Source organism: Mangrovimonas yunxiaonensis (assembly GCF_000733475.1).
Lineage (GTDB): Bacteria > Bacteroidota > Bacteroidia > Flavobacteriales > Flavobacteriaceae > Mangrovimonas > Mangrovimonas yunxiaonensis.
On the sequence record NZ_JPFK01000007.1, the window covers coordinates 701,543 to 759,213 of the forward strand.

Consider the following 57,671-nt stretch of genomic DNA (forward strand, 5'->3'; position numbering starts at 1 on the left):
AAAGCTTTCCTGCCCTACGATTTTTAAAGGGTTCTATTTGTACATAGATGTCTTTTACCAGATCGTAATTTGCATCAATAGTGGTACCAAAAATGGTGGCAAAAAAGTTTAGGTTTTCTTCTACCGTTAGGTCTTGGTATAACGAAAAGCGCCCGGGCATATAGCCAACACTGTTTCTAATGGCCTTATAGTTGGTTACCACATCAAACCCCGAAACGGTAGCAACACCGTTATCGGGGGTGAGTAAGGTGGTAAGAATGCGAAATAAGGTTGTTTTACCAGCGCCATCTGGTCCTATAAGCCCAAAAAGCTCTCCCGTCTCAACACCAAAGGAAATGTCCTTGAGCGCTGTAACCGTGTTATAGGATTTAGATATGTTGGCAACGGTAATTTCCATGGTTACTTAAAATACGTGTGATAGGCGGTTATGTTCTCTTTAATGCTTTTGTATATAGGCTGGGCTTCTTCGGGTGTTTTGCTGGCTTCTAAAGTGCCAATTTTATCAATTAATGGGTGAAGCCAAACGTGTAGGTTGTCATGCGAGGCGCCTTTCATGGTACATTCTTTAACAATGTAATTTTTCTCGGTATTTAGAGCTTTGGCCAAATGGTGGTAGTCCTCTAAGGTTGTTGGGGTGTTGTTTTCAAGGAGGCGTAGCATGTTGGTAACGCCTTCGTTAGTTTCGGGGTTGGCGTTCCATTTGGTGCCGTTATCCAGTTGTATGTCCTTAACCCAACTGTTAGAGAGGGCGTTGTTGTCGTGGTGCGTTGCGTGTGTTGCGTGCTCGTTTGTTGTTTCGTTTTTAGCATGGTCTTTACAGCCTAGAAAACTCAATAAGGCTATGCTAAGTAGTAGCGGTAGTTTTTTCATGATTTGTGTGTTATTTATGTTAATTTGTTTTTGGCTTTAACCACATTTCGGCCGGCATCCCTATTTTTAGACTGCCGTCATTTTTTACCTGAACTTTTACGGCATATACCAGGGCTACGCGTTCTTCTTTGGTTTGAATGATTTTCGGGGTAAATTCTGCTTCCGAAGCAATCCAGCTTATGGTACCGTTGTAGGATGTCATGCCGTTGGCGTCGTCAATTTTAACCGTTACGGTCTCCCCGAGGGCAATACTGGCCAATTGGGGCGCACTTACGTACACCCGAAGCTCTAAAGCAGATAAATCGGCAATTTTGTACAAGGGTTTTCCAAAAGTTACAATTTCGTTGGCCTCGGCGTATTTAGCCAAAACCGTCCCTTCAACGGGGTTTATAAGGTTGCTTTTAGCAATTTGGTCGTCCAACTGCTGCAGTTGTACATCCAAGCTTTTAAGCTCGTTAACAACCGGGGCATTTTGGATTTCCACACTGCGGATGCTATTTTGTAACACCGCAATTTCGCCTTCAACATCATCCAGTTGCTTTTGAGTGCCTGCTTGGTCTTTTATTAAATTCTGAATCCGATTTTTATTGGTCTGGGCGGTTTTTAATTTGGCCTGCAAAACGTTTATTTGGGATAATACCCCCTTTGATTTGGCACTAATCACCTGCTTTTGTATGTGTAGCTGTGCTTTTTTTAAGGCCAGTGGAATGGTATCGATATAGCCTATTAGCTGTCCTGATTTAATGGTCGTACCTTCTTCTACGTTAAACTGCATTAATTTTCCTGTATTTTCTGCCGAAATGGTAATTTCTGTGGCTTCAAAGTTACCATACCCATCGGCTTTTTCGTCCTTTCCGTTGCAGGCAACGAGAAGTGTGGTTGCAATGGCAAGCAGGAATGTGGCGTGTTGTTTTTTCATCGCGATTACTAGTTGTTAAGGCCTTTTATTACATTATAATTTGCTTTGGCCAGTTGTAGTTGGGTTTTATGTTGGTTAAAAAGGTTTTCGGCTTCGTATAGTTTGGTAAGTTGGGTGGTATAATCGGCAGTAGTAATCACGCCATTTTTTAATTGTGCGTTTGATGCTGCTACGATTTCTTTTTGTAGAGCTATTAATTGTTGGTCTATTAACAAGGTGTTTTCTAAGGTTTCAATGTCCTTTTTTTGGTCGTTTAGAGCGATGTTGGTGTTTAGTCTAAAAACAGCTTCCTCGCTGTCTACTAAGGCTTTAGAGACTTCAAGCGCCTGCCTTTTGTTTTTGTTGCTGTTCCAATCGAACACCTTCCAGTTAAGCTGTAGCCCTAGCATGTAAAACGTTTTAAAATCGTTTTCTAGCATGTTAAGTCCGGGATTGCCATAACCGCCCGTAGCAAAACCGGAAAGTTCTGGTAAAACGGTTTTGGATAGCAGATTTTTTTGTTGTTCAATTTCTTGTTTTTGTAAGCTGAACAGGCCTATTTCCGGACGGTTTAAGGTGCCTTCTGCTGTTGTGGTAACCAGGGGTTTTTCAAATTGGGTTTCGGCATGAATGGAAGTTCCTGTAAGTGCTGCCAGCGCCGCTATAAACTTTGTTTTGTTGTTGTTGGCCTCGGTGGTTTGCTGTAGGATTCTTAAAAGTTCGGTTTCTATGTTTTTTTCAGATGTTGGTAATAAAACACCGTTTTTTACTCCCGATTTAACTTCGGTTAGTGTGCTTTCTAATTGAACCCTTCTAAGTTCTAATAACTCTATTTGGTCTACCGACAATAAAATAGCGAAGTAAAGTTGGTTGACGTGTTGCTTTAACTGATAAAGGCTTACTTCAACCGCTTTCTTTTTTTTATCTGTAGTAATATGCTGTAGGTAGGTGGTGGCTTTTATTTTTCCACCGTTATAAATCAATTGGTTGGCAGAAAGCGTTGCTCGGTACTGATCGTTGTTTAGGGGGGCTATGCCTGTGTTGGGAATGGGAACTTGGGTCACATCAGACAGGTAGGTAGCTTGGGCGTTGAGGTTTAACTGGGGGCGGGTTTTGGCTTTTATCGCCGAGCGTTCGGCGGCTTCTTGTTGGTCTAGAATTGTACGCTGTTGGGCCAAAGGATAATGGGTTTCTAAATGGGCATAACAGGCTTCCAGACTAAGGGTGTTTTGCGAATACCCTAAAAAAGTAGTGCATACAAGCAGACTGTATAGAAGAAAGGTTTTCATAACGTCATTTTTTTATGGCATTTATAATAAAACTAGAAACGGCTTCCTTACGGGCTTCCATGACTTCTTTAAACCCCTTGTCGTCTTTGTCTACAAAAGCTTTAATTAGTGGGCTGGCCACAAAGGGAAAGACGTTTAAGGAGAGTATGTTAATAAACAATTGTTCGGCACTTATGGGGTTAATAAGGCCGGCATCAATGTCGTCCTGTACCTGTTTTTTAAAACGCGCTATGTTGGGGAAAGCCACATTGTTTTTTAAGGTTTCAATAAACTTGGGGTTTCTGTTTAGTTCCTGTATGATAAAATTGGGTAAATACGGCTGTTTTATCATGAAGTTTATATAGTTGTGGGTAAAGCTTTTAATTTTTTCCTCTATAGAGGCATCGCTGTTTAGTATGCCATTAAGTTGTGGGGCTAAAAGCTTAAACGCATGGTTAAACACGGCCTCGAACAACAACTGTTTGCTGCGGTAGTAATAATGCAACATGGCCTTGTTAATACCGGCCTTATCTGCTATTTCCTGCATTCTAGCACCTGCCATCCCTTTGGTTTCAAAAACGCTTTTGGCGGCTTCTAGAATTTGATGTTCTGTAGTATTGTCTTTATGTTTTGCCATGTGTTAACTATAAGGTTTAACCATTTGGTTAACAAAGCTACGAAAAAAAAGATTAATGGTGTGGTTTTAACATAAACTTTAACGGTGTATAGGATTTTTTTGCTGGTGTTTTTGGGGTATAACTCTTACTATTTTTATATTTTTAGCTAAAAATAGAGTTAAGGTAGGCCCGCTGTGTTTTGAGCGTATTTGAAAGACGGGTTTGGAGCTTGCGCAAGATAAAAAGATACGTATATGAAATTAGACATTCTGGCAATTGGGGCACATCCTGACGATGTAGAGTTGGGCTGTGGCGCAACCTTGGCCAAAGAAATTTCGAGAGGAAAAACAGTAGGGATTATCGATTTAACTAGGGGCGAATTGGGAACCCGTGGTACGGCAGAAACAAGAGATGCCGAATCGGAGGCAGCTGCTAATATTTTAGGGGTTGCTTTTAGGACCAATATGGAGTTTGCCGATGGGTTTTTTATAAACGATAGGCAACACCAGATAGAATTGATTAAAATGATTAGAAAATACCGTCCTGAAATTGTGTTTTGCAATGCGATAACAGACCGGCATATAGACCATGGAAAGGGGAGTAAACTGGTAAGCGATGCTTGCTTTTTAAGTGGTTTGCTAAAAATTGATACCAAATGTGAGGACAGCGGTACGTGGCAAGACCCGTGGCGCCCCAAGCAAGTATACCATTACATACAATGGCAACCTATTGATCCAGACATAGTTGTTGATGTTTCTGGTTTTGTAGAAACGAAGATGGAAGCCGTTTTAGCCTACAAAACCCAATTTTATAATCCAGACAGCAAAGATCCCGAAACCCCCATATCGAGTAAAAATTTTACCGATAGTGTTCGTTATAGAACCCGTGATTTAGGGCGTTTAATTGGTGTAGAACATGCAGAAGGGTTTACTGTAGAACGCTATCCTGCAGTGGATAGCATTTTTGATTTAAAATAATTTTAAAAAAGGTTTGTAGAAATAAGGAAATGGTTTAAATTTGCAATCCTAATTTAAAATGGTGGTTGTAGCTCAGTTGGTTAGAGCGCCTGATTGTGGTTCAGGAGGTCGTCGGTTCGAGACCGATCTTCCACCCAAAAGTAAAAGCTTCACAGTAATGTGAAGCTTTTTTTGTTTGTGCTATTTTTAATTTAAAAAACTTAGTGCTAACCAGTGTGTGTTAGTTGGACTTGTCCACTGTAATTCTATTCGGTCTGTTGGCCAATTCCCAGGCTGTATGAAAGATAAGTCTGGTGCGCTTTTCAAGCAAATCGTAACGTATTTTTTCAACCGTATCGCTGGGTCTGTGGTAATCGGCATGGGTGCCGTTAAAATAAAAAATGGCCGGGATGTTGTTTTTTACAAAGTTATAATGGTCGCTTCTGTAGTAAAAACGGTTTGGGTCGTTATCGTCGTTATAGGTATAATCAAAGTTAAGACCAACATATTTTTTATTCACTTCCTCAGAGATTTGGTGGAGTTCTGTGCTTAGCTTATCGCTGCCAATTAAATAAATGTAGTTGTCGTCTCCCGTCTTTTCATGTTTTGGATCAACACGTCCAATCATGTCTATGTTTAAATTCGCTACAGTGTTTTCTAATGGAAAAACCGGGTCGAAATCGGTGTAATATTGCGATCCTAATAAGCCTTTTTCTTCGGCTGTTACATGAAGGAATAAGATCGATCTTTTTGGTGCCATACCATTTTTAGAGGCTATTTTAAAGGCTTCGGCTATTTCTAAAAGTGCCACACAGCCCGAACCGTCGTCATCGGCGCCATTGTAAATTTCACCATCTTTAATGCCCTCATGGTCTAGATGGGCAGAAAGTACAATAAGTTCGTCGGGTTTTTCGCTGCCCTTAATGTAAGCCAGGACATTTTCAGAAATAATGCTTTTTGAGTTGCTTTTGTAAGAAAGCGTAACAGGGCTGTTCACAACTCTAGGGGTGTTTTCTGTTTCAATATGGGTAAGAAGCGATTTTGCCAAGGGCGTGTCTATTAAAAACAGGCTTAAGCTTTCGGTATCGGCTTTTAGCTTCATTTTTTCGGTGTTGTTCCCGTATCTCATAACCGCCATATGGTAAACATCTGGGTGGTAAAATAATAGGGTTTTAACGCCTTTTTCTTTTGCCTTACGGTATTTTAAGGAGAATTCTTGATTCAAATCGGACCATGCTGATGGTAGTTTGTTGCCGCTAATTTTGTAGTTGCCATTGGCATCTTTTGGTTCGCCAGACTTGATTAGTACCACCTTTCCGGCTACATCTATGTTTTCGTAATCGGAATAACTGTCCGATTCGATGCCATAACCGGCAAACACAAAATTGTTTACGGTTAGGGTTTCGTCTTTATTGCCAAGCACAGCAATAAAATCATCGGTATAATTAAATGTTTTGCCATTGGTGGTTAGGGTTGCCGTTGGGGTTTGTGTTATTTCTAGGGGGACTTCCTGAAAGTAATTGTTATTGGGTAGGGCAGCGGCCACGCCCATGTTCATGTAGTTGTTTCTTAAAAATTGAACCGCCTTTTTTTGACCCGGTTGGCCTGTTTCACGGCCTTCAAAATCGTCTGAAGCATAGGTGTACAGCAGCTCTTTTAGCTCTTCAGAAGTTATGGTTTCGACAAAGGTGGTAACATCGGCCACTTTAGATGTGGTGGTTGTGCTTGGTTGTGGTGTGGTGCTTTGCGGTGTTTGGGGCTTTTGTGTGCCGCAAGACAAAACTAAAGCGCCAAGCACGAATACGAGTGCTTTTTTCATGGTCGTTAATTTGAATTGGTATTTATACAAATGTAACGATTAAACAAATGTAGCCTTAGGCTGTTTGGGAAACTTTAACAGCCGGTTTTAAAGTTCGTCGTTCATGATAAGTTTGTTGTCCTGATTGGCCAAGTGCCATGCCGTAGCAAAAATAAGCTTAGTGCGTTTTTCTAATAGCGGATAGTTTATTTTATCGGGAGTATCGGTGGCTTGGTGGTAGTCTTCATGTTCGCCGTTAAAATAAAAGATTACAGGAACGTTGTGTCTGGCAAAATTGTAATGGTCAGATCGGTAGTAGTAGCGGTTTCCGTCGTCTTCAGCATTGTATTTATAGTCTAAAAGCAGGTTAAAATAGGTTTTGTTTACTTTTTCTGAAAGGTAGTGTAGTTCTTTGCTAAGCCTATCGGAACCAATTAAATAGATGTAGTCGGTATTGGCGTTTTGGTAGGTGAAATCCTTGCGCCCAATCATATCGATGTTTAAATTGGCAATGGTATTTTCTAGCGGGAAAACGGGATCGGTATTGGTATAGTAATACGAGCCTTGAAGTCCGATTTCCTCGGCGGTAAAGTGTAGGAACAAGACGCTGCGTTTTGGGCCATGTCCGTTTATTTCGGCTTGTTTAAAGGCTTCGGCCATTTCCATTAAGGCTACCGTGCCCGAACCGTCGTCGTCTGCACCGTAAAAAATAATGTCGCCTTCGGTACCCAAGTGATCGTAATGAGCCGATAGGACCAGAACCTCTTCAGGTTTTTCGGTACCTTTTATGTAGGCCAGAATGTTTTCGGAAGCATTTATATCTTTTGGAAGAAAGGTTTCTGGGATGTGCTGAAAATAAGTCCCATTTTTTAACGGCGTGGCCATTTGCAGATCCTGATAGTAATTTTGAATAAACGCAGCAGCCTTTTTTTGCCCAGGTTCACCAGTTTTTCTGCCGGCAAATTCGTCGTTGGCATAATCGTATAATAACGATTTAAGCTCTGCTTCTGTTATGGTGTTTGAGTAGGAGGTAAGGACGAGTGAGTCCTGAAGCTTGATGCTTTTTTTTAGGTTGCTTATTTTGGTGCTGTACTTTGTAGTGGCACAAGATCCAACTAAGGTTAAAATTGATGCAACAAGAAATGATTTCATATTGATTAATAGCTTAGTATGAATCAAATAAAGTAAAAAAAAAGAATAATCTCCTAAAGATTATTCTTTTTTTATCTGTAAAAACAGGCAATGGGTTATAAATCAATCTCTTCTATCTCTATGTTTTCAAGCTCGTTGTCTAGTTCGTTGTTTAGCTCTTCAAGCTCCTCTGGAGCAATGTTTTCCAGTTCGCTATCAATACCTTCCAGTTCTTCCAGGTCTAATTCTTCCAGTTCTTCTATAGCCTCTTCCTGCGACTGTTGTTCTCTTTTTTCCAGTTCTTCTGTGTTGCCCATTTTTGCAGTGGTAAACAGCGATTTATACGTGGCCATGGCCATAGCGATAACCGATAATAAAAACACCAGTTGTACGGTTTTTAATGGGGTTCCTGCTCTCTTGGCAAAATACAGTGCCAAAAAACCACAGGCCAAAGCTATAACGCCGGGAATAAATGCTAGGTTAGACACCGGAAGTGTTGCTAAAACAAGGGCTAGTATGGCGGTGATTAAGCCTAAAATAAGGAATGCTTTTTTCATGATTTATGTTAGTGTTTAAGTCCGGAAGCCGATTTAATTTTTAGTTCGCCATTGCCAACGGCAATTTTAAACTTGGCGTATAGCGGTATTTTATTTGCATCGGCTGTTAGCCAAAGTAAATTTTCATGACTACCTTTTAAAACGTTGTTGTTGCTTATGGTTATGGCCAATTTGTAACAGGTTTTAGTACCTAGGGCCGAAGGTATGGTTTCTGTTCCTAGGTATTTAAAATTAACGGTATGCGTTTCGTTGTCGAAAATAACCTTAAATGTTTTGGACTGTCCTTTTGTTAGGTTGGAAAAATCGACATTTCTAAGTTTGTACAAGGTAGTTACCAAATCGTTGGTATTGCTGCTTATGGAAACGTTTTTGTTTTCTTCCCAAATGGTGCCGTTGCTTCTTTTTTTCTTTTTTTGGCTTTTTACTTGGCCAGAGCTATGTTTAAAAGTGTATTTCATGTATTTGTAGTAACCGCCCTCGTTAATTTCACGTTTGTATAAAAACGGTTTTAAGGAAACCGGGCTAACATAGCTTTCGTATAGGTCTCTAATTTTAAAGAAACTGTCCCATTTGCTGTAGGTGGCCGCTGTGCATTTAAGGCGCAATAACGTTGCTTTAGAGGTTTTAACCGCACTTGTTTCCATGGTTACCTGGGCCAGTTCGTTTAAAATTCCAGACATGTTGTAAGTGGCCGTATAAACTAATTTTTCTGAGGGGCCTACGGCAGTATTTTGTGCTTTGGCAGATAGTAGGCAAAGCATTAGGGCAAATAAAGCGATGGTTTTTTTCATGCTAGGGCGCTTGTTTTTAACTAGGAGGTGTTATATCATTTATTATGCCGAAAATACAATACAAAGTAATATAAATCCAACTTTTAAATAAAAATAGCGGCTGTTTTTTTAACCAAGAGTACCATGCGTAGAAAGCGTTGTTTTTCTGAAGTTATTATGAAAAACAAAAAACCCACAACAAAAGTTGTGGGTTTTCTTTGGCGGAGAGAGAGGGATTCGAACCCCCGGAGGTGTGACCCTCAACGGTTTTCAAGACCGCCGCATTCGACCACTCTGCCATCTCTCCAGATGCGGGTGCAAATATATAACCCTTTTTAATTCCTTCAAATAAAAAACAGGATTTTTTTAAGAATTATTTTCAAGCCATAGGATTTATTTATCGCTATCCCTACTCGAAACTTTTTTGTATGTTTATTTTTGGCAAAAATTACGTTTAAATGAAGATTATAGATCAATTGGAATGGCGTTATGCAACAAAGGCGTTCGACCCCGAAAAGCTACTGCCCAAAGAAAAAGTAGCGACCGTTCTGCAGGCTTTTAATTTAACAGCTACCTCTTACGGTTTGCAGCCTATAAAATTAGTTGTTGTAAGCGATAAAGCCCTACAGGCCACTTTGGTGGATTATAGCATGAACCAAAAACAAATAGCCCAGGCCTCGCATGTTTTGGTTTTTTGTATTGAAACAAATGTAGATAAGGCTTTTGTAGCGGAATATTTTGAGCGCGTTCATAAAATAAGGCATACCGACAAACAAATTTTAAAACCTTTTAAAGACTTTCTTGTCGATGATTTTGAAAACAAAACCCAACAGGCCATAGAAGCTTGGGCGACGAATCAGGCCTATTTGGCCCTGGGTAATATCATGACCGTTTGCGCCCTAGAGGCGATAGACGCGTGCCCTATGGAAGGATTCGAACCGGAGCAATACGACCAACTTCTTAACTTAAAGGAAAAAGGCCTCAAATCGGTGTTGCTACTGCCCATAGGATATCGAGCGGCAAACGATATGTTTTCCAATTTTAAAAAGGTACGCCGTCCATTAACCGATTCGGTAATTATCTATTAATTTTTTATTTCTTCTTAAGAAATCCAGCGCTTTTTAATAGATTTGATACCACAATTTTTAGAGATTACTTACTATGCCAGGATTTGAGTTTTTTAGCGATTTAGAGCGCCAAGAGGTGCACGATGTTTTAAGCACAGGCGTTTTAATGCGTTATGGCTTTGATGCCATGCGTAATGGCCACTGGAAAGCCAAGGAACTTGAACAGGAACTAGAAAACCGCTTACACGTAAAACATGCACAGTTGGTCGCCAGTGGTACAGCCGCAGTAAGCGTTTCTTTAGCTGTAGCTGGTATTGGGGCAGGCGACGAAGTCATTATGCCAACCTTTACGTTTGTGGCCAGTTTTGAAGCTGTTATGATGCTGGGGGCAGTACCTGTTTTGGTTGATATAGACGATACCCTAACGCTGGATCCGGCTGCAGTTGAAAAAGCGATTACCCTCAAAACCAAAGCCATTATGCCAGTACATATGTGTGGGAGCATGGCTAATTTAGAAGCTTTACAAGGTATTTGTAACACGCATAATTTGCTTTTAATAGAAGATGCTTGCCAGGCCATTGGTGCTACTTACAACGGTAAAGCATTAGGAACCATAGGCGATGTGGGGTGTTTTTCTTTCGACTTTGTAAAGACCATTACCTGTGGCGAAGGCGGAGCGGTGGTGACCAATAATAGCGCTTATGCTACTCATGCCGATCATTATTCCGATCATGGGCACGACCATGTTGGCACCGATAGGGGGGCAGAAGGGCATCCGTTTTTAGGTTACAACTTTAGAATCTCTGAATTGAATGCCGCTGTAGGCTTAGCGCAAGTAAAGCGTTTGCCCGAGTTTATCGCCATACAAAAAGCACATTATACCATATTAAGAGAGGCCTTGTCGCAAATTCCAGAAATTACCTTTAGAGCAGTTCCCGAAGGCGGCGAAGAGAGCTATGCCTTTTTAAGTTTTTTCTTGCCAGACCTCAATCTAGCACGCTATGCCTCAAAAGCATTAAAGGAAGCTGGTGTTGACGGCTGTTTTCATTATTACGACAACAATTGGCATTACATCAGAAAATGGGAACATTTAAAGGATTTAAAAACACTGTATCCTGTTTCGGCCGAAGTGAAAGACGGCTTAAAATACCTTCAAACCAAAACCTTCGAACAATCGGATCACTACATAGGAAGAAACCTATCTTGCTTAATAAAACTTTCCTGGACCGAAGCGGAAGTAAAGGCTAGAGCAGCCAGTATGGTTGCAACCATTAATGCCGTTATTGCAGCCCGTTAAAATAACGTCAATCAAAATCGTATTCTAGTAACAGTTAAGGACGCCTTTTTTTAATTGGATTAATCCCAAAAGGTGTTTTTACAGGACGTTTATCTTCTTTCGTTAAGCATGTCCTTGCACCCCAATAGCTTGTTGTAAACAAATAAAGCCCCTTCAATGTTTTTAGGGTTTTGCTTTTAATGGGGTGTTAATGTGGTTTTTAAAATAGTTGTTACATATGTGTTATACTTTGTTACATACGTGATATTGTATTGTTTGTTCTCATTTTAGTTTTACACTGCTATTAATTGAAGGAGAAGGGAAATGACAATATACAACACTGTTGTTTTCCTTTAATTTTATATACTTCAAGGTTAATCTTTTTTAATATTAGTACTCTTAGGTTTTTGTACAACTGCCGTTTTGGTATAGAAATAATAGATAGATGCTTTTATAAAGATGCGCTTTGGTAGATTTTAAAAGTATTCAGCCTAAGTAAGCTTACAAAGGTAAATTAGTTATTAATCAAAAAATAAAATTATGAAAATAAAACTACACGTAAAAACACTAGCAGTAATTAGTATGCTTATACCCAGCATTATTCTTTCTCAGGAAGAGATTGAGTTATGGGGAATGACATTTAGAGGTGGAAAATCAGATATGGGTACCATATTTAAGACAGATGAAAATGCCGAAAATCTGGAAGTCCAGTACGATTTTTTTAAAACGGATGGCTATGAGATTGAAAGCGAAATTATACAAGCTTCAAATGGTAAGTTTTATGGCTTGTCACCTTATTCTGGAATTTATTTATACGGCGTTTACTACGACAGCGATAATACGCCAGGCATATTATACGAGTATGATCCGGTAACCAATGTATTTGAAGCTAAATTCAGATTTGGTGTTGATGAGTTTGGTGCAGTAAACTCAACAAACGGAAACCGACCAGAAGGGGCGCTTGTTGAAGTCAACAATAAACTTTACGGAATGACGCGAGAGGGTGGAGCCCATGGAGACGGAATTATTTTTGAATATGATTACATACAAGACATGTTTACAAAGCTACATGATTTTAATGATTTAAATGGTAGAGCTCCCGAAGGAGAACTTATCCAAGCTTCTAATGGTAAACTATATGGAATGACCTCTGTTGGAGGCGCTTATGGTGATGGTGTTATTTTTGAATTTGATCTCAATACTAACACTTACACAAAAAAGATCGATTTTGATGGTAATGCATCAAATCCGGGAAGACGACCTTATGAATCTTTGTTTGAAGCAAGTAATGGAAAATTGTATGGCTTAACCAGTGAAGGTGGAACATATGATTATGGAGTATTATTTGAATATGATTTTCTTACCAATACATTGACTAGCTTATTTAATTTTGGAGCTACTGCAACTTCCGGAGCTTATCCGCTGGGAACATTGGTAGAAGGTCCAAACAGTTCTCTAGAGCTGTTTGGTACAGCTTCCGAAGGAGGCTCAGAAGATTATGGTATTCTTTTCAAATACAATATATCAACAGATACCTATACCACATTATTAAGTTTTGCTTCTTCAAACAATTTAGGGTATTCTCCAGGACCTAAACTTACACTGGCATCTAATAACAAACTATATGGTGTTACAGCGTATGGTGGTGCAGCAGAAATAGGATCAATATTTGAATACGATCCGGTTACAGACCAGTCTGATTTGCTGTATGGTTTTGATGTGAATTCTGGCTTTTATCCTTATACAGGTCTTTTGGAGGCATCAGATGGTAAACTGTATAGTATTGCTTTTAAAACCCTTTATGGTGGAGTCGCCACATTTAATAGTATGTTCTATAGTTTTGATTTGACTACAAATACCTATAATCCTATTTTTAAGTTTAACAGTGCTGAAGATGGGGCCGGACCAGATGGTAGTCTGATGTATTCTGAAAGCCGACAAAAATTTTACGGATTGACGTATCGTGGCGGACTTAATGATTCAGGAGCTATTTTTGAATTTAATCCAGTAAATAACCTGTATACAAGACTTTATAGTTTTGAAGCACTTCCTGTTACCAGTGCAGAATCAGGAGTATTACCAAGAGCCAGTCTGTTAGAAGCTACTAATGGTAAATTATATGGAACAGCTTATCGAGGAGGAGATAATGGTATTGGGGTTTTGTATGAATATGATTTACAGTCAAATACGTATTCTAAAAAGCATGATTTTGGCGAAACTCTTGGTGGCACTCCATTGGGAGATTTGATGCAGGCGTCAAATAATAAAATTTATGGAATGGCATCAGTAGGAGGTCAAGGTATTTACATGGAAAATGAAGTTTCTGCTGGAACTATTTTTGAGTACGATATAGATACAGAAAATTATACCAAAATTCACGATTTTAACCTTGAAGATGGTGCTTTTCCCAACGGTGGTTTAATTGAAGCCACAAATGGAAAGCTGTATGGGATGACCACTCAAGGCGGTCTGCAATCTGGAGGTGTGATATTTGAATGGAATTTTACAACAGGACTCAATAAGTTGCACGAGTTTGAATATGATGGTATGAATGGCTTTTTTCCTTATGGAAACTTACTTCAGTTTGATGCTAATACACTTTACGGATTGACTTCAGAAGGAGGTGTAAATGGTAACGGAATTATCTTTAAATATGATATACAAACCAATACCTTTTCTAAGGTTTTTGATTTTAATGATGTGTTAACAGGAGCTAAACCTCTTGGTAGCTTAACAAAATTAAATAACAAGCTTTACGGAGTGACCTCAGAAGGCGGAACGCACAATTATGGAACTGTATTTGAGTTTAACCCTCAAACCTTAACATTCACAAAAACGTTTGACTTTGATTCCCAGAACGGAAGATTACCTGTTACTACTACATTAGTGGTTTTAGACAGGAATACACTAACGACAAATATTGTAGAAGAAAATAAGATAATTGTTTACCCAAACCCAGCTCAACAACAAATTCATATAACGACAGATGCACATATTACCAAAATATCTTTATTTGATGCTTTAGGAAAAGAAGTCTATTTAGAAATGACGAGTAATACAGTTAATGTAGAACCATTAAAAAGCGGTATTTACATATTAAAAGTTGAAACAGATAAAGGTTCAAACTCTAAAAAAATAATAATTAACTAGCTTTATATTAATAGTTTAATAAACTGAATTATGAGAAAATTAAACCAACTATTCTTATTTGTTTTGCTTTTTTTACAGTGTTTAACTGTAAAAATAATAAAAAATTAGAACCTGTTATTGAGACAGTAGAGGTAGAGGATGCTGTAAAAATGCCAACAAATACAATAGATATTTTAACAAGAAGTATGGAGTTTATTATGGCTGATACCATTACCTCTGGTTGGGATACATTTAAATATGACAATAGAGCTAACGAACCCCATTTTTTTTAGGTTTGCAAAAATGCCCGAAGGGATTACATCATAAAATTTTAAAAATGAAGCTGACCCGGTATTTGAAGAAGGTATGGATCTGATAAACGAAGGGAAAACCGAAGAAGGGTTTGCTGCATTTAGCAAATTACTTGAAAGTCTAGATCATCAAATAAGTGGGGAGTTTGAATATAATCACTAGGAATTATAAATGGCTGTTTTTGTTTTAAAATATACGCCTAGTTGGTAGCCGTATTTGCATTTGGTTACATATGTGTTATACTTTGTTACATACGTGCAATTCATTCTCACAGCTTTATTTTAGTTTAGTGCATCATTCATAACAATTAAATTACGTAATCAAAATAATTGATTAAAAAGAAACCAATATCACTTTCAATGACTTCCAAATCTTGATAAATAACCTGCATTTGTTGTACAAGACATGTTCTATTTTGAATTAGGGATTGCATCGCCCACACGATAACGTGGGCATGCAGTATCAGTTCGCTGTCCGTCTAATTTGAAATGGCTTGTCAACAAAAAGTAAGCTATTAATCAAAACGTAGAGTCATGAGACAACTGTATGCCATTCTAATCAGTGTTTTCGCCTTAACATTTGCCCAGGCACAATCTGGAAGCATTGACCTCAATGAATCCCAATTAAACACCCATGTAGAAATTTCCAGCAAAGAACTTTCAGAAAATCCCTTTTTTAAGGATGCCAAAAGAGCGAGGGAATTTAAGTTAAATCCTTCAATTTCTAGGCATTCCAACCTTACCGTAGGCACCAAAATCCGAATGCAATTATTTAGTGATAAGGACTATAATGCTGTTATTAGTAATAAGCATACCGATGTAAACGGTGTTACCTCTCTAACGCTTAAACTTGAGCAGTACCCGTTTGCAAGTAGTTACATTACAGTTTCAGGGCAATCATTTTTAGTTTTTTTAAACATCCCAGAGCTTAATGAGCAGTATACAAGTAGGTATAATTCCCAATCGGGCATGGCTCATTTATTTTTAATGGATGAGACGCGTACGGAAGCTTTTAAGTGTGGCGCCGAAGAGTTGTCTATGGATGATTCTCGGGGAATTGAAAATCCAAATACCAACACCTTTAATCGAATAGACCCAGGGGAAACCTGTTTGGATGTATCTTCATCCTCCGATCCAGCAACTATAAGCTTGTTAATGGTTTACACCCCAGCCGCAGAAGCTTGGGCAGATGCCAATCAAGGCGGTATCAATAATGCCATCTCCGCAGCAATCTCTATTGCAAATGATGTGTCTGCGAATAATAACCTTGGCATTACTTTTCAACTGGCACATTCCCAATTAGTAAACTATACAGAAGTGGGTGCTGGTGCCGACCTGGAAGCCCTGCGTAATAGCACTGATGGAGAAATGGACGAAGTTCATCAGCTAAGAAAAATCCATAATGCCGATTTGGTCTCAGTTTTCACTAATTTTTCTGGTGATGGTATTGGTGGTATAGCCCACCTTAATACAACGCGCTACGGCCACCCGGGTAAAGCATTTTCCAATATTAAAGTAATCAGCCAAGCAAACAGTCCAATAACATTTATTCATGAATTAGGGCATAACATGGGTGTCGACCATTACCGATACCAGAGCCAAGCTCCTGGCCCAACACAATGGTTAGATTGGCCTGAAAATGATTGGTCTAGTGGATGGCGAGATCAGGATGGAAATGATTTTAGAACCGTGATGACCTATGCAGATGGTATACCAGGCCCAAGCATTCCCTATTTTTCCGACCCTACTGTTACTTTCGCAGGAGACCCAATAGGAGATGCTGTACAAGCAGACAACGCGAGAACACTCCGAGAAATGAAGCATGAGGTGGCCAGATATAGCAATGCCGCCCAATATTGCCTAGCAGGAGTTGACATACAACAGGCCTTTTGGATTAATAATGTTAGTATGGGGGATATAAACCATAGTTCATCCTCAAGCTTTTATTCCGATTTGTCTGGTCTAGGCACCTGTATGCAACCTGGAGAAACACAAACATTGGTTGCTGATTTAGAGAATGCTGGAGGATCTACTTACATTTCGGTATGGATTGATTGGAATGATGATAAAATCTTCGATAGTTCTGAATTGGAATATAATTCAACAGCTGGATTATCTCAATACTCGGTAGATATCACGGCTCCATTAGGATTCGATTCGGGTGAAAAACGAATGCGCATTAGAGCATACGATACCGGTTCTGGAGGGAGTTCAGATCCCTGTGGCTATATGACTTTTGGAGAAGTAGAAGACTATACCATTTTACTTGGCGAAGGCGACTTTTGTAGCACTTCGTCTATTCCGCAAAACCTCGTGGTTATTGAAAATAATGGGAATAGTGTCCTGATTTCATGGAATCCCCTTTCAGGAGTAGATTATTATGAACTTCAATACCGCCAACAGGGAGAGACTAATTGGATTACAATTTCTAATATTCTATATCCTTTCCAGCAAATTTCTGGTTTAACTCTACTTACTGATTATGAGGTTCAGATTAGAAGTGTATGTTTGGGAACACCCACAGCCTATTCAGATATCTTACCGTTTAGCACAGGAGATTATAATTACTGCGATGCTGGAGCAACTGATCCACGGTATGAAAAAATATCTAATGTAACGTTTAATACAATCAACAACAATTCGACTGATACATCAGGTTATGAAGATTTTACAGAAATATCAACCTCTGTTACTCCCGGAGAAACCTATCCAATGTCAATTTCTATAAGCAATTTTGATTCTAATGATGAATTATATGTCTGGATTGATTATAACCAAGACGGAGACTTCACCGATTTGGGAGAAAACGTTATTAGTCTCGATCCAGCATCTCAAACAAATAACGAAAACATTACAATTCCGGCAGAGGCGCTTTCAGGAAACACTGTAATGCGCATTAGATTAATTTTTCCTTCTAGTCCTGTAAATAGGACACCTTGCGGAGACTCAACTTGGGGCCAAGTAGAGGATTACACCATAAACATTTTGGGAGACTGTACAGACCCAACAACTTGGTATGCTGATACGGACGATGATGGTTTGGGAGATCCAAATACCACTACTGAAGACTGTAATCAGCCAACAGGCTATGTAAGCAATAGTGACGACTGTAACGATAATGACGCCAACATTGGAGGCCCAACAACCTGGTATGCCGATGCCGATACCGATGGCTATGGTGACCCTAACGATGCCATAGAAGCTTGTGAGCAACCTGAAGGTTATGTTGATAATTCTGACGACCAAGAAATCAATTCTCCCTGTCCTGATAATGTAGATACCAATGGGGTGTCGCTGGATTCCGATGGCGATGGTGTTCTCGATTGTAACGATATCTGCCAAGGAAATGATTTGGTTGATACCGACCTAGATGGCACACCAGACGACTGCGATGCCTGTCCGTTAGATTCAAATAACGATAGCGATGGCGATGGTGTATGCGATTCCGAAGATGTTTGTCCAGACTTTAACGACCTAGCCGATGCCGACGGAGATAATGTGCCGGATGGCTGCGATGTTTGTCCAAACCATGACGATGCTATAGATAGCGATGGCGATGGTATTCCCGATGGTTGTGACAACTGCGAGGATGCCGATGAAGATGGTATCTGTGCCGATACCGACTGTAATGATAATGACGCCAACATAGGTGTGCCAACAACCTGGTATGCCGATGCCGATAACGACGGTTATGGTGATCCTAGCGATACTACAGAAGCCTGTCAACAACCTGATGGCTATGTTGCCAACAATGCAGACATCTGTATAGGATTTGATGATAATCTTGATGCAGATGGCGACGGCGTTCCCGATGGCTGTGACGACTGCGAGGATGCTGATGAAGATGGCATTTGTGCCGATACCGACTGTAACGATAATGACGCCAACATTGGCGCGCCAACAACCTGGTATGCCGATGCCGATAACGACGGTTATGGTGATCCTAGCGATACTACAGAAGCCTGTCAACAACCTGATGGCTATGTTGCCAACAATGCAGACATCTGTATAGGATTTGATGATAATCTTGATGCAGATGGCGACGGCGTTCCCGATGGCTGTGACGACTGCGAGGATGCTGATGAAGATGGCATTTGTGCCGATACCGACTGTAACGATAATGACGCCAACATTGGCGCGCCAACAACCTGGTATGCCGATGCCGATAACGACGGTTATGGTGATCCTAGCGATACTATAGAAGCCTGTGAACAACCTGATGGCTATGTTGCTAACAATGCAGACATCTGTATAGGGTTTGATGATAATCTTGATGCAGATGGCGACGGTATTCCCGATGGCTGTGATGACTGCGAAGATGCCGATGACGATGGCATTTGTGCCGATACCGACTGTAACGATAATGACGCCAACATAGGCGCGCCAACAACCTGGTATGCCGATGCCGATAACGACGGTTATGGTGATCCTAGCGATACTACAGAAGCCTGTCAACAACCTGATGGCTATGTTGCTAACAATGCAGACATCTGTATAGGGTTTGATGATAATCTTGATGCAGATGGCGATGGTATTCCCGATGGCTGTGACAACTGCGAGGATGCTGATGAAGATGGTATCTGTGCCGATATTGACTGTAACGATAATGACGCCAACATAGGCGCACGAACAATCTGGTATGCCGATGTAGATGGCGATGGCTATGGTGACCTTAACAATACTACAGAAGCTTGTGAACAGCCTGAAGGTTATGTTGATAATTCTGACGACCAAGAGATTAACTCTCCCTGTCCTGATAATGTAGATACCAATGGGGTGTCGCTGGATTCTGATGGCGATGGCGTTCTCGATTGTAACGATATCTGCCAAGGAAATGATTTGGTTGATACCGACCTAGATGGCACACCAGACGACTGCGATGCCTGTCCGTTAGATTCAAATAACGATAGCGATGGCGATGGTGTATGCGATTCTGAAGATGTTTGTCCAGACTTTAACGATCTGGCCGACGCCGACGGAGATAATGTACCGGATGGCTGCGATGTTTGTCCGGGTCATGACGATGCTATAGATAGCGATGGCGACGGTGTTCCCGATGGCTGTGACAACTGCGAGGATGCTGATGAAGATGGCATCTGTGTCGATACCGACTGTAACGATAATGACGCCAACATTGGCGCGCCAACAACCTGGTATGCCGATGCCGATAACGACGGTTATGGTGATCCTAACGATACTACAGAAGCCTGTCAACAACCTGATGGCTATGTTGCTAACAATGCAGACATCTGTATAGGATTTGATGATAATCTTGATGCAGATGGCGATGGCACACCAGATGGTTGCGATGCCTGTCCGTTAGATTCAAATAACGATAGCGATGGCGATGGCGTATGCGATTCCGACGATATCTGTCCAGGCTTTAACGACCTAGCCGATGCCGACGGAGATAATGTGCCGGATGGCTGCGATGTTTGTCCAAACCATGACGATGCTATAGATAGCGATGGCGATGGTGTTCCCGATGGCTGTGACAACTGCGAGGATGCTGATGAAGATGGCATCTGTGCCGATACCGACTGTAATGATAATGACGCCAACATTGGCGCGCCAACAACCTGGTATGCCGATGCCGATAACGACGGTTATGGCGACCCTAACAATACTACAGAAGCCTGTCAACAACCTGATGGCTACGTTGCCAACAATGCAGACATCTGTATAGGATTTGATGATAATCTTGATGCAGATGGCGATGGCACACCAGATGGTTGCGATGCCTGTCCGTTAGATTCAAATAACGATAGCGATGGTGATGGCGTGTGTGGTGATTTAGACTGTGATGATAATGACTCGCAGGCTTTCCCAGGCAACCCAGAGATCTGTGATGGTATTGATAATGATTGCGATGGTATTATTGATGAAGGTTGCGAAACTTGTCCTGATGCTGATGAAGATACCGTTTGCGATGCAGATGACATTTGTCCTGGCTATGACGATCTGGCCGATGCCGATAAAGATGGCATTCCAGATGACTGCGACGCTTGTCCAAATGATCCTAATAACGATAGCGATGGCGATGGCGTGTGTGGTGATGTAGACAACTGTCCAGATACGGCCAATGCAGACCAAGCAGATGCTGACAGCGATGGCATAGGAGACGCCTGTGATGATGTTGATTTAGAATGTGATGCAGCTTATGCCTTAGGGGATAATAACATCTGTTTTATGGATGATGGCTTTGGTAACTGGGGTTGGACAAACCAATTGAATGGAGCAGGTACCTATAACATGAATCTTTATGCCGGTGCGGGACAATGTAATATTGATAATGGAGCGTTTGTAGGCACCTTGTTAATCGATTATGCAAATGACGAACTGGATGTAACATACAGCATAAACTCTGGATATGTTTTAAAAGGCATTCATTTTTATGTAGGCTGTACACCATATCCTAAAAAAGGACGTAGGAATACTGTGGCGCCAGGGCATTATACCATAGGAAGAAATAATCTGGATAACCTAAACAGCTTTAAAATTGAAGGGTTGGATGTGTCTTCTCTAAGTGGGGGCGATGTTTATGTGATTGCTCATGCCAAAGTATGCAAAATGGCCTGTACAGATTGTAACAATCACGAGGTGTATCGTCCTAATGTAAAAGTAAAATGCACTAATCAGGGAGATCGCGCTGACAAAGCCTCGCAAGTTGTTGTTTATCCCAATCCGGTAACAGACGAATTGTTCATTAAAACGTTAGATGATATACTAATGGTCGAACTTTTCGATATTGAAGGAAGACGTTTGTTTTACGATAAGCAAGCGCAAAAAATTAAAGTAGATCGATTTGAGGAAGGACTCTATTTGCTTAGAATAACCACTTCTCAAGGACAACATACCCGTAGGGTAGTTATTAAAAAATAACCATGAAACAAGTATCTTAAACAAAATGGAGTGATTGTGCCTTAGCGAAGGTAAAATAATTTGGCACAGTTGCTCCAAAGATACTGGTGTAATACGCTCATTTTTAACATGCTTAAAAAATATTTGTGGGTTTAAAAAGAGAAAAATAGCCGTAAAAACGGTCGCATTATAAGCGATGCAAGCAGTTTAATTTAAGGCACTAAACGGCGCTGCAAGAAATTTCTTCGACTATATAAGAAATTTTTGATACCTTTAATAGGAGAAAACCAGCTATTAATGAATCGCCTTAAATTATATCTTTTTCTTTTTGCATGGCCTACTTTTATGCTCTCCCAAGATGGAAAACAAGTTGCATTTCGCGAACTTACAGTAGAGCAGGGGTTGTCGCAAAATAGTGTGGTAAGCATTGCCCAAGATCATACAGGTTTTATGTGGTTTGCCACGCAAGACGGGTTAAACAAGTATGATGGCAAACAGTTTAAGCATTTTCCATATCAATTTGAAGATGTGACCCGAAATACTTTTAGCAAGCTAGGAAAAGTTTATGTCGATAATCATGATAACGTTTGGTTTATCGCCAATTCGGGACGGCTTCATAAGCAAGGCAACGCGCCTGAAACCTTTGAGTTAGTGAGCAACATTAACAAGGTGAGCGCTGTTTTACAAACCACAAGTAACGATTATTTTATAGGGACGTATGGCTCTGGGTTTTATAAAATACAACATAAAACCAACGATACCATACAAATTCTTAAGGCAGAGGACAAACACTTGGTTGCTTACGATTTGTATCAGCAAGACGAGAAGGTTTTGGTGGCGACATCAAATGGAATACTAGAAATAGGCGCAAACAATACCTATAGGTTTATTGATGTTTCCAAGAACACAAATTTTAGTGCCTTGGCAAAGTCTGCCCAAAATAACAAGCTATTTCTTGGGAGTTATGGTAAAGGGTTGTTTGTGGCAGATGATGGGACGATGACCTTTAAACCATTTACCGGTTTTAAGCATGCTGCTTTACCAGATGATTTAATTATTCAGGATATTTTGGTTGATAGTAGCGGAAAACTATGGATTGCCACTTATGGCGATGGCGCCTATTTGGTCGATTTCAAAAAAGCGAGCATTCAACATTTTTTAGCCAACAAAACAGATCCCTATGCCTTACATTATAACGATGTGTTAAACCTGTATGAAGATTTTACAGGAATCGTTTGGTTGGGGACAGATGGTTCGGGTTTAAGTTATTACGACGAGGATTTGGTGAAATTTAATGTGCTCACCAATAAGCAAACGCCAGGCCATATCAATATAGATTTTGTGCGGGCTATTGTTGAACATGCAGGAAACGTTTGGTTGGGAACGTCGAATAAAGGCCTTACAAGCATCGATTTTAAAACCAACACCTATAACATACACACAACCAGTAATTCTACCTTGGCAAGCAATAGGATTATGAGTTTGTGTAACCAGAATGGTAAGTTGTGGGTAGGGCATCAAAATAATGGGCTTCAAAAAATGGTAGGCGATGCAGCATTTAAAACTTTTGAAGATACGAAAGGCATGTCGATTTGGAAAATTTACAACGCCTCAAACAACAGGCTGTGGTTGTGTACTTTAAATGGCCTTATCCTTTTTGATGAAGCACAGGGCGTGGTGAAAAAATATAATTCTGAAAACTCGAACTTAACCTCCGATGCCATTCGTACGGTAGAAGCTGGTGATGATGGCCAGCTCTATATTGGCATGGAGTCTGATGGCGTATTTTTATTAAATACCAAAACCGATAGTATTGCGAAGATTGACGCCATTTCAGACCGGATAAAATCGCTTTATTACCATGCGGGTGTGCTATGGGTGGGTACCAACGGCAATGGATTAAAATCGTATAACACACGACAAAAAAGCATAAAGCATTTTACCACAAACGAGGGGCTGGCTAATAATGTTGTTTATGCTATTTTACCAGGTGCTAAAAACAAACTTTGGTTGAGCTCGAACAAAGGCTTGAGTAAAATAACCATAAACACCGATTTAATAGTTGATATTGAAAACTTTAGTAATTACGATGGTCTGCAAACCAATGAATTTAATACAGGGGCTTACTTTAAAGACGAGAATGGTACCCTGTATTTTGGTGGGCTGGAAGGGTTAAATTGGTTTAAACCTAGCCAATTGTCTTACAATTCAAATAAGCCAAGAACCGTAATTACAGGCTTCGATATTTTTGCAAAGCCACACCCCATTGTACAGGACAATGCGTTTTCGGCAAACCAGAATACCATGACGTTTACATTTTCTGGACTGCATTATTCCCAACCCAATAGAAATAAGTATAAATACCAATTGGTAAATCATGACCCAGAATGGATTTCTTCAGGAAATAATAATACGGCACATTACACCAACCTGCCACCAAATACATATACGTTTAAGGTTATTTCTAGTAACTACGATGGGGTTTGGAACAACGTGCCCGCCACCTATACGTTCACGATAAAAAAACCTTGGTTTTTAAGCACATTAGCCATTATTTGCTATGCCCTATTGGTTTTTGCCCTTAGCATTTGGGTGTATAGGTACTTAAAATGGCGGTGGCACATGAAAATGCAACTGGAGTTTGAGCATAAAGAAACCACCCGATTAAAAAAACTAGACGAACTAAAAACCAAACTCTACACCAACATTTCCCATGAGTTTAGAACACCGTTAACATTAATATCGGGGCCTATTGAAAGCCAGTTAAAAAAGAAGGACTTAAATGCAGTCGACAAAAAGGAACTCTTTTTAGTAAAGCAAAATGCCAATAGGCTATTGAATTTGGTGAACCAAATGTTGGATTTATCCATGATAGACTCCGGCCAGCAAAAACTAAAGGTTTCTAAAGGAAACTTAACCATACTGTTAAACCAGTTAATCGAGGCTTTTCAATACCAAGCAAGGGAAAAGGATATTACTCTAAACGTATTTATAGGCGAATTAAAGCACGTTTGGTTTGACGAGGACATCGTAGAAAAAATTGTCTCAAACTTATTGTCTAATGCCATAAAATATGCACCAAAAGGAAGTGAGGTGAGTTTTAGCGTAAGCCAAAACGGCGACGATGTTATTCTCTCGATAATAAATAAAACCAACCAAGTAACCATAGAGAACCTGAATAATTTGTTTAAGCGGTTTTATCAAGATAATGAAGCCTCAGATGGGGTAGGCGTAGGTTTGGCTTTAGTAAAAGAACTTGTTAACCTCTCTAAAGGGACCATCGTTGCCAACAACGTAGGCGATAATAGCTTGCAATTTAGCGTTACCCTGCCTGTAGCCAAAGCGGCGTTTAATACCGATGAAATTGTACTCGATAATACAAGGGAAAGCGACATACCCCAGCATACCGAAGCTAGCAAAACAAATGGAACGTTACCCAAATTACTTATTGTAGAAGACAACGATGACATACGGGAGTTTGTCACGTCGTTATTTAAGCCCACCTATACCATTATTACGGCAAACAACGGACAAGAAGGCGTAGAAAAGGCCATTGAAAACTTGCCAGATCTTGTTATAAGCGACATAATGATGCCTATAAAAGATGGCATAACCCTTTGCCACGAGATAAAAACCAATACGTTAACCAGCCACATTCCAGTTGTATTGCTAACGGCCAAAATAGGGGAAGAAAATGAAATTGAAGGTTACAAAACTGGGGCCGATGCCTATATAACAAAACCATTTAGCAGCGAAAAACTAAAACTTATTGTGGCCAAGCAAATAGAAGCGCGTAATAAGTTAGAATTGTATTATGGGAAAACCCTTAGTATAAACCCAGACTTGGCCATTACCACTACAGAAAACGAATTTTTAAAGCAATTACAGCTTGTATTGGAAGCGCATGTAACAGATCCTGAGTTTACCAGCGCAAAGTTTAGCGAACTTATGCAAATGAGTAGGACTCAACTGCACAGGAAACTACATGCCATTGTAGGTAAGTCTACTAGCGAAGTAATTAGATCGCAACGTTTAAAGTTGGCTGTAGACCTCTTGAAAGCCTCAAGCTGTTCAATCTCAGAAGTTGCCTATCAGGTTGGTTTTAATTCGCCGTCCTACTTTAACAAATGCTTTAAGGAAGCCTATGGGTGTACCCCAAAAGAGTTTATTGAAAACCGCGTGCCTTTATAAAACCTCCTTTTTACATAGGGATGTTTTAAACAATGTTACATATGTTTTAATGTTGGTTACATATGTTTTATACGCCAGTTGTATTTATACGTATCTTTACATAAGAAAACCACAATACACATTATAAAAAAATAAGTGTTTTAAAAAGAAGCTATTAATCAGTGTAAAAGGGTGTTGATTTTTTAAAAAATCGGCACCCTTTTTTTATTGGTTTTTAGGAAGTAAGAAGGTTTGTGCTATGGTTTGCTGATTGTTATAGCCTTACAAAAAGCCACAAAAATTAAGATTTAATGGTAATTTATTAAATGATATATCGCTTATATTGAGGTGATTACAGCTTCTTTTTAGTCCCATGAAACATTTGTGTTATAATTTGGAACATCTGATGAATGTAAGGTGCTTTCTCCTAGCTACATTTACCTCACCTTTTTTAATGGATAAATAGTAATCAAGTGGATAAGCAAAAAAAAGACAGCTTTAATAGCAATAAGATTTATATGCGTATAGACCATTTAAAGCAAGGAGCGTACGAGCTTAATATTTTGTTAAAGGATAAAGTCGTAAAAACCATAAATATTATTAAAAAATGAAACATCAAGACCTACAAATCAAAAAATGTATTATCACGCTAAGCGTTGGCCTGTTATTTTCGTTTACGGGACAAGCCCAATTTTTAGAGCGTTTGGCAGACAAGGCCGTTAATTCTGCAGAGCGTACCGTAGAACGAAAAGTTGAACAGAAAAGCAAAAAGGAAACCGAAAAGGCTTTCGATTCCACATTCAACAGAAAAAAGACCTCGAAGAAAAGGAACAAAAAATCTTCAAAAGGAGCCTCTAGTAAATCGCCAAGAGCGGTTTATCAATTTAGCCATAAGTATGTTATGCAGCTGCAGAGCGATTCATATAACACGGCCATAACCTATTATTTGGCCAAAGGAGAATCCTATTTTGGCAGTACCATTGCGTCTGCAAGTACCATGACCAACGTTATGGATTTGGAGAAAAAAACCATGTTTGTATATACCGAGGCGGGCAACAGTAAAATGGTAATGAGCACATCCTTAGATGTTAACCAAATTATCGCTAACGAAGATAGCCAAAGCGATGCCCATATTGAAAAATCTGGAAAGACAAAAACCATACTGGGGTACCCTTGCGAAGAATACCTTATTACTTCCAGCAACATGAAAGGCCATGTTTGGGTAACCCAAAGTGCAGACATTAGTTTTCCGCATGAATTTTACAACCTAGCCAATACTAAACAAACCGCCAACCAGCAATGGATGGCCCAAATAAATGGCCTTGTTCTAGACATGCAGGTTACCGATACTTCAAAAAGAAAACCCGAAACCATAACCATGCGCTGTGTGGCTTTAGAAAAGCAGGATATTAAGATAAACTCCAATGACTATAAAAAATTTATGTAGGCGCCTCAAGATTTGCGCTAATGTACCCATACCAAGAATTATTTAACCCATACTTATTTAAAATGAAAACAATTACCCTTCGTACCCAAATGCTTGGTTTACTAATACTAGTAGTAGCCACCTTATTTTCCTGTAGCAAGGATGACCATCCGCTTGTAAATAACAACAACAACCCACCCAATAATACCAATCAGGGGTTAAACCATACTTACGATATCGTATTTTCTGGAGGCAGCATAGATGGCGATGCTTTTTCTGGAGACATTCCAGACAATACAGTTGTGGCTGTTAGGCAACAACAGGACGGTGTAGATCGCCTTACATTAACCTTAGACGACGAGAACCAATCTAACGAATTAACGATAGCCATCAGTATGATAATGAACGGCAATCAGCCAGCCAACTTTGGTACAGCAAATACCGAAGTAGAGTCTCTAATGACAATCACCTACAATGATAATATATTGATGGCACAGTCGGGCACGTTAACCATAACCAATTATGGTGAGCATCAATATTATGGATCTACAGTTCCATATTTTAAGTTAGAGTTTAATGCCGAGATGTTAAACTTTTCTCCCCCATTTACATCGCAAGTTTCGGGGGCTATTCTTGTAAGACCATTAGACGCCGGTTAAAAAACCATACAAAATTCAACCTTTTAAACATTGTAAACAAAACGTAATTCAACAATAACTTTAAAATAAATATTATGAAAACTACAGTAAGATTAAAGCACATATTTTTATACATCATGGTGGTATGTTTTATATCGGCATGCTCAGAGGATAATCCTTTGTTAAACCCATATCAAAACAATCCACAAAACAACAATAATAACAATAACAACAACAATAATAACAACGAGGAAAATTACACCTTAGCAGATTTGCAGGGGGTTTGGCAGCGTACTGGTGGAAACCATGCTGGAAACGAGGGGATGATTATAGAAGTTGTCGATGATACTGGCTTAATTGTAGACCCCGTAACATCTGGTTTTGAGATAGATGATATAAAATGGATGAATATTGTGGAAAACGATATTAGTGATTTTTCGCATTCCGAATTGGGTAGCGACTATAATTACTACAGTGCTACTATAAATTTTCAATCGGATGATGTTATTTGGATATCAGTAGATGCTTTGGGTGCTGGGAGTTATCAAGAATGGACGCGGCAATAACTTAAGTTATTACCTAAAATTTATAAAAACTAAAAACAGACTATACGTGCCAGTGCTTTATAAATAAAGTGCTGGCACGTATAGGTATTGAAAAGAAGCAACCTTTTTTTTAGAAGCCACTAATGCACATCAGCTGTATGCAATTACACAGAAAACTAAAAAGCGCTTATAGGATTATCGGTTTCAGAATTCATAAAATAAGAACGGTTAAAAATAGCCGTTTCCCTTCCGAATACCTTTCAATACTCTGTAAATGAGTAAAATATGCATTGTGTGGACGACTTTTAGGTACAACAACGAGTCGCATCATCCTCACTTTTTTGTTTTGGAAAAAATGCCAGAAGGATATGAAGTTTCTAACTCCTTAGAAGAAGTAGTACCATCTTTTCAAAACGGTATGTATTATATTATGGATGGCGATTGAACAAATGCTTTGGCTGCTTTTGGTAATTTACCAGCTTGGTACTCTCAAGTTGTAATAATTGGTGGTCCAGGAATGGTTTCTCCAGAAACTTCGGCAGTAGCATCAGCGTATTTAGACCCAGGAACCTATGTTATAGAGTGTTACGTGAAATTGCCAGATGGTACTTTTCACACCACATTAGGGATGATAGACCAGATTGTAGTGACCGATGAGGACAACAATCAAGCAGAGCCACAAGCCGATTTTGAAGTTACAATATCTAGTGCTAACGGTATCACACTTCCATCTAACATCTTACCGGGGCAACGTACATTTGCTGTGCATTTCCAAGATCAAACGGTTCACGATAATTTTCTAGGTCACGATGTGCATTTGGTAAAATTAGAAGATAATGCCGACCTAACCGAACTGGATGCTTGGATGAACTGGGCTGCTCCAGCAGGACTTGCAGGACACGGTCCAGAGGGTGTAACTTTTATAGGTGGTACCCAAGAGGCGCCAGCAGGAACTACAACCTATTTTAGTGCACTATTAAAACCAGGAACCTATGCGTTGGTGGCAGAAGTGCCAAGTCCAATGTCTAAAGGCATGTTACAAACCTTTACAGTCCCTGCAAACTAAAAGAGTAACAGTTTATTTTATTAAAAAGGCTTATCTAATTTAGATAAGCCTTTTGTTAGTAATATTAGTAAATTAAAAACGATACCCATATTTTTTTAAGTGTCATGGAAGTATTTTTTTTAAAGGATGTCAAATTTAGAACTGGTTTAACCAATAAGAGGGGCAATTTAGCGGCTTAATTTTATAAAATGCTTTAACAAACGTCCCATTCACACCTAATAAACACTTTTGGTTACTTGTAAACACCAGTAAAATAAGGGATTTCAAGGCATGTTACATAAGTGCAACACTTTGTTACATAAGTGCAATACACTTTTTTACTTTCACAATACATTTAACTATCCAAAACAAGTAAACCACTGTTTATCGGCAAGGAATAAAAAAATGGTCAACAAGCCTATTATTCTATAACCTTTAAAAAACATAACCATGAAACGATTTAAACATGTATTAGCCATTTTTTGCGCGTTAACCTTAACTTTTTCTTGTAGTAGTGATGATAGCGACAGCAATAAAAACCCCAACAACAATAATAACAACAATAATAATAACGGAGGAAATAATTATGCAGATTATACCATTTCTGGTCCCGTATTAAATGGCGATTTTTCCATTAATCAGACGAATTCCATCGAAACGGTTGGTGCAACAGGAACCTATTTTTCAGCAGAATTAACAGGAGATGTTGCTGTAATTCAAATTATCCTGTTCGACAGTCAAAACGGGGCAAAATTTGCCGTTGTACTACCGGCAGAAACAGGAACTTGGAATTGGGGAGGCGGTGATCTTAATAGTAACGATGTCTTTATCATAGCCCCAGACGATTTAGGCATTCTTGAAGTAGACCAAGTGTCGACTACCATTTCCGAAATACAAATAAACCCCTCAGGGGGAATTGCCCAAGGGCTGCAAAGCGCCAAGGGCACATTTTCTGGGACTTTTGTACTTACCTATGATAACAACGGGCAGGAGGAAACCGAAATTCATACGGTAAGTGGTGAGTTTGAGTTTAGCAACAACTAATCGGAAAATAAAAACATTAGCAATTAAAACAACCTAAACATTATGGAAACACAAAACCAACCGCCTACCCACCAAAGCACAGCAGTAGATAACAGTGGGAAAAATATAGCCATTATAGCTTACATTACCGTTATTGGCCTTGTTTTAGCCTTTGTTATGAACCAAGATAAAAAACACCCTTTAGCACAATACCATATTGTACAAGCCTTAGGGTTGGCGGTAACTGGGCTGTCTTTGGGCATTATAGGCATGCTTCCTATTCTGGGCTGGTTAATTTCAATATTGGGGTCGTTTGCGCTCATCTTTCTATGGATTATGGGACTTATAAATGCCATTAACGAAAACCAAAAACCATTGCCCGTTTTAGGTAAATATTATGAAAAATGGTTTGCTAGCCTGTTATAACATAATTTAAAAAGAAATAACCATGAAACAATTAAAACATGCATTGCTAGTCTTTTGCACGTTAACATTGTCCTTATTACTTTCTTGTAGTAAGGACGATGGTGGACCAAACCATATAAATATCCCGCTAAACAATACTAGTGCCAACTCTTATGTGAAATTTAGCATAAATGGAAGCGCAGTAAATGGCTTGTTTGAGATTGTTCTAGAAGATGAAGACTATAATACAGAAAATATAGGCGAAGAAGGCTTCTCTGGTGCTGTTGGAATTGCTTATGACCAAGACACAAATGAAGGTACCGTTAGGACGACCAGTTTGACTTATGTAACTTGGGGAGCAGCGCCCAACGACTATTTTGAAGTGAAAATGGCTTTGCCTGCTCATACAGGGCCACTAGAGGTTGGAGAGATATTAACGCCCGAAGGCTGGGTAGATGCTTATCCAACATTTTATATGACTCTTAGGTTTTTAAGTGAAGACGCATTTTACGACAGTAATAACGACGGTTTTAACGATTTGACTACTAGTCTTTTATCAAAAACACTTTCGGTAACCATTACAGCGGTTGAAGAAGCTCCCGATTCGTATGGCATGCTGGCGCTCACCCACATAAAAGGCAGTTTTGAAGGCACTGCATATTTTAATGCGTATGCAGATGCACCGCCATCATTTACACAACAGTTGTTGCATACAATAACAGGAGAGTTTGAATACAACCTTCCTATTGATTGATGCCTGGAAAACACGAGAGCTATGCCTTATTAATTAAAATGAATTAAACCACGTTCTAGATTAGTTTATAACCCATAAAATAAAGTATTATGAAAACAAAAATACTACCGCTTTTAGCTTTATTATTTATGCTATCGGGCACAGCGACAGCCCAAAAAGGTATCAACTACAAAGCCTTAATTAAGGACAACTCGGGCAATGTAGTTGCCAACCAAAATATTACCATAGAGTTTTCAATTTTAGAAGGCCCTGAAATAGGTTTTTTGGATCCTGTTTATATAGAAGCTCATACAGTAACTACAGATGTCAATGGGATTGTTATAGCTAATATTGGAGAGGGAACCCCTGAGGCTGGCTATGAAGATGTTTATGGAGACATTAACTGGGGAAGTTTTTTTGGTTCACACTTTTTAAAAGTTCAAATAGATACAGGTTCTGGACTTACAGATATGGGTACAACCGAATTTAAAGCAGTACCCTACGCTTTATATGCAGAAAGTTCTAATAATTCAGGGTTAGAAGCCATTAATGAAGGTAATGGAACTGGTAGAAGACTTATTGGGATGAACCCTGAAAACTATGGGCCTATCGCTAATTTTGCAGTCGATTTAAGTTACAGTCCCGCAAGTTCTACAACTCGTGGTGCTACTGGCGATTACGCTGCTGCTTTGGGATATCAAACCACGGCTTCTGGTTATAGTTCGTTTGCATCAGGTGTCAACACCATGGCAACCGGAACACAAGCTACGGCTATGGGAGCAGGAACAGTGGCTTCGGGAAATTCATCTACAGCTTTAGGAATAGGTACTAGGGCAGAAGCGCCAAACACTACCGCTATAGGTCTATTTAATGTTGGTGGTGGCGATCCGTTACAAGCTTCTACAACAGACCCATTATTTGAAATAGGAAATGGTCAGTATGTAGATGGTATTAATGATGTTCGTACAAATGCATTAACGGTTTTAAGAAATGGTAATGCTACATTAGCTGGTACACTTACCCAGAATTCAGATAGGCGTTTAAAAAACAACATCGAAGATCTACCTTATGGATTAAATGAAATATTAGAATTAGCTCCAGTTTCTTATAATTGGAAGCGCTATCCTGAGAAAGGAAAATCTTTAGGCTTAATAGCCCAAGAAGTACAACCTATCATTAACGAGATTGTACACGAAGCAGAAGATAAAGGCAAAACCTTAAGCGTAAGCTATATTGAGCTTGTTCCAGTGCTTATTAAAGCCATACAAGAACAGCAAGCTATTATAGATCAGCAAGCCCAAACCATTCAAAATCAGGAAACGGCTAGTGCAGAACAAAGCCAAGTTTTGCAGGGGCTCCTAAAAAGGGTAGAAGCTTTGGAAAAGCAACAATTTAACAGTACGCCAGTAGAACTGGTTAAAAACTAATGATATGTATCGAGAAACGATTTTTAAAAAGTATATAGTACTGCTACTAATACTTTCTAGTGCTTTAGTTTCAGCCCAAACCATAGAGAAATTTAGTATAGACAGCGGTGGTACTAGTGTATTTAATGGTAATGTTGAATTGATATACACTATTGGCGAGGTTAATATTCAGGAAGTTAGTGTAGGAAGTATTTTAGTGTCTGAAGGGTTTATCAATCCACTTCAGGAGGATCAAATCTTAGATGTTAATCAAGAAGTGGTTTCGAGTAGTATAAAAGTCTACCCTAATCCAGCCTCTGAAACCTTAACAATTGTTTCAGATATAGAGGTTGATAAACTTGAACTATACAACATACTAGGGAAATTAGCACTTTCTGTAGAAAATAAAAATGAGTTTGCTGTAGATAAATTGAGTGCAGGGATGTATCTGCTAAAAATAACAATAGGCGACAAACAAGCCACTAAACGAATTATTATAAAATAAACATAAAACTTATGAAGAATAGCAATTATTCAAGATTAGTAAGCATTTTTATAACACTGCTTACTCTAGTAACAAGTTGTAGTAGCGATGATGATAATACATCTAATGATCCAAATAACTCGTCGACGTTTTTAGACAAATGGTGGTACGACTCAGATGATTTTGCCGCTGATATCTATTTTCATTCAAATGGCGAATACGAACAAAAAAAAGTTGTACAAGGCACTAGTTATATTGCAAATGGTGATTGGGTTTATGAGAATGAAAGTTCAGGAATTATAAGAATAGATAACCTTGTAGGAAACGGACAGACTCAATCTACAATATGGTTAAAAGTTTCAAATATTCAAGTTAATACAATAACTATCCAGCAATCCTCTGATGGAACAGATTATTCTGAGGCGATGGATTATCAAGATACTGATAACTAGAAAATTATAATAAAAAGGCTATACGCAGAACCAAATGTACGGATAGTGTATGACTTAAAGTATTAACTATATGGAAAAATTGTCAATTCATTTTTTTATAGTAATTTAATCACAAACAATTAATCAACTAATTATGAAAATCAAATTAAAACAAGTGCTGTATGTTATATTGCCACTGGCAATTTTATCAAGTTGTAAAAACGAAAAAAAGTCAGAACCTATTGAAGAAGTAGCAATAGAAGTTGAAGAAGCCATTAAAGCACCTTCTAATGTTATAGACATTTTAACAACGAGTATGGAATTCCAAATGGCAGATACCATTACATCGGGCTGGAACACCTTTAAATATGAAAACCGGTCTAACGAAGCACATTTCTTTTTATTGGGTAAATACCCCGAGGGTAAGACAGAAGAACACACTAAAACTGAAATAGCTCCGGTATTTGGAGCAGGAATGGACCTTATTAATGCGGGTAAAGCAGAGGAAGGCTTTGCCGAGTTTGCCAAATTGCCAGCATGGTATGGTGATATTGTATTCTCTGGAGGTTCTGGATTAATTGCTGCTAGGCATACAGCCATAACAACCATAAAATTAGATCCTGGATATTATGTTATGGAGTGCTATGTAAAAATGCCCAACGGAAAATTCCATAGCCTTATGGGAATGGCCAAAGCCTTAATCGTTACAGCAAAGGACAGTGGACATACCCCACCAGAACCCACTATTAACATCACACTCTCGGGAGAGGAAGGCATTTCTTACGACCAAGATATAACTAAAGGGGAACATGTGTTTTCGGTGTTTGTTAAAGACCAAAAACCACATGAAAACTTTATATGGCACGATATCAATTTGGTAAAACTTGATGATACAGCCAACTTAGAGGCATTAGAAGCATGGATGGATTGGTCAAACCCCAAAGGGCTAGTTACTCCAGTACCCGAAGGGATAACGTTTTTAGGTGGCGTTAATGATATGTCCGCTGGTAGCCAAGGATTTTTCACGGCTACTTTAGAGCCAGGGCGCTATGCCTTTATCTCAGAAGTACCTAATACAATAAGTAAAGGCTTGCTAAAAGAATTTAGGGTTTTAGAGAATTAATACTTAACGTAGTCTATAATTTCTAACCCATAGCCAATCATACCAACGCGCTTAGTCTGCTCACTATTGGAGATTAAGCGCAGTTTGTGTATGTTAAGATCGTGCAAAATTTGGGCACCAATACCAAAGTCCTTACTATCCATTTCTATACGTGGTGCTTTAACAACCTCGCCATACACTTGCGTATCTTTTAAGGTGCTTAAGCGTTTTAAAAGGTTCATGGATTGCGATTGTTGATTAATAAAGATAATGGCGCCTTTTCCGGCATCGTTTATCACCTTAAACATATCGTCCAGTTTTTGTTCGGCATTATTGGTTAGGGTACCTAAAATGTCGTTGTTTACCAAAGTGGCGTTCACCCTTGTAAGTACGGGCTCGTTTTTAGACCACGACCCTTTGGTTAAGGCAATGTGTATTTGGTCGTTGGTGGTTTGTTGGTAAGCTCTTAAACGAAACCTGCCAAAGCGTGTTTCTATTTCAAAATCTTCTTTTTTGTCTATTAAAGAGTCGTGCTCCATACGGTAAGCAACCAAATCTTCTATAGAAATAAGTTTTAAGTCAAATTTTTTGGCCACTTCAACAAGTTGTGGCAAACGGGCCATGGTGCCATCTTCATTAAGAATTTCCACTAATATACCTGCGGGCTTTAAACCTGCCAATCTAGCCAAATCTACAGCAGCTTCGGTATGTCCTGTTCGTCTTAAAACACCACCATTTTTTGCTTTTAAAGGGAAAATATGCCCAGGACGGCCTAAATCGTGAGGCTTGGTATCGTTGTTTACTAAGGCTTCTATGGTTTTAGAGCGGTCGTGTACCGAAATACCGGTGGTGCATCCGTGGCCAATTAAATCGACCGAAACTGTAAACTGGGTGTGGTGAAGTACGGTATTGTTCTGTACCATCATGTTTAGGTCCAGCTCGCGACAGCGATCTTCGGTAAGTGGCGCACAGATTAAGCCACGGCCATGTTGCGCCATAAAGTTAATCATCTCGGGCGAAACCTTTTCGGCAGCCGCTATAAAGTCGCCTTCATTTTCACGATCTTCATCATCAACTACCACCACAACTTTTCCTTGGCGAATGTCATTAATGGCCTCTTCAATGGTGTTTAATGTAATAGTTGAATTGCTTGATGTGGTTGCTGTTGCCATAGCTAACGGTATTTATATTGGTGCAAAGATAGGGGTTATTTTAAACTATCTGAAGTGTCGCTGTTTAATTTATTTTTTCTTAAAAGATAGGTAATAGGGTATAGTACAATCCCTAAAATTAACAGCAGCACATGTTTTGATAGGGCATAGGTACTAGGAAGCAACTTGTAAAGCTTAACAAGTTTGGTGTACGCTACCACATAGTAAACAAGGTAAATAGCCCATGTTACGATGCCCAATTGAATGCATATAAATGCAATTTCTGGAAGTTTGTTGTTTTTTAATATAAAGTAAAGTGGAATAAACACAGCGCTACAAATCCAAAACACTAGGCTAAATTTAGCATAGACAAAATAATCTGCTTTAAGTTTTAACACTTCGGGGTGTTTGTTTGTGCTTAGCTTGGGTGCAGTGTGGTCTTCGTCTGCTATAATTTCTGCAACGGCATCTGGAAGCTCTCTACGCTCGCTATCGTCGTCTTTATTTTTTATGTTGAGCAGTTTTTTAACGGGCTCTATAAGGTGGTCAAACTCAAACAACCCTCGGTCTTCTGTGGCGCGTTTGGTTAGGTAAATGCTTAAAGGCAGCATGATTAATGTAGATACCCATGGCGATAGGGCGGGGTTAATGCTTCCTGTCTCAGAACTCTCTTTGGCGAAAATACCAATAAAGTGGTAGGTTAAAAACAATAGAATAGCAATAACCATAGGTAATCCTAAACCTCCTTTACGAATTAAGGCGCCTAAGGGAGCCCCGACAAAAAATAGAATAATGCATGCAAAGCCCAAAGCTAATTTTTCATGCAGGGCGATAATATGTTTGTTTAACCAAATTTGTTTGCTCTTTAGGTTTTTTTCTTTTGAAGTTACAATTTGTTTGGTGCTTTTAAAAGTGTTTTGGGCTAGGTCTATAAGCTGCACTTTTTGCTTGTTGTTAAAAATAGAAAGGATGTCGCCATTAAAAGTGCTATCGGTTTTTTTAACATCTATCCCTGTATTTATAACCGGCATGCTAGTTCTGTTATACAGGTTATTGGCATATTCTTTTCGCTCTTTCGTCTGGGCTGTTTTTAGGGTGTCTATGGTGTAGTTTAAATCCTGAATGTTAAGCATATCGTATTTGTCCGATATGTTTTTTTGGTCAAGATCAATATCGTTCAGGTTAGATAGGTCGACATTAATGGTGTATTTTTCAAAATAGCTCTTGGCCATGGGGTGTTTTTCCCGGTCTTTATAGTCTTTTGGCGGCGTATCGTCGTAAAAATAGCCATCAAATAAAATAAGGCGAAGCACATCAGAATCTTCGTTTCCAATAAGTTCACCGTTTTTAGCGATAATGGTTGTAAAGTTACCACGCTTGTTATCGGCTTTTTTATGGATAATCACCTCTTTTAAATACTGCCCGCGATCGCCAGATTTTTTGGCCACTTTAATGTTGTATTGATCGCCAACCTCGTTAAACTGCCCTTCGGCAATAACCATGGCGGGCTTTAGCTTGGCGATGTTTTTCCTTAAATTGTAGGAGTTGTATTTTGCCCACGGAATAACATTATTGCTAAAGAAAAAGGTGGTTATGGCCAGTAACGTTATAAAAACCCCTAAGCTTCTCATGGCGCGCTGCAACGAAATCCCGGTCGATTTCATGGCGGCAAATTCATAGTTTTCGGCAAAATTACCAAAAACCATAATAGAGGTAAGTAAAATGGTTAAAGGCAAAACCAAAGGCATTAGTTCTGGTATAACATAAATAAGAAATTTGGCAATGACCGTAACATCTAGGTCTTTGCCTGCCAGCTCTTTTATGTAAAGCCATACGGCTTGCAAAACAAAAATCATTAGCAGTATAACAAGTACACTGATAAAGGTTTTAAGGTAGCTGGTTAGTATGTAGCGATCAAGAATTTTCAACAGGGTGTGGTTAATCCAGTTTGTTTATGTAATAGTCCTTGTATTTATTTTTGTCAAAAGTAAACAAGGATTTTGAAAGGGGTTGATCTGTTTTAAAAGAATTAACGGTTAGGGTGGTTTTTGTGCCGTTTTTGCCAACTTCAATCAAGTTATAGATGTGCTTGGTTTGTACGTCTACCCCTAAAAGAACATGCTTAATTTCGGCATTGGAATCGATGGGAGTTAACTTGATGTACTGTATTTTTCTGCCCTTTATGTTTTGGGTAATGTCTGTATGGTAGGTATAGCCATCTTCGTAAAACGTTAGCATTTTGCTTGGGGTAATGCTGTTTTCGTCGTCTGGGTTTTCGTTAGAAATGGTAACTTCTTCATCGTCTGGACTTATGCTATAAAGCGTTTTGCCATCGTAAATTCTAGTGGCTCCCAAAATATTTAAGCGGTATTTGTCGCCTTCTAAAACAACATTGCCTCGGGTTTCTTGGTGAATGTTTTCGGAAAGGTTCTCTAGGGTATATTTAAAATCTATAGAAATATTGCTATAGGCTTTGGCTTTGTTCGATACGTCGTTAAGCAAATTTTTAGCACTGTTGCTTTGCGAAAAGGCAAAAGAGGTGAATAAAAAGGCTGCTGTTAAAAAAAGATGTTTCATGATTTTACCGGTTCAAGGATTTACTGTTTTTCTTCGTCTAATAATTGATTTAGAGCGGCAATGTCTGGAACAAGCACTTGGCGGGCTTTACTGCCTTCAAAGCCTCCAACTATGCCAGCGGCTTCTAACTGGTCTATAAGCCTGCCGGCCCTATTGTAACCTAGTTTTAGCTTGCGTTGTAATAACGATGCCGAGCCTTGCTGTGCAATAACTATAACCTCTGCTGCTTCTCTAAATAGTTTGTCTCTATCTTCTATATCTACATCAAGACTTGTGCCACTTTCTTCACCAACATACTCGGGTAACAAATAGGCATCTGGATAGGCTTTTTGCGATCCAATATAATCGGTTATTTGTTCTACTTCTGGGGTATCTACAAAGGCACATTGCAAACGTATCATGTCGTTGCCTTGGGTGTATAGCATGTCTCCGCGGCCAATAAGTTGGTCGGCTCCTGCACCATCTAAAATGGTACGCGAATCTATTTTAGAGGTTACCCTAAAGGCGATACGTGCCGGGAAGTTGGCTTTAATAATACCGGTTATAACATTAACCGAAGGCCGTTGTGTGGCAATAATTAAGTGAATGCCAATAGCACGGGCCAGCTGAGCCAATCGTGCAATAGGGGTTTCTACCTCCTTACCGGCGGTCATGATTAAGTCGGCAAACTCATCCACCACCAAAACAATGTAAGGCAGAAAACGGTGGCCGTCGTTAGGGTTTAGCTTTCTGGCTTTAAACTTTGTATTGTATTCCGAAATGTTGCGGCACATGGCATTTTTAAGCAGTTCGTAACGGTCGTCCATTTCAATACATAGCGAGTTTAGGGTGTTTATTACCTTGGTATTGTCGGTAATAATGGCTTCTTCGCTATCGGGCAATTTTGCCAGATAATGGCGTTCTATTTTATTGAAAAGGGTGAGTTCTACTTTTTTAGGGTCTACCAAAACAAATTTAACTTCTGCCGGGTGTTTTTTGTAGAGTAGGGAGGTGAGTACTGCATTTAGCCCCACCGATTTTCCTTGCCCCGTGGCACCAGCCATAAGCAAGTGTGGCATTTTGGCTAAGTCTACAACAAAGGTTTCGTTGCTAATGGTTTTTCCTAAAGCCACGGGCAAATGCATGTCGGCTTTTTGAAACTTTTGTGAGGCGATAACCGAGCGCATGGAAACAATTGTTGCATTCTTGTTAGGAACCTCGATACCTATGGTACCTTTCCCGGGAATGGGCGCAATAATACGAATGCCTAAGGCCGAGAGCGAAAGGGCAATGTCGTCTTCCAGATTTTTTATTTTGGAAATGCGAACTCCCGCTTCTGGAACAATTTCGTACAGCGTTACCGTAGGGCCAATGGTTGCTTTAATGCTGGAAATACCAATTTTGTAATTGTTTAGCGTTTCAACAATTTTATTCTTGTTTTCCTCTAGTTCCTCTTGGTTTATGGTAATGCCTTCGCTATCGTATTTTTTTAGTAAATCGAGATGTGGGAATTGAAATTTGCTTAAATCCAATTTTGGATCGAACTCGCCAAAGTCCTCTACAAGTTTATTGGCTAGATTGTCCGTTTCAGACGCTTCTTCTAAAGCGTTTTCAACTTCAATGGCTATATTGTTTTCCTTATTTTCAACGTCTCCTTCTTCTTCAATGGGTGCCGAGATTTCTAAATCGTTTTTTACGGCAGGAGGCGTTTGTGTATTGGCAGTAGTTGTTTTTTGTTCGGTATCGAGATCGAAGGTCGATTTTATGGCTTCTGCCTCGGCAGTAAGATCGTTGTCTACTATAGGGGGTTGAGAGGCTGCTTCCGAAAGGTCTTCAAAATCACTTTTAATGTTTTTCTTGGCCGATTTAAAAAGGGCTTTAAAGCTGTCTGCCGTCATTTTAAACCTTATGGCCAAATAGGTAATTGCTCCAAAAATAAGCAACATAACCACGCCTATTTTACCAATGTAGTCTTGAAGGAAAGCATTGACTTCGTACCCAATGGTGCCTCCTAAAAAGTCTATTTTACTGGTAAAAAAGCCTAGGGCTACAGAAAGCCAAATGGCAATTAAAGTGCCCCAAAACCAGTTTTTTTTCAAGCGGGCCTTGTCTATATTAAAGGTGATAAAAACCCCAGTGAGAACCGTAAGCCCCGAAAAGATAAACGCGGCCACACCAAAACCTTGTTTTATAAAAAAGTTGCTTAACCAAGCGCCAATTTTGCTCAGCCAGTTTTTGGCTTCGACTTCTCGCGTTGTAAATTCGTTTATAATGCTTTCGTCTGCATTGCCCGTAAAAAAATACGAGACGAACGAAATGAACAGGAGCATTCCAAAAATTATTAGAAAACTACCTGCAACTAATTTTTGTTGGTTGGATAAGGTTAAGCTAGGGCGCTTAAATTGCCGTTTTTTAGTGGTTTTGGTTTTCTTTTTAGTTCTCGCCATTCATGCGTTGTTTGGTTAGCAAAAATACAAATTACTAACGTTTATCCTATATATAAATTATATTTCAAAAATCTTAGGAAGATAGATGAACAGCCCTATGATTATTGCGGTTATGGCGGCATAAAAAACGGCTCCGGCAGCAATATCTTTAATAAAACCTATTTTGTTATGGTGTTCAGGATGAATAAAATCGGCCATTTTTTCTATGGCCGTATTTAATCCTTCTACCGCAACAATGAGTCCTATTGCTAGTATTTGAATCATCCATTCTGTTGGTGAAAGCTTAAAGTAAACTCCCGCAATGGTAACTATAAAAGCAACCGCAAACTGAATTTTAATACTGGATTCGGTTTTTAAAAGCAGTTTGGCGCCTTTGTAGGCATACCCGATGCTTTTTAGCCTATTTTTAAGGAAGGGCTCCTTCTTGCTCATTTACAATAAGGCCTCTAAAGCAGCTTTATAATTGGGTTCATCTACAATTTCTGGAACTTGCTCGGTGTATTTAACCACGCCATCCTCGTCTAGAACAACAATGCATCTGGAGAGTAGGGTTTCTAAAGGGCCGGTTGTAATGTCTAGGCCATAGTTTTCGCCAAAGTTTCCGTTTTTGTAATCTGATAAGGTAATCACGTTGTCTATACCTTCTGCGCCACAAAACCTAGCTTGAGCAAAGGGTAAATCGCGGGAAATGCATAGCACTTTGGTGTTTTCTAACTCGCTAGCTTCGCGGTTGAATGTTCGTACAGATGCCTCGCAAGTACCTGTATCTATGCTGGGAAAAATGTTTAGGATTAATTTACTGCCTGAAAAATCGCTAAGCGATTTGGTTTCTAGTGCGGCATTGGTAAGTTTAAAATCTGGAGCTTTAGAGCCAATTTCTGGAAGTTCGCCAGAGGTTTGTATGGTATTGCCTTTAAGTGTGATTGTAGCCATGTTTGTTTTTTTATTTGTTTGACTAAATTTAATAATTAAAAAGACCATTAAGAAATGATTTGCTTTAAAAAATAAAAAAAGCCTCTTGCTAATTTAACAAGAGGCTTTTAAGGTTTGCTATTAATCAACTAAAGGAAGTTGCTTATGTGTCTATCGATCCCATAACGCGCTTCATAAAACTATTTAAGGCGTCTTTTTTTGGTGTTCCTTCTTTTACCATTTTGTTCACTTCAATGGCACCGTACATGTTGGAGATTAATTCTCCAATAACATCCAACTCTTCGTCTTTTAGCGAAGGGACTTCGGTTAAGGCTTCTAGGGTTTCGATGGTTTCAATAACGAAATCTTCGTCATTGTCTTCAATAAATTGCGTTAAATGTTTAATTACAGGTAACTTCATTGTGTTTTACTTAACTTCGTTTACCAATTCTTTTAAAACATCAAACTTATTGGTTTGAACTTGGTTGACAAATGTCCCATTTTTAAACGTAGCGAACGTAGGTAAATTGTCTACAGTTGCTAATTTTCTCGATTCGGGGAATTTTTCTGCATCGGCAATAACAAAAGTCATTGTGTCATTTTCTGAAGCTAGTTTTTTAAACTTAGGCTTCATAATTTTACAGTTACCGCACCAGCCGGCCGAATACTGTACAATTACAGTATCGTTGCCAGAAACCAATTCGGTTAAATTATCTTGCTCTAATTCTTTAACCATGATCTTTTTTAGTTTAAGTGGGCTTTAAGGTACTCTGCTACACCATCTCTGTTGGCGTTCATGGCTGTTTTTCCTTCTTCCCAGTTTGCTGGACAAACTTCACCTTTTTCCTGTACGTGAGTTAGGGCATCAATAATACGAATGTACTCGTTTACGTTTCTGCCTAAAGGCATGTTGTTAACGCTTTCGTGCTGTACAATACCTTCTTCATCGATAATGTAAGTCGCTCTATAGGTTACGTTGTCGCCTTCTACAGTTACAATACCGGTTTCTTCATTAAAAGTTTCGTTGGTAATGTCTAGAATGCCTAAGGTAGAGGCTAGGTTTCTGTTTGAATCTGCAAGAATAGGGTAGGTTACACCTTCAATACCACCGTTGTCCTTAGCTGTATTTAACCAAGCGAAGTGAACTTCAGGCGTGTCGCAAGAAGCACCAATAACAATAGTGTTTCTTTTTTCAAACTCTGCCATTGCAGCTTGAAAAGCGTGTAATTCAGTAGGGCAAACAAAAGTGAAGTCTTTTGGGTACCAGAATAACACTACTTTTTTCTTGTTGTTAATTGCTTCTTCTAATACGTTTAGTTTAAATGTATCGCCCATGTCGTTCATAGCGTCTACGTTTAAATCTGGGAATCTTTTTCCTACAAATGCCATATTTATTATTGTTTTAAATTATTAATTCGTGACTTATTTCTGGTACAAAGTTACACAGATATACTGGATTTAAAATTGAATTTAATTATAAAATCTTATTGTGTGATAGATGGTGTTAATCGGTTTGCCTGCCTTGTGCTTTTTGTGTGAATTTGATGGTTTTACACCGTTTTGTTTAAGATATACGCATGAAAACACGTGTTTTACTGCGGTTTTTTCGACAGTTGTTTTATTTTTATTGAAAAGGCTGCAAAAAGTAGCGTCATAAAAGGGCTTAACCAGTTAAAAATGGCAAAGAAAAAATAATCAACAACAGGAACGCCTAACACACCACTTTGGTAGGCGCCACAGGTGTTCCAAGGTACCAACACCGAGGTTACTGTACCAGAATCTTCGAGGGTTCGACTTAAGTTTTCGGGGGCGAGGTTTCTGTCTTCATAAGCTTTTTTAAACATTTTACCGGGAACCACCAATGCTAAGTACTGGTCCGATGCGGTTACATTTAGTGCCAAACAACTGGCAACGGTGCTGGCAAAGAGTCCAAATGTGGTGGCCGCCAAACTTAAAAGGGCCTTGCTGATTCTGCTTAAGGCGCCAATAGCATCCATAATGCCGCCAAAAACCATGGCGCAAACAATTAACCAAATGGTGCCAAGCATGCCGCTCATGCCTCCAGAGGAAAACAAATCGTTAAGTTCGGCGCTGGTGGTTTCTATGGCTACATCAACGGTTATGGCGTCCATAACACCGCGATAAGCAGTATTAAAAGTTAAGGTGTCGCTTCCGGCTATCTTGGCCACAATGTCGGGTTGTGCAATAACGGCGGCAAGTCCCCCCAATAAAGTACCTATTAATAGCGCGATTAAAGGCGATGTTTTCTTTATAATGAGGAGTATAACAACAGCAGGAACTAAAAATAGCCAAGGCGAAATGGTAAACGCTGCATCTATGGCGTTAAGCTTGTCTGCAATGTTAGGTGTTCCGGTTGTATCGATGTTTAGTCCAATAATAATAAAAACAATTAGGGCTACAGTAATGGTAGGAACGGTAGTGTAGGCCATATACCGTATGTGTGTAAACAAATCGGTTCCGGCCATGGCGGGAGCCAGGTTGGTGGTGTCGCTTAAGGGCGACATTTTATCACCAAAATAGGCGCCAGACAGCACGGCACCAGCAGTCATCCCTAACGAAATACCTAAGGTTTCGCCAATACCAATTAAGGCAATACCAACAGTAGCCGAGGTGGTCCAGCTGCTTCCTGTTGCAATGGAAATAATGGCACAAATAACCACACAGGCAGCTAAAAATATGGTGGGATTTAAAATTTGAAGCCCATAATAAATCATGGTGGGAATAATGCCACTAATTAGCCAGGTTCCTGCCAAGGCACCGACCATTAAAAGAATAATAATGGCGCCAGAGGTCGATTTTACGTTTTCGGCAACCTCTTCAACCATCTGGTCGAAAGAGACCTTGTTAAAAAAGCCAACTATGGCAGCGACTGCAGCTCCCATAAGTAAAATAAACTGGTTGCTTCCACTTAGAGCATCATCGCCATAAACATAAAACACGTTGTAAAACAGCATGACAATTAATGCAAAAACGGGAATTAAGGCTTCCCAGATATTTAATTCTTTGTTGTTTAAAATGGTGTCATCTTCTGGTTTTTGGGGCTTTATATCTTGGCTTTCCATGTATGTTAGTGCGTTAATTTAGGATTGTAATGTTACAACTTTAGGCGAAGTTTTGCAAATGCCAAAAAAAAAGCCCAATGAAAAAACATTGGGCTGTATATAAATTGGCATGGTATAACGTGCTTAGGCGCTTAAAATATTTAAGGCCTCCATGCATTGGCGCATAATGCTGTAGGTGCGTTCTATATCGGCATCTAATCCAATAGAAAATCGAATTAAGCCCGAGCTTAGGCCCATTTCTTTTTGTTCTTCTTCTGGAATTTCTGATGATGTTGAAGTTCCTGGCGCAGAGAACAACGTTTTGTAAAACCCTAGACTTACGGCCAAGTAGCCTAAATTCTTTTCTTGCATCATTTCCATCAGGGCATTGGCTTTGTCTAACGATCCAACATCTATGGTTAGCATACCGCCAAACCCGTATTGTTCGTTAATCATGCTTTTAAAGGTGTTGTGCGATGGGTGTGATGCTAAGCCGGGGTATACGGTTTTTATACCGTCGCTTTCAAACTTCTCGGCCAAGAACATGGCGTTTTTACTGTGTTGCTGCATTCTAATATGAAGTGTACGTAAGTTCTTTAAAATGGAAGCCGCACGTAGGCTATCCATAGTAGATCCTAGTAGCATACAAGCACCATCGTTAACGTTTCTTAGGTTGTCAATAAGCTCTTGTGTGCCACAAATGACACCGCCAACAGTATCGGAAGACCCATTAATAAACTTGGTTAAACTGTGAATAACCACATGGGCACCCAATTTTGCAGGTGAAACCGATAGGGGCGAAAAGGTGTTGTCTACCACCAATTGCAACTGGTGTTTTTTGGCTAGTTCGGCAAGGGCTTTAATGTCGGCAACTTCTAAAAGCGGATTGCTAACGGTTTCGCAGTATAATACTTTTGTGTTTTTGGTTATGGCAGCCTCAACCACCTCAATTTTGGTAATGTCTACAAAGGTTGTTTGAATGTTTAGTTTTGGTGCGAAATTCTTTAAAAAGGCATAGGTTCCGCCATAAATGGTGCGGCTAGAAACAACGTGATCTCCAGCACCGCAAAGCTGCATGATTACAGGTGTAATGGCACCCATTCCAGAGGCGGTTACCGTTGCGGTTTCGGTGCCTTCCATAGCCGCTAGAGCTTCGCCTAAATAAAGGTTTGATGGTGATGAGTGGCGCGAGTAAAGGTAGCAACCATCGGCATTGCCTTCAAAGGTATCGAACATGGTCTTGGCCGATAAAAAGGTGTAGGTAGAAGAATCTGATATGGACGGGTTAACACCGCCAAATTCTCCAAAATATTGTAAGTCTTGTATGTTGTTTGCTGGTTTAAAAGCCATGGTTGAAAGTTTTAGTTGTTAATGCTTCAAAATACGTGATATTTAGATAAAAAATCAATGTATGCGTTTAAATATAGATTATTATTCTGTTTTAATCGGGTATGTTAGTTGTTTTTGTTGTATTTTTAACCCTGTTAAGGATTTCATAGAATAATTTTCGAAAAGCCTATGGTACATTTAGATGATATAGATAAGAAGCTGGTAGCCTTACTTCAGGACGATTGCAAGCAAACCACCAAGGCGCTGTCCTTAAAACTGAATCTTTCGGTGACTGCAGTTTACGAGCGGATAAAAAAGTTAGAAAAATCGGGGGTAATCGATAAATATGTGGCGCTTGTAAAAAAGGAAGCCATAGACAAATCGTTTGTAGCCTTCTGCCATATTAAGCTTGTACAGCACACACAAGAGTATGTTATGAAGTTTGAGCAGGAAGTGGCCAAGCTAAATGAAGTTATGTCCTGCTATCACATTAGCGGCGATTACGATTACCTCTTACAAGTAGTGGTAGAAGATATGGAGGCGTTTCGCGAGTTTATGGTTAATAAATTAACATCCATAAACCACATAGGAAGCACCCATAGCATGTTTGTAATTAACGAAGTTAAACATACTACGGCCATTAAGGTGTAAGACTTCGTGTTAATCTTTCATGGTAAACCCTACCTTTACGGTAACTTGCCAATACGCGATATGGCCATTGTCTCCAAGGTTGCCTCTGGTTTCTAAAACCTCGAACCAACGTAAATTTTGAAGAGATTTAGCTGCTTTGCTTAGGGCGTTTTTAACGGCATCGTCGCTAGAGGTTTCCGAAGTACCAACGATTTCAATTTTTTTGTACACATGGTCATTCATAAACGTGAGTTTTAAAGGTTAAACGCTTTTAAAAGATACAAAAAATTAACCACTTTTAGAGGCAGGTTGAGTGAAATGAAATTTGTATTTTTGTTCTCGTTTTAACAAATACGAAAAAAACAATCTTATGAACTCATACGATGTAGCCATTATAGGCTCTGGCCCTGGCGGATATGTAGCTGCCATTCGCTGCGCTCAATTGGGAATGAAAACGGCCATTATAGAAAAATACTCAGTACTTGGAGGCACCTGTCTTAATGTAGGATGCATTCCTAGTAAGGCGTTGTTAGATTCTTCGCACCACTACGAAGATGCTGTAAAACACTTTGAGGAGCACGGTATAGAAATACCAGGCGAGGTTAAAGTAAATCTGGAAAAAATGATTGCCCGTAAACAGTTGGTTGTAGATCAAACCACAGGCGGAATTGATTTCTTGATGAAGAAAAATAAGATTGACGTTTACCAAGGTGTGGGAAGTTTTAAAGATGCGACCCACCTTGTTATTAAAGGCGATAAAGAGGAAGAAATCGAGGCCAAGCATACCATTATTGCCACGGGATCTAAGCCTTCTACCTTACCTTTTATAAACATAGATAAAGAGCGTGTTATTACCTCTACCGAAGCTTTAAAACTTAAAGAAGTACCAAAGCATTTAATTATTATTGGCGGTGGTGTTATTGGGTTAGAGCTGGGGCAGGTATACAAGCGTTTGGGTGCCGAAGTTTCTGTAGTCGAGTACATGGATCGCATTATACCAACCATGGATGCCGGCTTGTCCAAAGAACTGAACAAAGTCTTAAAAAAGGCAAAATTCAAAATGAACGTATCGCACAAAGTAAAATCTGTTGAGCGTGTAGGCGACGAGGTTATTGTAAAAGCCGATGACAAAAAAGGAAACGAAGTTGTGTTTAAAGGCGACTATTGTTTGGTATCTGTAGGACGTCGTCCATACACAGATGGGTTAAATGCAGAAGCTGCCGGAGTAGTATTAAACGACAGAGGTCAAGTAGAGGTGAACGAACACTTACAAACTTCAGCATCTAATATTTATGCGATTGGCGATGTAATTAAAGGTGCTATGTTGGCCCATAAAGCCGAAGAAGAAGGTGTGTTTGTTGCCGAAACCATAGCAGGACAAAAACCGCATATCGATTATAATTTAATTCCTGGCGTAGTGTATACCTGGCCAGAAGTAGCAGCTGTTGGGCAAACCGAAGAGGCACTTAAAGAAGCGGGCGTAGCCTATAAAGTAGGACAATTCCCTATGCGTGCCTTAGGACGTGCAAGAGCGAGTATGGATATTGATGGGTTTGTAAAAGTATTGGCCGATAAGAACACCGATGAAATTTTAGGCGTGCACATGATTGGTGCTCGCGCTGCCGACATGATTGCCGAGGCTGTTGTGGCAATGGAATACCGAGCGTCTGCCGAAGATGTTTCTAGAATGTCACATGCCCACCCAACCTTTACAGAGGCTATTAAGGAAGCTGCCTTAGCCGCGACCGGTGACCGTGCTTTGCATGTGTAAAACACAAAAAACCTTATAAAAAAAGCGAACTTTTAAGTTCGCTTTTTTGTTTTTATAACTCTTTAAGTAAATCGGCAATACGAATGCGGTTGTTGTAATTGCTTTCATTTATATCGCGCACAAAACACCGCACGTCGGTTACTTTATTTTTAACCCGTACAGAAAGCTCTGTTACCGTAAATGGCCCATGCTCCTCAAAATTTTGAATGTAGTAAAATTGATGTTCCTTAATAAGGGTTTTAGCTTTTTTAAGGTATTTGTCTAAAAGGAATTTTTGTAAATCGGCTTTGGTGTTCAAGCTGTGCTTATAGCTACTTTCATCTACAAAAAAGGCATAATCGTCGGTGCCTTTTTTATTAATAACAAGCACATCGGTATCTTTGTAGTGCAAACTAACCACTTGGCGACCATCTTCGGTTTGTATGGAAAAAAAATTGGTGGTGATATGCTGCCAATGGGTTTGTGTAATTTTAGCGTTTTCAATAATATCCAAGCTGTGGTCGGGTCTAAAAACATAAACCACCTTTTTGCTGGCCAGACCATTTATTAGCACCCATTCAATGTTAATAAAATGGTTGTGGTAATGTTTTTCAAAAACAAAAGGAATGAGTTTAGGAAGAAGGTTGTAGTAATAATTTGTCATGCACAAAGGTGTTAAGGCGTTTTTTGCGGCACTAATTAATGTAACGTGTTTTTTAAAAAAATAGTATAGTTAATGAAAAAGGCAAAGGTTGCAAAGGGCTGTTTTTTAAAGGCTTGCTTTTTTATAAGACCTTTTTTTAAAAAAACACGCCTTTTTATGTAACTTCTAAACAAAATAGGTGTCTTAAGCATGGGATAAGTAATTAATGCAAATTAATTGAAATTAAGTTTTACAAAAAAATCCTTGACAGACGAGGAACTCATAGGCCGCATTGTTAGAAATAACGATGCTGCCCTATTTGAGGTGCTTTACGACAGGTATGCAAACTTGGTTTACAATAAGTGTTTGGGGTTTTCCAAAAGTGAAGACGAAGCAAAGGACTTAACCCAAGATGTTTTTTTAAAGCTCTTTGTAAAGCTGTCGTCTTTTAAGGGGAAATCGAAATTCTCTACTTGGCTTTACGCCTTTACCTACAACCACTGTGTTAATTACGTTACAAGAACAACGGCAAAAAAAATAGAAAAACATGCCGTAGAAGCCGATAATATTAAAGAAGAATTTGACGACGATGATGACGATAAGGATGGCCTGTACCAGATGAAAGTCGACAAACTTAAAATCGCCCTAGAGCGCATACCACCAGACGATAAGGTGATCATTCTTCTTAAATACCAAGACCAACTAACTATAAAGGAATTGCAAGACATTTTCGATATAGGGGAAAGTGCCGTTAAAATGCGATTAAAACGTGCCAAGGATAAATTAATTAATGCATATAACCACCTTTAAGCTATGGAAAACCCGTTTAAAGAACTGCAAGAGCCTTTAAGGGCAGCTCCAGAAGACCTGAAAGGGAAGGTGATGAAAGATATCGCTTTTGCTAAGTTTTTAATGGACCTGTCGCGTTTGTTTTCAATAAACGTAGGCGAGATTATAGAACGAACTCTTAAAAAAAGAACCGAAAATAACTAAACTTACTTAACATGGATAAAATTGATGAATGGAAAGACATGCTGCTAAATTCACTAAGCACGATTTGGAATGACATTATTGCCGTAGTTCCTAAAATGATGGGGGCCATTTTAATCTTGCTAATAGGGTGGGTGGTAACCAAAATTTTAGTCAAAATCCTAAAACGAGGACTAACCGTTATTAAAGCCGATAAGTTAGACGACAAGCTTAACGAGCTTAATTTTTTTGGCGATAAAAAGCTAAACTTTAACATAGTAAACATTGCCGGCAGTTTTGTTAAATGGGGGCTGTTCTTGGTGTTTTTAATCTTGGCAACACAAATTATGGAGTGGACCATAATTTCGGAAGAAATAAGCAGTCTGCTACGTTATTTGCCACAACTGCTCAGTGCCATAGCATTATTTTTAATAGGCCTTTACATTGCCGGACTTGTAAAAAACACCATTTATAAGTTTTTTAAGGAGTTGGATTTTTCTGGTGGAAAAATTATAAGCAACCTAATCTTTTTGGTGTTGTTTGTGTTTGTAACCATTACAGCCTTAAACCAAGCGGGTATAGATACTGGAATAATTACCAATAACATTACCCTTATTTTGGGCGGGTTTCTTTTGGCTTTTGCCCTAGCTGTTGGCTTGGGTGCCAGAAGTACGGTAGAAAGCTTATTAAAGGCTTATTATACAAGACGTTTGTTTGTTTTAGGGCAAATGGTGTCTTTTAATGGCATTTCGGGCGAGATAATTGCCGTTAACGATATTTCGGTAACCCTAAAAACAACACAAGGAAAACTTATTGTACCCATAAAGGATTTGGTAGACAATCAGGTGACAATCGAAAATTAAACATTTTGAAGTGCTGTGGCAGCTTCAAAATATATAAAAGCCTTTTCTTTATTTTGAAAGGGCTTTTTGTATTTTCATAATCCTGTACTTGTACGCTTGGGCATTTATTCGGTAATTTGTAAAATAAAGTCAAGCATTTGCGTCACATACATAAATACTACCCCAAAAACGTAAATACCTTTAAAAAGCAATTATTGGCGTGGAGCCAAGCGTTTGATGAAATCGTTTGGTTAGACTCCAATAGCTTTAAAAGCGCCTATTCTAATTTCGATGCCGTTTTGGCCGTGGGTGCGTTAACCTCTATTTCTACCGATTACCACCAAGCTTTTCAAAATTTAAAGGAGTACCAAACCAACACCAAAGATTGGATATTTGGCTACCTGTCTTACGATTTAAAAAATGATGTCGAAGCCCTAGTTTCCAATAATTTTGATGGTTTGGAGTTTCCCGAGCTTGTTTTCTTTCAGCCTAAAAAACTTTTTTTTATTAAAGAAGGCATGGTAGAATTGCATTATCTAACAATGGTCGCGCATGAGATGGAAACGGACCTAAGCAGCATACAATCTTGCGTATTAGAGGCTTATAAAACACAGGATAAGATAAAAGTTAAACTTCGGATTAATAAGGATGAATACCACAGCAAGGTAGAGAAATTATTAGAGCACATTCATAGAGGCGATGTATATGAAGCCAATTTTTGCCAAGAATTTTATGCGGAAGAAGTTGCGATTAACCCTTTACAGATTTACAACAACTTAAATCAAATTTCCAATCCCCCGTTTGCGACGTTCTTAAAATTTTACGACAAATACTTGTTGTCGGCCTCGCCAGAGCGCTATTTAAAAAAAACTGGCAACAGCCTGCTATCGCAGCCCATAAAAGGCACGTCTAGGCGCTCGGAAGACCCTATAGAGGATAACCAATTAAAGGCGCATTTAAAAGCCGATGAAAAGGAACGTAGCGAAAATATCATGATTGTAGATTTGGTACGTAACGATTTATCGCGTACAGCCATGAAAGGAAGTGTAACGGTAGAAGAGTTGTGTGAGGTATACACATTTCAGCAAGTACATCAAATGATTTCAACCATAACCTCAAAAATAAGTAACGATGTGCACCCAGTAGATGTTATAAAAACGACCTTTCCCATGGGCAGCATGACAGGCGCGCCAAAGGTGTCTGCCATGACCATTATAGAGCAGCTGGAAGAAACCAAACGCGGACTTTACTCTGGTGCTGTAGGTTACTTTTCGCCCGCTGGCGATTTCGATTTTAACGTGGTGATAAGAAGCATTCTCTATAATAAAACCAAACAATACGTGTCGTATTCGGTGGGTGGTGCTATAACGGCAAAAAGCGAACCTGCAAAAGAATACGAAGAGTGCCTGGTAAAAGCAAAGGCCATGCGCGAGGTTTTGGAAAATTAAATGGTATTTTTGAAACATGATAAAAGCGTTAGCACAACATTTAAGCACAACATTACCGTTTCTTAAAGAGGGGCGCTTGCTTATTGCCATTTCTGGCGGAGTAGATAGCGTGGTGTTAACCCATGCTTTACACGCCTTAAAATACCCCATAGCCTTAGCGCATTGCAATTTCAACCTTAGAGGTGAAGAAAGCGATGCCGATGAAGCGTTTGTGGTTGCTTTGGCAGAAAGCTTAGGTGTTGAAGTTTTTATCCAAAAATTTGACACGCTGGGATACGCCCAAACACATAAGTTGTCTACCCAAATGGCGGCACGAGCGTTGCGTTACCAATGGTTTAATGCGTTGTGTGAGCAACTGCATTACGACTTTGTACTAACAGCACACCATGCCGACGATAACTTGGAAACGTTTTTAATTAACCTGTCGCGCGGTACAGGCATCGAAGGGCTTTCGGGTATCCCGCAAATGAACGATTTTGTTGTTAGGCCATTACTGCCATTTTCTAGAGCGCAAATTGAAACCTATGCTCAAGAAAATAAGTTGTCTTGGCGTGAAGATAGTAGCAATGCATCAACCAAATATTTGCGTAACCAATTGCGCCATGAGGTTATCCCGCAATTAAAGGGATTAAATGCAACGTTTTTACAAAATTTTCAGAAAACGCAGACTTACCTTCAAGAGAGCGAAAGCATTATTCAGGATCGGGTAGATGAGGTGTTTAATCAGGTTGTCGATAAGATTTCGGAAGATGTCATTTTTTTTAACATTGAAAAAATTCAAGCACTATCTCGTCCTAAAGCGTATTTATACCACATGCTATCTCCTTATGGATTTACCGAGTGGAACGATGTGGTAAATTTACTTACAGCGCAATCTGGAAAACAAGTATTGTCGAAAAATTACACTTTGTTAAAGGATCGGGATTGTATAATGCTTTCTAAAAACAAGGCAAACAGCGTTACATCAATCATTCAAATAAAAGAAGCACAGCATAGCGTTGAAACCCCTTTGGGGCGTTTGTTATTTGAAGACGTTAAGAACATGGGGCCATCTGCCTCCAACACCATTTATATTGATAAAGATTTGTTAAAATACCCGTTGTCTGTAAGACTATGGCAAAAAGGCGACTATTTTTATCCCTTTGGAATGCAAGGCAAAAAAAAGGTGAGTAAATATTTAAAAGACGAAAAGCTTTCCTTGCTTGAAAAAGAACGCATTTTTGTACTTTGTTCCAATAATAACATTGTTTGGGTGGTTAACCGCCGCACAGACGACAGATATAAAGTAACCCAACAAACCAAACAGGTATTAAAAATACAACTACAATACGTATGAAGCCTATACTAACGACCTTAATTTTAACATTAGTTACATTCTTTAATGTCCAGTCTCAAATCCTAGATCCCGTAACATGGTCTCATGAAGTTAAGAAACTATCTGGCACAGAGTACGAACTGGTTTTTAAGGCAGATATAGAAGATCATTGGCATTTGTATTCACAAAAACTTCCAGAAGATGGACCGCTTCCAACCGAGTTTATTTTCGATTCAACCCAAGTAGACAAAACGTTTAAGTTAATTGGTCATGTTGTAGAAAGTGAGTTTATAACAGAGTACGATAAGGTGTTTGATATGAAGTTGAACTTCTTCGATGGAAATGCCACTTTTAAGCAAAAAATAGAGGTGTTAGACCAAAGCTTAAAAACCATTTCTGCCGAAATTGCCTATCAAGCTTGTGATGACGAACGTTGTATTTACAAGTTTAAAACCATCGCTTTTAATCTTAATAACAGCACACAAGCCACCGAAGAAAAAACAGCAGTTTCACCTAACAAAACAGACGCTGAGATAAATGCTTCAGAAGTAGAAACTACAGACGATACAGAAGCATCTAAAGGCTTGTTAAAAATATTTTTTACGGCCTTTTTCCTAGGGTTTTTAGTCTTGTTAACCCCATGCGTGTTTCCTATGATTCCAATGACGGTGAGTTTCTTTACCAAGCAGAGTAAAACCAGAGCGGCAGGAATAAAAAATGCTTTGGTTTATGGGTTTTTTATCATTGTTATTTACACCCTTTTAGGAACCGCGGTTTCGGCCATGTTTGGCAGCAATGCCATGTACGAGTTTTCTACAGGTGTGGTGTTTAATACCATCATGTTTTTTGCCTTAGTTATTTTTGCCTTTTCATTTTTAGGCGCTTTCGAAATCATGCTGCCCAATTCGTGGGTAAATAAAGTAGATCAAGGTGCTAATAAAGGCGGGATTTTAGGCATATTTTTTATGGCCTTGGCCTTAGCCGTAGTGTCGTTTTCATGCACTTTTCCAATTGCCGGTACAGCCTTGTTAGATGCTGCCACCAAAGGCGGTATTGCACCTATTGTAAGCATGCTCGGGTTTTCGTCGGCAATCGCTTTGCCTTTTGCGTTGTTTGCCTTTTTCCCAAGTTGGTTAAACTCCATGCCAAAATCGGGCGGATGGTTAAACACCGTAAAAGTGGTGTTAGGCTTCCTAGAATTGGCCTTTGCCTTTAAATTCCTGTCTATGGTCGACTTGGTATTGGAATGGCACTTCCTAGAGCGCGAAGTATTTATAGCCATTTGGATTGCCATTTTTGGTACCTTAGGCCTTTACCTTTTAGGTAAAATTAAATTGCCACACGATTCGCCATTAACCCACATTTCGGTAGGCCGTTTAAGTTTGGCCATACTAGCGTTGTCATTTACCATATACATGGTTCCCGGACTTTGGGGCGCCCCGTTAAAGTTAATTAGTGGTTTCCCGCCACCAATGAGCACCAATAGCGAATCGCCTTATGGGGTTGGTTACATGAAAAAGCAGGTTAATGCTGTTTCGGGTAAAGCCATGCCTACCGAACTGCCAGAAGGAGCACACTTTGGCCCGCACGATATTATTGCCTTTCACGATTACGATACGGGCTTGGCTTATGCTAAATCGGTTAACAAACCCGTTATGTTAGACTTTACAGGAATTACCTGCGTAAATTGCCGTAAAATGGAAGAGCAAGTGTGGATTAACGATCGTGTTTTTAAGTTGTTAAATAACGAAGTGGTGCTCATCTCACTATACGTAGACGACAGAGAGAAACTACCAAAAGAAGAACAGTACGAATCGGAGTTCTCGGGCAATAAAATTAGAACTTACGGCCAAAAATGGTTGGAGTTTCAACAAAAACGCTACAATACCAATGCGCAGCCCTTATACGTAATTCAAGATACTAATGGAAACGATTTAAACAAAACCGTAGGCTATATGCCCGATGCCAACGAGTATTTTGAGTGGATGATGGAAGGAGTGTCTAAGTTTAAAGACAATTAATAAGAATCATATAAAACATTAAAGCGGGATTTATTCCCGCTTTTTTTATAAGAAATGTTTTAGCTTTACTAAAAGAACTAAAATGACATTACAAGGTAATATTGTTGATATATTAAATAAGAGAATTTTTAAAGGTGAAGTTACAATTGAAGCAGGAAAAATCACATCTATTGTAGAAAAAAATCATCCTATAGAAAACTATATATTACCAGGGTTTATCGATGCCCATATTCATATAGAAAGTTCTATGTTAGTCCCAAGTGAGTTTGCTAAAATAGCCGTACAGCATGGTACAGTAGCATCGGTCTCCGACCCACATGAAATAGCAAATGTTTTAGGTGTTAAAGGTGTTGAGTTTATGATTGAAAATGGTAAGCAAACACCATTTAAGTTCAATTTTGGTGCACCATCGTGCGTACCCGCGACAGCTTTCGAAACGGCTGGTGACACAATAGATGCCGAAGGCATTAAAACCTTACTGGCAAATCCAGACATCAAATATTTAGCCGAAATGATGAATTATCCTGGGGTGTTACATGGCGATGCAGAAGTCATGAAAAAAATACAATGGGCAAAACAATATAATAAACCCATAGACGGGCATGCACCGGGATTAACCGGGGCAGACCTAGACACCTACATTGCCGCAGGCATAACAACCGATCATGAGTGTTTTACGTATAACGAAGGCCTGGAAAAGCTTCAAAAAGGCATGAAAGTTATAATTCGAGAAGGCAGTGCCGCCAAAAACTTCGAAGCGTTAATTGATTTATTACCCGATCATTTCGAAAACATGATGTTTTGTAGCGACGACAAACATCCAGACGATTTATTGCTTGGACATATTAACCGGCTTTGCGAAAGAGCTGTAGCCAAGGGAATAGACGTGTTTAAAGTATTACAAGTGGCTTGTATAAATCCTGTAGAGCATTATAATTTAGATGTTGGTACATTAAATAAAGGCGATCAAGCCGATTTGGTTATAGTAGAAGATTTAAAGCATTTTAAAGTGTTGGAAACGTACATAAATGGCAGCTGTGTTTTCAAGGAAGGTATGTCGTTTATGCCGCATGTGCCATTTAAGATTATTAATAAGTTTAATACAGAAAAGAAGCAGGTTTCAGATTTTAAGGTGCCTTCAACGGCATCAAAAATAAACGTTATTCAAGCCTTGGACGGCGAGTTGATAACAAAAAAGCTTGTTGCCAATGCCATGGTAAAAGAAGGTGATTTGATAGCAAACCTTTCAGAAGATATTTTAAAAATAACCGTTGTAAATCGTTACAATAATGCTGCGCCTGCTTTGGCTTTTATAAAAGGATTTGGATTAAAAGAAGGAGCTATTGCCAGCTCGGTAGCGCACGATTCGCACAATATTGTTGCCGTTGGTGTTAGTGATGAGGCCATTTGTAAAGCCGTTAATTTAATTATTGAAAGTCAGGGTGGTATTTGTGTGGTTTCAGATGACGATGAATTAGTAATGCCACTACCAGTTGCTGGAATTATGAGTGATCAAGATGCAGAAACAGTGGGTAAGTTATATCAGCAATTAGATTTAAAAGCTAAATCTTTAGGAAGCGAATTAACCGCTCCATTTATGACCTTAAGTTTTATGGCATTGTTGGTAATACCGTCTTTAAAGTTGAGTGATAAGGGATTGTTTGATGGGTCGCGCTTTA

General features: G+C 39.3%; 50 protein-coding genes and 2 tRNA genes (2 of these 52 running past the window's edge). 29 read left to right on the forward strand and 23 right to left on the reverse strand.

The window, feature by feature from the left end; translation table 11 throughout:
- The 5 genes in view from IA57_RS10580 to IA57_RS10600 are tightly spaced (at most 19 nt apart) and all read right to left on the reverse strand, a layout consistent with a single transcriptional unit that may run on beyond the window.
- Nucleotides 1-397 carry the 5' end (the start) of an ABC transporter ATP-binding protein gene (locus IA57_RS10580; protein WP_036123014.1) on the reverse strand. Its footprint begins 509 nt before the window's first position, so the window shows 397 of its 906 coding nt (coding positions 1-397); it begins with the start codon at nt 395-397; its stop codon lies off the left edge, out of view.
- A gap of 2 nt (nt 398-399) precedes the next feature.
- Nucleotides 400-870 carry a hypothetical protein gene (locus IA57_RS10585; RefSeq protein ID WP_036123015.1) on the reverse strand — a complete coding sequence of 157 codons (471 nt, stop codon included), beginning with the start codon at nt 868-870 and terminating at the stop codon, nt 400-402.
- A 19-nt stretch (nt 871-889) separates the two neighbouring features.
- Nucleotides 890-1,789 (reverse strand): HlyD family secretion protein, encoded by a 900-nt coding sequence (locus IA57_RS10590; RefSeq protein WP_036123017.1) that lies wholly within the window; start codon nt 1,787-1,789, stop codon nt 890-892.
- A gap of 8 nt (nt 1,790-1,797) precedes the next feature.
- Nucleotides 1,798-3,057 (reverse strand): TolC family protein, encoded by a 1,260-nt coding sequence (locus IA57_RS10595; RefSeq protein WP_036123020.1) that lies wholly within the window; start codon nt 3,055-3,057, stop codon nt 1,798-1,800.
- Between the two features lie 4 nt (nt 3,058-3,061).
- On the reverse strand, nt 3,062-3,673 hold the full coding sequence (locus tag IA57_RS10600; RefSeq protein ID WP_036123023.1) for a TetR/AcrR family transcriptional regulator: 612 nt from the start codon (nt 3,671-3,673) through the stop codon (nt 3,062-3,064).
- Between the two features lie 234 nt (nt 3,674-3,907).
- Between IA57_RS10600 and bshB1 the strand changes: the two genes are divergently transcribed.
- Both bshB1 and IA57_RS10610 read left to right on the forward strand, forming a co-directional pair.
- Nucleotides 3,908-4,630 carry a bacillithiol biosynthesis deacetylase BshB1 gene (gene bshB1, locus IA57_RS10605; protein WP_036123026.1) on the forward strand — a complete coding sequence of 241 codons (723 nt, stop codon included), beginning with the start codon at nt 3,908-3,910 and terminating at the stop codon, nt 4,628-4,630.
- A gap of 60 nt (nt 4,631-4,690) precedes the next feature.
- A tRNA-His gene (locus IA57_RS10610) sits at nt 4,691-4,766 on the forward strand.
- A gap of 84 nt (nt 4,767-4,850) precedes the next feature.
- Here the strand turns inward: IA57_RS10610 and IA57_RS10615 are convergent.
- From IA57_RS10615 to IA57_RS10635, 5 genes are all read right to left on the reverse strand, one after another.
- Entirely contained in the window at nt 4,851-6,428 is a 1,578-nt protein-coding gene (locus tag IA57_RS10615) for a M28 family metallopeptidase (RefSeq protein ID WP_036123028.1), read from the reverse strand.
- A gap of 87 nt (nt 6,429-6,515) precedes the next feature.
- Nucleotides 6,516-7,559, reverse strand: coding sequence for a M28 family peptidase (locus IA57_RS10620; protein ID WP_036123031.1), 1,044 nt, complete (start codon nt 7,557-7,559; stop codon nt 6,516-6,518).
- Nucleotides 7,560-7,654: 95 nt separating this feature from the next.
- On the reverse strand, nt 7,655-8,095 hold the full coding sequence (locus tag IA57_RS10625) for an FUSC family protein (protein WP_188358248.1): 441 nt from the start codon (nt 8,093-8,095) through the stop codon (nt 7,655-7,657).
- An 8-nt stretch (nt 8,096-8,103) separates the two neighbouring features.
- Nucleotides 8,104-8,886, reverse strand: coding sequence for a DUF3108 domain-containing protein (locus IA57_RS10630; RefSeq protein ID WP_036123033.1), 783 nt, complete (start codon nt 8,884-8,886; stop codon nt 8,104-8,106).
- A 198-nt stretch (nt 8,887-9,084) separates the two neighbouring features.
- Nucleotides 9,085-9,172 (reverse strand) — tRNA-Ser (locus IA57_RS10635).
- A 151-nt stretch (nt 9,173-9,323) separates the two neighbouring features.
- On the opposite strand from IA57_RS10635, the gene IA57_RS10640 reads away from it, so the two are divergent.
- The 18 genes from IA57_RS10640 to IA57_RS10720 all read left to right on the forward strand — a co-directional run bounded on the left by IA57_RS10640 (nt 9,324) and on the right by IA57_RS10720 (nt 34,938).
- Nucleotides 9,324-9,953: an NAD(P)H-dependent oxidoreductase gene (locus tag IA57_RS10640; protein ID WP_036123035.1), complete on the forward strand. Its 630-nt coding sequence runs from the start codon at nt 9,324-9,326 to the stop codon at nt 9,951-9,953.
- A gap of 73 nt (nt 9,954-10,026) precedes the next feature.
- Nucleotides 10,027-11,229: a DegT/DnrJ/EryC1/StrS family aminotransferase gene (locus IA57_RS10645; protein WP_036123038.1), complete on the forward strand. Its 1,203-nt coding sequence runs from the start codon at nt 10,027-10,029 to the stop codon at nt 11,227-11,229.
- A 519-nt stretch (nt 11,230-11,748) separates the two neighbouring features.
- Entirely contained in the window at nt 11,749-14,358 is a 2,610-nt protein-coding gene (locus IA57_RS10650; protein WP_036123043.1) for a choice-of-anchor tandem repeat GloVer-containing protein, read from the forward strand.
- Nucleotides 14,359-14,507: 149 nt separating this feature from the next.
- Nucleotides 14,508-14,630: a hypothetical protein gene (locus IA57_RS12750; protein WP_262493264.1), complete on the forward strand. Its 123-nt coding sequence runs from the start codon at nt 14,508-14,510 to the stop codon at nt 14,628-14,630.
- A 552-nt stretch (nt 14,631-15,182) separates the two neighbouring features.
- Nucleotides 15,183-21,530, forward strand: a complete 6,348-nt coding sequence (locus IA57_RS10660; RefSeq protein ID WP_036123049.1) for a GEVED domain-containing protein — start codon at nt 15,183-15,185, stop codon at nt 21,528-21,530.
- A 276-nt stretch (nt 21,531-21,806) separates the two neighbouring features.
- Nucleotides 21,807-25,700, forward strand: coding sequence for a hybrid sensor histidine kinase/response regulator transcription factor (locus IA57_RS10665; protein WP_036123052.1), 3,894 nt, complete (start codon nt 21,807-21,809; stop codon nt 25,698-25,700).
- 586 nt (nt 25,701-26,286) lie between these two features.
- On the forward strand, nt 26,287-27,126 hold the full coding sequence (locus IA57_RS10670; RefSeq protein WP_036123055.1) for a DUF4412 domain-containing protein: 840 nt from the start codon (nt 26,287-26,289) through the stop codon (nt 27,124-27,126).
- A gap of 62 nt (nt 27,127-27,188) precedes the next feature.
- Nucleotides 27,189-27,764 (forward strand): hypothetical protein, encoded by a 576-nt coding sequence (locus IA57_RS10675; RefSeq protein WP_131505683.1) that lies wholly within the window; start codon nt 27,189-27,191, stop codon nt 27,762-27,764.
- Between the two features lie 74 nt (nt 27,765-27,838).
- Entirely contained in the window at nt 27,839-28,309 is a 471-nt protein-coding gene (locus IA57_RS10680) for a hypothetical protein (protein WP_131505684.1), read from the forward strand.
- A 253-nt stretch (nt 28,310-28,562) separates the two neighbouring features.
- On the forward strand, nt 28,563-28,733 hold the full coding sequence (locus IA57_RS12645; protein WP_160171691.1) for a hypothetical protein: 171 nt from the start codon (nt 28,563-28,565) through the stop codon (nt 28,731-28,733).
- A 9-nt stretch (nt 28,734-28,742) separates the two neighbouring features.
- A complete protein-coding gene (locus IA57_RS10685; protein WP_051881042.1) occupies nt 28,743-29,354 on the forward strand; it encodes a hypothetical protein in 612 nt (203 codons plus the stop codon).
- A 429-nt stretch (nt 29,355-29,783) separates the two neighbouring features.
- The gene (locus tag IA57_RS10690; RefSeq protein ID WP_036123062.1) at nt 29,784-30,377 is read left to right on the forward strand and encodes a hypothetical protein; all 594 of its coding nucleotides are present in this window, start codon (nt 29,784-29,786) and stop codon (nt 30,375-30,377) included.
- Nucleotides 30,378-30,419: 42 nt separating this feature from the next.
- Nucleotides 30,420-30,782 carry a DUF4870 domain-containing protein gene (locus IA57_RS10695; protein ID WP_036123064.1) on the forward strand — a complete coding sequence of 121 codons (363 nt, stop codon included), beginning with the start codon at nt 30,420-30,422 and terminating at the stop codon, nt 30,780-30,782.
- Nucleotides 30,783-30,804: 22 nt separating this feature from the next.
- Nucleotides 30,805-31,515: a hypothetical protein gene (locus IA57_RS10700; RefSeq protein ID WP_036123067.1), complete on the forward strand. Its 711-nt coding sequence runs from the start codon at nt 30,805-30,807 to the stop codon at nt 31,513-31,515.
- A gap of 89 nt (nt 31,516-31,604) precedes the next feature.
- On the forward strand, nt 31,605-32,921 hold the full coding sequence (locus tag IA57_RS10705; RefSeq protein ID WP_036123070.1) for a tail fiber domain-containing protein: 1,317 nt from the start codon (nt 31,605-31,607) through the stop codon (nt 32,919-32,921).
- Between the two features lie 4 nt (nt 32,922-32,925).
- Nucleotides 32,926-33,405 carry a T9SS type A sorting domain-containing protein gene (locus IA57_RS10710; protein WP_036123073.1) on the forward strand — a complete coding sequence of 160 codons (480 nt, stop codon included), beginning with the start codon at nt 32,926-32,928 and terminating at the stop codon, nt 33,403-33,405.
- Between the two features lie 11 nt (nt 33,406-33,416).
- Nucleotides 33,417-33,836: a hypothetical protein gene (locus IA57_RS10715; RefSeq protein WP_036123076.1), complete on the forward strand. Its 420-nt coding sequence runs from the start codon at nt 33,417-33,419 to the stop codon at nt 33,834-33,836.
- Nucleotides 33,837-33,969: 133 nt separating this feature from the next.
- Entirely contained in the window at nt 33,970-34,938 is a 969-nt protein-coding gene (locus tag IA57_RS10720; protein WP_036123079.1) for a hypothetical protein, read from the forward strand.
- On the opposite strand, the gene ribB is transcribed toward IA57_RS10720, so the two are convergent.
- From ribB to IA57_RS10775, 11 genes are all read right to left on the reverse strand, one after another.
- On the reverse strand, nt 34,935-36,089 hold the full coding sequence (gene ribB / locus IA57_RS10725) for a 3,4-dihydroxy-2-butanone-4-phosphate synthase (protein ID WP_036123081.1): 1,155 nt from the start codon (nt 36,087-36,089) through the stop codon (nt 34,935-34,937). The genes IA57_RS10720 and ribB overlap by 4 nt on opposite strands.
- A gap of 35 nt (nt 36,090-36,124) precedes the next feature.
- Nucleotides 36,125-37,996: an LptF/LptG family permease gene (locus tag IA57_RS10730; RefSeq protein ID WP_084176753.1), complete on the reverse strand. Its 1,872-nt coding sequence runs from the start codon at nt 37,994-37,996 to the stop codon at nt 36,125-36,127.
- 10 nt (nt 37,997-38,006) lie between these two features.
- Nucleotides 38,007-38,645: a LolA family protein gene (locus IA57_RS10735; RefSeq protein WP_036123088.1), complete on the reverse strand. Its 639-nt coding sequence runs from the start codon at nt 38,643-38,645 to the stop codon at nt 38,007-38,009.
- A gap of 20 nt (nt 38,646-38,665) precedes the next feature.
- Complete coding sequence (locus IA57_RS10740; RefSeq protein WP_036123091.1) at nt 38,666-41,071, reverse strand: FtsK/SpoIIIE family DNA translocase; 2,406 nt, start codon at nt 41,069-41,071, stop codon at nt 38,666-38,668.
- A gap of 57 nt (nt 41,072-41,128) precedes the next feature.
- Complete coding sequence (locus IA57_RS10745) at nt 41,129-41,503, reverse strand: diacylglycerol kinase (RefSeq protein WP_036123094.1); 375 nt, start codon at nt 41,501-41,503, stop codon at nt 41,129-41,131.
- Nucleotides 41,504-42,004 carry a thiol peroxidase gene (gene tpx / locus IA57_RS10750; protein ID WP_036123393.1) on the reverse strand — a complete coding sequence of 167 codons (501 nt, stop codon included), beginning with the start codon at nt 42,002-42,004 and terminating at the stop codon, nt 41,504-41,506.
- A 142-nt stretch (nt 42,005-42,146) separates the two neighbouring features.
- The gene (locus IA57_RS10755) at nt 42,147-42,404 is read right to left on the reverse strand and encodes a DUF6952 family protein (protein ID WP_036123097.1); all 258 of its coding nucleotides are present in this window, start codon (nt 42,402-42,404) and stop codon (nt 42,147-42,149) included.
- A 6-nt stretch (nt 42,405-42,410) separates the two neighbouring features.
- On the reverse strand, nt 42,411-42,719 hold the full coding sequence (locus tag IA57_RS10760; RefSeq protein ID WP_036123100.1) for a thioredoxin family protein: 309 nt from the start codon (nt 42,717-42,719) through the stop codon (nt 42,411-42,413).
- Between the two features lie 8 nt (nt 42,720-42,727).
- The gene (locus IA57_RS10765; protein WP_036123103.1) at nt 42,728-43,372 is read right to left on the reverse strand and encodes a peroxiredoxin; all 645 of its coding nucleotides are present in this window, start codon (nt 43,370-43,372) and stop codon (nt 42,728-42,730) included.
- Nucleotides 43,373-43,575: 203 nt separating this feature from the next.
- Nucleotides 43,576-45,066 carry a Na+/H+ antiporter NhaC gene (gene nhaC / locus IA57_RS10770; RefSeq protein WP_036123106.1) on the reverse strand — a complete coding sequence of 497 codons (1,491 nt, stop codon included), beginning with the start codon at nt 45,064-45,066 and terminating at the stop codon, nt 43,576-43,578.
- A gap of 123 nt (nt 45,067-45,189) precedes the next feature.
- Nucleotides 45,190-46,395: an aminotransferase class I/II-fold pyridoxal phosphate-dependent enzyme gene (locus IA57_RS10775; RefSeq protein WP_036123108.1), complete on the reverse strand. Its 1,206-nt coding sequence runs from the start codon at nt 46,393-46,395 to the stop codon at nt 45,190-45,192.
- A gap of 168 nt (nt 46,396-46,563) precedes the next feature.
- Here IA57_RS10775 and IA57_RS10780 point away from each other — a divergent pair, with 168 nt between their 5' ends.
- Nucleotides 46,564-47,025, forward strand: coding sequence for an Lrp/AsnC family transcriptional regulator (locus IA57_RS10780; RefSeq protein ID WP_036123111.1), 462 nt, complete (start codon nt 46,564-46,566; stop codon nt 47,023-47,025).
- 9 nt (nt 47,026-47,034) lie between these two features.
- On the opposite strand, the gene IA57_RS10785 is transcribed toward IA57_RS10780, so the two are convergent.
- Nucleotides 47,035-47,247, reverse strand: coding sequence for a dodecin (locus IA57_RS10785; RefSeq protein WP_036123114.1), 213 nt, complete (start codon nt 47,245-47,247; stop codon nt 47,035-47,037).
- 127 nt (nt 47,248-47,374) lie between these two features.
- Between IA57_RS10785 and lpdA the strand changes: the two genes are divergently transcribed.
- Nucleotides 47,375-48,775: a dihydrolipoyl dehydrogenase gene (gene lpdA, locus IA57_RS10790; protein ID WP_036123117.1), complete on the forward strand. Its 1,401-nt coding sequence runs from the start codon at nt 47,375-47,377 to the stop codon at nt 48,773-48,775.
- 52 nt (nt 48,776-48,827) lie between these two features.
- On the opposite strand, the gene IA57_RS10795 is transcribed toward lpdA, so the two are convergent.
- Entirely contained in the window at nt 48,828-49,418 is a 591-nt protein-coding gene (locus IA57_RS10795; RefSeq protein ID WP_036123120.1) for a hypothetical protein, read from the reverse strand.
- A gap of 243 nt (nt 49,419-49,661) precedes the next feature.
- On the opposite strand from IA57_RS10795, the gene IA57_RS10800 reads away from it, so the two are divergent.
- From IA57_RS10800 to ade, 7 genes are all read left to right on the forward strand, one after another.
- On the forward strand, nt 49,662-50,207 hold the full coding sequence (locus tag IA57_RS10800) for an RNA polymerase sigma factor (protein ID WP_084176754.1): 546 nt from the start codon (nt 49,662-49,664) through the stop codon (nt 50,205-50,207).
- A gap of 3 nt (nt 50,208-50,210) precedes the next feature.
- The gene (locus tag IA57_RS10805; protein ID WP_036123124.1) at nt 50,211-50,390 is read left to right on the forward strand and encodes a hypothetical protein; all 180 of its coding nucleotides are present in this window, start codon (nt 50,211-50,213) and stop codon (nt 50,388-50,390) included.
- Nucleotides 50,391-50,401: 11 nt separating this feature from the next.
- Nucleotides 50,402-51,229 (forward strand): mechanosensitive ion channel family protein, encoded by an 828-nt coding sequence (locus IA57_RS10810; protein ID WP_036123126.1) that lies wholly within the window; start codon nt 50,402-50,404, stop codon nt 51,227-51,229.
- Between the two features lie 137 nt (nt 51,230-51,366).
- Nucleotides 51,367-52,656, forward strand: a complete 1,290-nt coding sequence (pabB, locus tag IA57_RS10815; protein ID WP_036123128.1) for an aminodeoxychorismate synthase component I — start codon at nt 51,367-51,369, stop codon at nt 52,654-52,656.
- Nucleotides 52,657-52,672: 16 nt separating this feature from the next.
- A complete protein-coding gene (gene tilS / locus IA57_RS10820; protein ID WP_036123131.1) occupies nt 52,673-53,992 on the forward strand; it encodes a tRNA lysidine(34) synthetase TilS in 1,320 nt (439 codons plus the stop codon).
- Nucleotides 53,989-55,992, forward strand: coding sequence for a protein-disulfide reductase DsbD family protein (locus IA57_RS10825; RefSeq protein WP_036123134.1), 2,004 nt, complete (start codon nt 53,989-53,991; stop codon nt 55,990-55,992). Before tilS ends, IA57_RS10825 begins: the two co-directional genes overlap by 4 nt.
- An 82-nt stretch (nt 55,993-56,074) precedes the next feature.
- A protein-coding gene (gene ade, locus IA57_RS10830) for an adenine deaminase (protein WP_036123137.1) crosses the window boundary here: on the forward strand, nt 56,075-57,671 show its 5' portion. 26 nt of this gene lie beyond the right edge of the window; 1,597 of the gene's 1,623 nt are visible here — the first part of the coding sequence; it begins with the start codon at nt 56,075-56,077; its stop codon lies off the right edge, out of view.

Coding starts and splice junctions, on each gene's coding strand:
- IA57_RS10740 (WP_036123091.1), bottom strand. CDS start 41,071: ATGGCGAGAACTAAAAAGAAAACCAAAACCACTAAAAAACGGCAATTT.
- ribB (WP_036123081.1), bottom strand. CDS start 36,089: ATGGCAACAGCAACCACATCAAGCAATTCAACTATTACATTAAACACC.
- IA57_RS10595 (WP_036123020.1), bottom strand. CDS start 3,057: ATGAAAACCTTTCTTCTATACAGTCTGCTTGTATGCACTACTTTTTTA.
- IA57_RS12750 (WP_262493264.1), top strand. CDS start 14,508: ATGCCAACAAATACAATAGATATTTTAACAAGAAGTATGGAGTTTATT.
- IA57_RS10710 (WP_036123073.1), top strand. CDS start 32,926: ATGTATCGAGAAACGATTTTTAAAAAGTATATAGTACTGCTACTAATA.
- IA57_RS10645 (WP_036123038.1), top strand. CDS start 10,027: ATGCCAGGATTTGAGTTTTTTAGCGATTTAGAGCGCCAAGAGGTGCAC.
- IA57_RS10780 (WP_036123111.1), top strand. CDS start 46,564: ATGGTACATTTAGATGATATAGATAAGAAGCTGGTAGCCTTACTTCAG.
- lpdA (WP_036123117.1), top strand. CDS start 47,375: ATGAACTCATACGATGTAGCCATTATAGGCTCTGGCCCTGGCGGATAT.
- IA57_RS10810 (WP_036123126.1), top strand. CDS start 50,402: ATGGATAAAATTGATGAATGGAAAGACATGCTGCTAAATTCACTAAGC.
- IA57_RS10795 (WP_036123120.1), bottom strand. CDS start 49,418: ATGACAAATTATTACTACAACCTTCTTCCTAAACTCATTCCTTTTGTT.
- IA57_RS10745 (WP_036123094.1), bottom strand. CDS start 41,503: ATGAGCAAGAAGGAGCCCTTCCTTAAAAATAGGCTAAAAAGCATCGGG.
- IA57_RS10620 (WP_036123031.1), bottom strand. CDS start 7,559: ATGAAATCATTTCTTGTTGCATCAATTTTAACCTTAGTTGGATCTTGT.
- IA57_RS10675 (WP_131505683.1), top strand. CDS start 27,189: ATGAAAACAATTACCCTTCGTACCCAAATGCTTGGTTTACTAATACTA.
- IA57_RS10825 (WP_036123134.1), top strand. CDS start 53,989: ATGAAGCCTATACTAACGACCTTAATTTTAACATTAGTTACATTCTTT.
- IA57_RS10640 (WP_036123035.1), top strand. CDS start 9,324: ATGAAGATTATAGATCAATTGGAATGGCGTTATGCAACAAAGGCGTTC.
- IA57_RS10805 (WP_036123124.1), top strand. CDS start 50,211: ATGGAAAACCCGTTTAAAGAACTGCAAGAGCCTTTAAGGGCAGCTCCA.
- IA57_RS10665 (WP_036123052.1), top strand. CDS start 21,807: ATGAATCGCCTTAAATTATATCTTTTTCTTTTTGCATGGCCTACTTTT.
- IA57_RS10705 (WP_036123070.1), top strand. CDS start 31,605: ATGAAAACAAAAATACTACCGCTTTTAGCTTTATTATTTATGCTATCG.
- IA57_RS10735 (WP_036123088.1), bottom strand. CDS start 38,645: ATGAAACATCTTTTTTTAACAGCAGCCTTTTTATTCACCTCTTTTGCC.
- IA57_RS10600 (WP_036123023.1), bottom strand. CDS start 3,673: ATGGCAAAACATAAAGACAATACTACAGAACATCAAATTCTAGAAGCC.
- IA57_RS10785 (WP_036123114.1), bottom strand. CDS start 47,247: ATGAATGACCATGTGTACAAAAAAATTGAAATCGTTGGTACTTCGGAA.
- IA57_RS10760 (WP_036123100.1), bottom strand. CDS start 42,719: ATGGTTAAAGAATTAGAGCAAGATAATTTAACCGAATTGGTTTCTGGC.
- tpx (WP_036123393.1), bottom strand. CDS start 42,004: ATGGCTACAATCACACTTAAAGGCAATACCATACAAACCTCTGGCGAA.
- IA57_RS10755 (WP_036123097.1), bottom strand. CDS start 42,404: ATGAAGTTACCTGTAATTAAACATTTAACGCAATTTATTGAAGACAAT.
- bshB1 (WP_036123026.1), top strand. CDS start 3,908: ATGAAATTAGACATTCTGGCAATTGGGGCACATCCTGACGATGTAGAG.
- nhaC (WP_036123106.1), bottom strand. CDS start 45,066: ATGGAAAGCCAAGATATAAAGCCCCAAAAACCAGAAGATGACACCATT.
- IA57_RS10680 (WP_131505684.1), top strand. CDS start 27,839: ATGAAAACTACAGTAAGATTAAAGCACATATTTTTATACATCATGGTG.
- IA57_RS10585 (WP_036123015.1), bottom strand. CDS start 870: ATGAAAAAACTACCGCTACTACTTAGCATAGCCTTATTGAGTTTTCTA.
- IA57_RS10690 (WP_036123062.1), top strand. CDS start 29,784: ATGAAACGATTTAAACATGTATTAGCCATTTTTTGCGCGTTAACCTTA.
- tilS (WP_036123131.1), top strand. CDS start 52,673: ATGATAAAAGCGTTAGCACAACATTTAAGCACAACATTACCGTTTCTT.
- IA57_RS10630 (WP_036123033.1), bottom strand. CDS start 8,886: ATGAAAAAAACCATCGCTTTATTTGCCCTAATGCTTTGCCTACTATCT.
- IA57_RS12645 (WP_160171691.1), top strand. CDS start 28,563: ATGAGTAAAATATGCATTGTGTGGACGACTTTTAGGTACAACAACGAG.
- IA57_RS10765 (WP_036123103.1), bottom strand. CDS start 43,372: ATGGCATTTGTAGGAAAAAGATTCCCAGATTTAAACGTAGACGCTATG.
- IA57_RS10695 (WP_036123064.1), top strand. CDS start 30,420: ATGGAAACACAAAACCAACCGCCTACCCACCAAAGCACAGCAGTAGAT.
- IA57_RS10660 (WP_036123049.1), top strand. CDS start 15,183: ATGAGACAACTGTATGCCATTCTAATCAGTGTTTTCGCCTTAACATTT.
- IA57_RS10670 (WP_036123055.1), top strand. CDS start 26,287: ATGAAACATCAAGACCTACAAATCAAAAAATGTATTATCACGCTAAGC.
- IA57_RS10590 (WP_036123017.1), bottom strand. CDS start 1,789: ATGAAAAAACAACACGCCACATTCCTGCTTGCCATTGCAACCACACTT.
- IA57_RS10775 (WP_036123108.1), bottom strand. CDS start 46,395: ATGGCTTTTAAACCAGCAAACAACATACAAGACTTACAATATTTTGGA.
- IA57_RS10720 (WP_036123079.1), top strand. CDS start 33,970: ATGAAAATCAAATTAAAACAAGTGCTGTATGTTATATTGCCACTGGCA.
- IA57_RS10615 (WP_036123028.1), bottom strand. CDS start 6,428: ATGAAAAAAGCACTCGTATTCGTGCTTGGCGCTTTAGTTTTGTCTTGC.
- IA57_RS10715 (WP_036123076.1), top strand. CDS start 33,417: ATGAAGAATAGCAATTATTCAAGATTAGTAAGCATTTTTATAACACTG.
- IA57_RS10625 (WP_188358248.1), bottom strand. CDS start 8,095: ATGAAAAAAGCATTCCTTATTTTAGGCTTAATCACCGCCATACTAGCC.
- IA57_RS10650 (WP_036123043.1), top strand. CDS start 11,749: ATGAAAATAAAACTACACGTAAAAACACTAGCAGTAATTAGTATGCTT.
- IA57_RS10700 (WP_036123067.1), top strand. CDS start 30,805: ATGAAACAATTAAAACATGCATTGCTAGTCTTTTGCACGTTAACATTG.